At 73.4% G+C, this 56,132-nt stretch carries 49 protein-coding genes and 3 pseudogenes (1 of these 52 running past the window's edge); 28 read left to right on the top strand and 24 right to left on the bottom strand.

What is annotated here, in order from left to right; genetic code table 11:
* From ACIPXB_RS32335 to ACIPXB_RS32325, 3 genes are all read left to right on the top strand, one after another.
* Positions 1-631: the 3' end of a family 2B encapsulin nanocompartment shell protein gene (locus tag ACIPXB_RS32335; RefSeq protein ID WP_401455708.1), read on the top strand. The gene continues 782 nt to the left of window position 1, outside the view; the window shows 631 of its 1,413 coding nt (coding positions 783-1,413); the start codon falls outside the window, past its left edge; its stop codon occupies positions 629-631.
* A gap of 135 nt (positions 632-766) precedes the next feature.
* On the top strand, positions 767-2,158 hold the full coding sequence (locus tag ACIPXB_RS32330) for a family 2 encapsulin nanocompartment cargo protein terpene cyclase (RefSeq protein ID WP_401455706.1): 1,392 nt from the start codon (positions 767-769) through the stop codon (positions 2,156-2,158).
* A 24-nt stretch (positions 2,159-2,182) separates the two neighbouring features.
* On the top strand, positions 2,183-3,064 hold the full coding sequence (locus ACIPXB_RS32325) for a geranyl diphosphate 2-C-methyltransferase (RefSeq protein ID WP_401455705.1): 882 nt from the start codon (positions 2,183-2,185) through the stop codon (positions 3,062-3,064).
* A gap of 34 nt (positions 3,065-3,098) precedes the next feature.
* Here the strand turns inward: ACIPXB_RS32325 and ACIPXB_RS32320 are convergent, their stop codons facing one another.
* From ACIPXB_RS32320 to ACIPXB_RS32305, 4 genes are all read right to left on the bottom strand, one after another.
* Positions 3,099-3,320: a helix-turn-helix domain-containing protein gene (locus ACIPXB_RS32320; protein WP_401455704.1), complete on the bottom strand. Its 222-nt coding sequence runs from the start codon at positions 3,318-3,320 to the stop codon at positions 3,099-3,101.
* Positions 3,320-3,805: a DUF2975 domain-containing protein gene (locus ACIPXB_RS32315; RefSeq protein WP_401455702.1), complete on the bottom strand. Its 486-nt coding sequence runs from the start codon at positions 3,803-3,805 to the stop codon at positions 3,320-3,322. The genes ACIPXB_RS32320 and ACIPXB_RS32315 overlap by 1 nt, the downstream gene beginning before the upstream one ends.
* A 104-nt stretch (positions 3,806-3,909) precedes the next feature.
* Positions 3,910-6,414, bottom strand: coding sequence for an MFS transporter (locus ACIPXB_RS32310; RefSeq protein WP_401455701.1), 2,505 nt, complete (start codon positions 6,412-6,414; stop codon positions 3,910-3,912).
* 99 nt (positions 6,415-6,513) lie between these two features.
* Positions 6,514-7,125 (bottom strand): TetR/AcrR family transcriptional regulator, encoded by a 612-nt coding sequence (locus tag ACIPXB_RS32305; protein ID WP_401455698.1) that lies wholly within the window; start codon positions 7,123-7,125, stop codon positions 6,514-6,516.
* A 69-nt stretch (positions 7,126-7,194) separates the two neighbouring features.
* Between ACIPXB_RS32305 and ACIPXB_RS32300 the strand changes: the two genes are divergently transcribed.
* Complete coding sequence (locus ACIPXB_RS32300) at positions 7,195-7,644, top strand: VOC family protein (RefSeq protein WP_401455696.1); 450 nt, start codon at positions 7,195-7,197, stop codon at positions 7,642-7,644.
* Between the two features lie 209 nt (positions 7,645-7,853).
* Positions 7,854-8,003, top strand: coding sequence for a hypothetical protein (locus tag ACIPXB_RS32295; RefSeq protein WP_401455693.1), 150 nt, complete (start codon positions 7,854-7,856; stop codon positions 8,001-8,003).
* 76 nt (positions 8,004-8,079) lie between these two features.
* On the opposite strand, the gene ACIPXB_RS32290 is transcribed toward ACIPXB_RS32295, so the two are convergent.
* Positions 8,080-9,639 (bottom strand): PKD domain-containing protein, encoded by a 1,560-nt coding sequence (locus ACIPXB_RS32290; RefSeq protein ID WP_401455692.1) that lies wholly within the window; start codon positions 9,637-9,639, stop codon positions 8,080-8,082.
* A 242-nt stretch (positions 9,640-9,881) separates the two neighbouring features.
* On the bottom strand, positions 9,882-10,529 hold the full coding sequence (locus tag ACIPXB_RS32285; protein WP_401455754.1) for an SDR family oxidoreductase: 648 nt from the start codon (positions 10,527-10,529) through the stop codon (positions 9,882-9,884).
* Between the two features lie 47 nt (positions 10,530-10,576).
* Here ACIPXB_RS32285 and ACIPXB_RS32280 point away from each other — a divergent pair, with 47 nt between their 5' ends.
* Positions 10,577-10,714 carry a hypothetical protein gene (locus ACIPXB_RS32280; RefSeq protein WP_401455690.1) on the top strand — a complete coding sequence of 46 codons (138 nt, stop codon included), beginning with the start codon at positions 10,577-10,579 and terminating at the stop codon, positions 10,712-10,714.
* Positions 10,715-10,766: 52 nt separating this feature from the next.
* Here ACIPXB_RS32280 and ACIPXB_RS32275 read toward each other — a convergent pair whose 3' ends face one another.
* Positions 10,767-11,198 carry a GNAT family N-acetyltransferase gene (locus ACIPXB_RS32275; protein WP_401455753.1) on the bottom strand — a complete coding sequence of 144 codons (432 nt, stop codon included), beginning with the start codon at positions 11,196-11,198 and terminating at the stop codon, positions 10,767-10,769.
* Positions 11,199-11,320: 122 nt separating this feature from the next.
* Between ACIPXB_RS32275 and ACIPXB_RS32270 the strand changes: the two genes are divergently transcribed.
* Positions 11,321-12,268: a DUF4344 domain-containing metallopeptidase gene (locus tag ACIPXB_RS32270; RefSeq protein WP_401455687.1), complete on the top strand. Its 948-nt coding sequence runs from the start codon at positions 11,321-11,323 to the stop codon at positions 12,266-12,268.
* 81 nt (positions 12,269-12,349) lie between these two features.
* Here the strand turns inward: ACIPXB_RS32270 and ACIPXB_RS32265 are convergent, their stop codons facing one another.
* The 3 genes from ACIPXB_RS32265 to ACIPXB_RS32255 all read right to left on the bottom strand — a co-directional run bounded on the left by ACIPXB_RS32265 (position 12,350) and on the right by ACIPXB_RS32255 (position 15,236).
* Positions 12,350-13,441, bottom strand: coding sequence for a WD40 repeat domain-containing protein (locus ACIPXB_RS32265; RefSeq protein ID WP_401455685.1), 1,092 nt, complete (start codon positions 13,439-13,441; stop codon positions 12,350-12,352).
* On the bottom strand, positions 13,423-13,923 hold the full coding sequence (locus tag ACIPXB_RS32260) for a hypothetical protein (protein ID WP_401455684.1): 501 nt from the start codon (positions 13,921-13,923) through the stop codon (positions 13,423-13,425). Before ACIPXB_RS32260 ends, ACIPXB_RS32265 begins: the two co-directional genes overlap by 19 nt.
* 245 nt (positions 13,924-14,168) lie before the next feature.
* Complete coding sequence (locus ACIPXB_RS32255) at positions 14,169-15,236, bottom strand: helix-turn-helix transcriptional regulator (RefSeq protein ID WP_401455681.1); 1,068 nt, start codon at positions 15,234-15,236, stop codon at positions 14,169-14,171.
* Between the two features lie 108 nt (positions 15,237-15,344).
* On the opposite strand from ACIPXB_RS32255, the pseudogene ACIPXB_RS32250 reads away from it, so the two are divergent.
* Positions 15,345-17,627: pseudogene (locus ACIPXB_RS32250) on the top strand (WD40 repeat domain-containing protein); the annotation flags it as partial.
* Between the two features lie 279 nt (positions 17,628-17,906).
* Here ACIPXB_RS32250 and ACIPXB_RS32245 read toward each other — a convergent pair.
* Positions 17,907-18,992, bottom strand: coding sequence for a DUF5937 family protein (locus ACIPXB_RS32245; RefSeq protein ID WP_401455679.1), 1,086 nt, complete (start codon positions 18,990-18,992; stop codon positions 17,907-17,909).
* 99 nt (positions 18,993-19,091) lie between these two features.
* Between ACIPXB_RS32245 and ACIPXB_RS32240 the strand changes: the two genes are divergently transcribed.
* Both ACIPXB_RS32240 and ACIPXB_RS32235 read left to right on the top strand, forming a co-directional pair.
* Positions 19,092-20,333: an MFS transporter gene (locus tag ACIPXB_RS32240; protein ID WP_401455677.1), complete on the top strand. Its 1,242-nt coding sequence runs from the start codon at positions 19,092-19,094 to the stop codon at positions 20,331-20,333.
* A gap of 55 nt (positions 20,334-20,388) precedes the next feature.
* Complete coding sequence (locus ACIPXB_RS32235; RefSeq protein ID WP_401455675.1) at positions 20,389-22,167, top strand: ABC transporter ATP-binding protein; 1,779 nt, start codon at positions 20,389-20,391, stop codon at positions 22,165-22,167.
* Between the two features lie 62 nt (positions 22,168-22,229).
* On the opposite strand, the gene ACIPXB_RS32230 is transcribed toward ACIPXB_RS32235, so the two are convergent.
* Together ACIPXB_RS32230 and ACIPXB_RS32225 are read right to left on the bottom strand one after the other, a co-directional pair.
* Positions 22,230-22,700 (bottom strand): MarR family transcriptional regulator, encoded by a 471-nt coding sequence (locus tag ACIPXB_RS32230; protein WP_401455674.1) that lies wholly within the window; start codon positions 22,698-22,700, stop codon positions 22,230-22,232.
* Positions 22,701-22,817: 117 nt separating this feature from the next.
* On the bottom strand, positions 22,818-23,657 hold the full coding sequence (locus ACIPXB_RS32225) for an SDR family oxidoreductase (RefSeq protein WP_401455672.1): 840 nt from the start codon (positions 23,655-23,657) through the stop codon (positions 22,818-22,820).
* Between the two features lie 91 nt (positions 23,658-23,748).
* Between ACIPXB_RS32225 and ACIPXB_RS32220 the strand changes: the two genes are divergently transcribed.
* A complete protein-coding gene (locus ACIPXB_RS32220) occupies positions 23,749-24,153 on the top strand; it encodes a winged helix-turn-helix transcriptional regulator (protein ID WP_401455670.1) in 405 nt (134 codons plus the stop codon).
* Here the strand turns inward: ACIPXB_RS32220 and ACIPXB_RS32215 are convergent.
* Together ACIPXB_RS32215 and ACIPXB_RS32210 are read right to left on the bottom strand one after the other, a co-directional pair.
* Positions 24,132-24,776, bottom strand: a pseudogene (locus ACIPXB_RS32215) (class I SAM-dependent methyltransferase); the annotation flags it as partial. The gene ACIPXB_RS32220 and the pseudogene ACIPXB_RS32215 overlap by 22 nt on opposite strands.
* 75 nt (positions 24,777-24,851) lie before the next feature.
* On the bottom strand, positions 24,852-25,238 hold the full coding sequence (locus tag ACIPXB_RS32210; protein ID WP_401455669.1) for a hypothetical protein: 387 nt from the start codon (positions 25,236-25,238) through the stop codon (positions 24,852-24,854).
* Between the two features lie 288 nt (positions 25,239-25,526).
* Here ACIPXB_RS32210 and ACIPXB_RS32205 point away from each other — a divergent pair, with 288 nt between their 5' ends.
* From ACIPXB_RS32205 to ACIPXB_RS32185, 5 genes are all read left to right on the top strand, one after another.
* The gene (locus ACIPXB_RS32205) at positions 25,527-25,922 is read left to right on the top strand and encodes a hypothetical protein (protein WP_401455667.1); all 396 of its coding nucleotides are present in this window, start codon (positions 25,527-25,529) and stop codon (positions 25,920-25,922) included.
* A gap of 87 nt (positions 25,923-26,009) precedes the next feature.
* Positions 26,010-26,969 (top strand): GlxA family transcriptional regulator, encoded by a 960-nt coding sequence (locus ACIPXB_RS32200; RefSeq protein WP_401455664.1) that lies wholly within the window; start codon positions 26,010-26,012, stop codon positions 26,967-26,969.
* Positions 26,970-27,123: 154 nt separating this feature from the next.
* Positions 27,124-28,125 (top strand): type I glyceraldehyde-3-phosphate dehydrogenase, encoded by a 1,002-nt coding sequence (gene gap / locus ACIPXB_RS32195; protein ID WP_401455662.1) that lies wholly within the window; start codon positions 27,124-27,126, stop codon positions 28,123-28,125.
* Between the two features lie 208 nt (positions 28,126-28,333).
* Entirely contained in the window at positions 28,334-28,888 is a 555-nt protein-coding gene (locus tag ACIPXB_RS32190) for an RNA polymerase sigma factor (RefSeq protein WP_401455659.1), read from the top strand.
* Complete coding sequence (locus ACIPXB_RS32185) at positions 28,888-29,160, top strand: hypothetical protein (RefSeq protein ID WP_401455657.1); 273 nt, start codon at positions 28,888-28,890, stop codon at positions 29,158-29,160. Before ACIPXB_RS32190 ends, ACIPXB_RS32185 begins: the two co-directional genes overlap by 1 nt.
* Positions 29,161-29,179: 19 nt before the next feature.
* On the opposite strand, the gene ACIPXB_RS32180 is transcribed toward ACIPXB_RS32185, so the two are convergent.
* Positions 29,180-29,974, bottom strand: coding sequence for a rhomboid-like protein (locus tag ACIPXB_RS32180; protein WP_401455656.1), 795 nt, complete (start codon positions 29,972-29,974; stop codon positions 29,180-29,182).
* Positions 29,975-30,091: 117 nt separating this feature from the next.
* Positions 30,092-30,457 (bottom strand): hypothetical protein, encoded by a 366-nt coding sequence (locus ACIPXB_RS32175; RefSeq protein ID WP_401455654.1) that lies wholly within the window; start codon positions 30,455-30,457, stop codon positions 30,092-30,094.
* A gap of 87 nt (positions 30,458-30,544) precedes the next feature.
* On the opposite strand from ACIPXB_RS32175, the gene ACIPXB_RS32170 reads away from it, so the two are divergent.
* Positions 30,545-30,787 carry a hypothetical protein gene (locus ACIPXB_RS32170; RefSeq protein WP_401455652.1) on the top strand — a complete coding sequence of 81 codons (243 nt, stop codon included), beginning with the start codon at positions 30,545-30,547 and terminating at the stop codon, positions 30,785-30,787.
* A gap of 69 nt (positions 30,788-30,856) precedes the next feature.
* Here ACIPXB_RS32170 and ACIPXB_RS32165 read toward each other — a convergent pair whose 3' ends face one another.
* From ACIPXB_RS32165 to ACIPXB_RS32155, 3 genes are all read right to left on the bottom strand, one after another.
* On the bottom strand, positions 30,857-32,041 hold the full coding sequence (locus ACIPXB_RS32165; protein ID WP_401455651.1) for an AAA family ATPase: 1,185 nt from the start codon (positions 32,039-32,041) through the stop codon (positions 30,857-30,859).
* Between the two features lie 552 nt (positions 32,042-32,593).
* Positions 32,594-33,214 (bottom strand): HdeD family acid-resistance protein, encoded by a 621-nt coding sequence (locus ACIPXB_RS32160; RefSeq protein WP_401455649.1) that lies wholly within the window; start codon positions 33,212-33,214, stop codon positions 32,594-32,596.
* Positions 33,215-33,322: 108 nt separating this feature from the next.
* Complete coding sequence (locus tag ACIPXB_RS32155; RefSeq protein ID WP_401455647.1) at positions 33,323-34,354, bottom strand: NAD(P)-dependent alcohol dehydrogenase; 1,032 nt, start codon at positions 34,352-34,354, stop codon at positions 33,323-33,325.
* A gap of 125 nt (positions 34,355-34,479) precedes the next feature.
* On the opposite strand from ACIPXB_RS32155, the gene ACIPXB_RS32150 reads away from it, so the two are divergent.
* Positions 34,480-35,145, top strand: coding sequence for a TetR/AcrR family transcriptional regulator (locus ACIPXB_RS32150; protein ID WP_401455646.1), 666 nt, complete (start codon positions 34,480-34,482; stop codon positions 35,143-35,145).
* A gap of 165 nt (positions 35,146-35,310) precedes the next feature.
* On the opposite strand, the gene ACIPXB_RS32145 is transcribed toward ACIPXB_RS32150, so the two are convergent.
* A complete protein-coding gene (locus tag ACIPXB_RS32145) occupies positions 35,311-36,051 on the bottom strand; it encodes a class I SAM-dependent methyltransferase (protein ID WP_401455644.1) in 741 nt (246 codons plus the stop codon).
* A 481-nt stretch (positions 36,052-36,532) separates the two neighbouring features.
* Here ACIPXB_RS32145 and ACIPXB_RS32140 point away from each other — a divergent pair, with 481 nt between their 5' ends.
* The 6 genes from ACIPXB_RS32140 to ACIPXB_RS32115 are packed head-to-tail and all read left to right on the top strand — an operon-like array spanning position 36,533 to position 49,747.
* On the top strand, positions 36,533-39,805 hold the full coding sequence (locus ACIPXB_RS32140; RefSeq protein ID WP_401455641.1) for a DUF6603 domain-containing protein: 3,273 nt from the start codon (positions 36,533-36,535) through the stop codon (positions 39,803-39,805).
* A 20-nt stretch (positions 39,806-39,825) separates the two neighbouring features.
* A complete protein-coding gene (locus ACIPXB_RS32135) occupies positions 39,826-42,147 on the top strand; it encodes a hypothetical protein (protein ID WP_401455639.1) in 2,322 nt (773 codons plus the stop codon).
* A gap of 11 nt (positions 42,148-42,158) precedes the next feature.
* Positions 42,159-45,818, top strand: a complete 3,660-nt coding sequence (locus ACIPXB_RS32130) for a hypothetical protein (protein ID WP_401455638.1) — start codon at positions 42,159-42,161, stop codon at positions 45,816-45,818.
* On the top strand, positions 45,815-46,939 hold the full coding sequence (locus tag ACIPXB_RS32125; RefSeq protein WP_401455635.1) for a hypothetical protein: 1,125 nt from the start codon (positions 45,815-45,817) through the stop codon (positions 46,937-46,939). Before ACIPXB_RS32130 ends, ACIPXB_RS32125 begins: the two co-directional genes overlap by 4 nt.
* A gap of 28 nt (positions 46,940-46,967) precedes the next feature.
* The gene (locus tag ACIPXB_RS32120; protein WP_401455633.1) at positions 46,968-48,539 is read left to right on the top strand and encodes a cell surface protein; all 1,572 of its coding nucleotides are present in this window, start codon (positions 46,968-46,970) and stop codon (positions 48,537-48,539) included.
* The gene (locus ACIPXB_RS32115; RefSeq protein WP_401455631.1) at positions 48,530-49,747 is read left to right on the top strand and encodes a hypothetical protein; all 1,218 of its coding nucleotides are present in this window, start codon (positions 48,530-48,532) and stop codon (positions 49,745-49,747) included. Before ACIPXB_RS32120 ends, ACIPXB_RS32115 begins: the two co-directional genes overlap by 10 nt.
* Before the next feature lie 97 nt (positions 49,748-49,844).
* Here ACIPXB_RS32115 and ACIPXB_RS32110 read toward each other — a convergent pair whose 3' ends face one another.
* Entirely contained in the window at positions 49,845-50,528 is a 684-nt protein-coding gene (locus tag ACIPXB_RS32110) for a MerR family transcriptional regulator (protein ID WP_401455629.1), read from the bottom strand.
* Between the two features lie 162 nt (positions 50,529-50,690).
* Between ACIPXB_RS32110 and ACIPXB_RS32105 the strand changes: the two genes are divergently transcribed.
* The 3 genes from ACIPXB_RS32105 (at position 50,691) to ACIPXB_RS32095 (ending at position 53,948) form a co-directional block, all read left to right on the top strand.
* Positions 50,691-52,109, top strand: coding sequence for a YhgE/Pip domain-containing protein (locus tag ACIPXB_RS32105; protein WP_401455627.1), 1,419 nt, complete (start codon positions 50,691-50,693; stop codon positions 52,107-52,109).
* 91 nt (positions 52,110-52,200) lie between these two features.
* The gene (locus ACIPXB_RS32100; protein WP_401455625.1) at positions 52,201-52,554 is read left to right on the top strand and encodes a hypothetical protein; all 354 of its coding nucleotides are present in this window, start codon (positions 52,201-52,203) and stop codon (positions 52,552-52,554) included.
* A gap of 5 nt (positions 52,555-52,559) precedes the next feature.
* A complete protein-coding gene (locus ACIPXB_RS32095; RefSeq protein WP_401455623.1) occupies positions 52,560-53,948 on the top strand; it encodes a hypothetical protein in 1,389 nt (462 codons plus the stop codon).
* Here the strand turns inward: ACIPXB_RS32095 and ACIPXB_RS32090 are convergent.
* On the bottom strand, positions 53,891-54,985 hold the full coding sequence (locus ACIPXB_RS32090; RefSeq protein ID WP_401455621.1) for a GlxA family transcriptional regulator: 1,095 nt from the start codon (positions 54,983-54,985) through the stop codon (positions 53,891-53,893). The genes ACIPXB_RS32095 and ACIPXB_RS32090 overlap by 58 nt on opposite strands.
* 119 nt (positions 54,986-55,104) lie before the next feature.
* Between ACIPXB_RS32090 and ACIPXB_RS32085 the strand changes: the two genes are divergently transcribed.
* Positions 55,105-55,935: a dienelactone hydrolase family protein gene (locus ACIPXB_RS32085; protein ID WP_401455618.1), complete on the top strand. Its 831-nt coding sequence runs from the start codon at positions 55,105-55,107 to the stop codon at positions 55,933-55,935.
* A gap of 100 nt (positions 55,936-56,035) precedes the next feature.
* Here the strand turns inward: ACIPXB_RS32085 and ACIPXB_RS32080 are convergent.
* Positions 56,036-56,132, bottom strand: a pseudogene (locus ACIPXB_RS32080) (lytic transglycosylase domain-containing protein); the annotation flags it as partial.

Below are 56,132 nucleotides of genomic sequence, written 5' to 3'. Positions count from 1 at the left end.
GACCGTACTGCGGGTCCACACGAGGGTCGCCGACCTCTACAACGAGCCGATGAACCAGACCAAGGAGCAACTCCGGCTCACCATCGAGGCGCTGCGCGAGCGCCAGGAGCACGAGCTCATCAACAACCCGGAGTTCGGCCTGCTCCACAACGCCGACTTCAAGCAGCGGATCCAGACCCACTCCGGCCCTCCCACCCCGGACGACCTCGACGAGCTGCTCTGCCGCCGGCGCGGATCGAAGTACTTCCTCGCCCACCCCAGGACCATCGCGGCCATGGGGCGGGAGTTCAACGCGCGCGGGCTGTATCCGGACCACGTCGACCTCGGCGGGCAGCAGGTCCCGGCCTGGCGCGGCGTACCGATCCTGCCCTGCAGCAAGATCCCCATCACCAAGGAGAACACCAGCTCGATCCTCGTCATGCGCACCGGGGAGGACAACCAGGGCGTCATCGGTCTGCGCCAGACAGGGCTGCCGGAGGAGTACGAGCCGGGCCTGTCCGTCCGGTTCATGGGCATCGACGAGCGGTCGATCATCTCCTACCTGGTCACCACCTACTACTCCGCCGCCATCCTGGTGCCCGACGCGCTCGGCGTGCTGGAGAACGTACAGATCGGCCGCAGGCGCGAGTAGCGGACCCCGGCCCAGGCCGCCGCGGCCCGGGCCGCTCCCCCGGCCTTCCCGGGCATGGGCCTTCCCGGAGCATCCGGACGGGTCGAGCCGTGCACGGGATCCCAGACAGCTCACCCTTCTCACAAGGAGCTACGGATGCCCGACCCCGGGCCTTCCCCCCAATCGGGCCTGCCCGCCGCTGCGGCTCACTTCGGGGCCTACGTCCTCGCGAACGCCCAGGCCCACGCGGCCTCCGGCCTCGACGCCCCGCCCGCGCTGCCCGGTGTACCCGCGGTTCCCGGCATGCCGGGAACCGCGGGCATGCCCGCCGGAGCTGTCGTACCCGCGGACGTGCCGGCACCCGCCGCGGTGCCGACGCCCGCCGCGGTGCCGACGCCCGCGGACGTGTCGGCGCCCGCGGACGGTGCCGTGTCCTCCGGTCATCCGGACGTCCTGGAACGGCTCCTGCGCGGCCCGAGCGGCGTGGGCACGGCCGGCCTGTACCTGACGGAGCGCCCGGAGCCCGTACGGCCTGCGGCGCCGGAGGCGGCGCCCGCCGGACCGGCGGCCGGCAGCCCCGTCCCGGGCCTCTACCACCACCCGGTTCCGGAGCCCGATCCGGCGCGGGTGGAGGAGGTCGGCCGCAGGATCAAGGCCTGGGCGATCGACGAGGTCGAGCTGTACCCCGAGGAGTGGGAGGAGCAGTTCGACGGCTTCTCCGTCGGGCGCTACATGGTCGCCTGCCATCCGGACGCCCCCACCGTCGAGCACCTGATGCTCGCCACGCGGTTGATGGTCGCCGAGAACGCCGTCGACGACTGCTACTGCGAGGACCACGGTGGCTCGCCCATCGGTCTCGGCGGGCGGCTCCTGCTGGCCCACACCGCCCTCGACGCCGTCCACACGACGAAGGAGTACCAGCCGCACTGGGCGCAGTCGCTGCACTCGGACGCCCCGCGGCGCGCCTACCGCTCCGCCATGGAGTACTTCGTCCGGCAGTCCTCGCCCTCCCAGGCCGACCGGTTCCGGCACGACATGGCCCGGCTGCACCTGGGCTACCTCGCCGAGGGCGCCTGGGCGCAGACGGACTACGTGCCCGAGGTCTGGGAGTACCTGGCGATGCGGCAGTTCAACAACTTCCGCCCCTGCCCCACCATCACCGACACCGTCGGCGGCTACGAACTGCCGGCGGACCTGCACGCCCTGCCCGCCATGCAGCGGGTGATCGCGCTCGCCTCGAACGCCACGACCATCGTCAACGACCTCTACTCGTACACCAAGGAACTCGCCGGCCCGGGCCGCCATCTCAACCTGCCCGTGGTGATCGCGGAGCGCGAGAACGCCTCCGAGCGGGACGCCTACCTGAAGGCGGTCGAGGTCCACAACGACCTCATGCACGACTTCGAAGCCGAAGCCGCCGCGCTGGCCACCGCCTGCCCCGTCCCCAGTGTGCTGCGCTTCCTGCGCGGCGTGTCCGCCTGGGTCGACGGCAACCACTACTGGCACCAGACCAATACCTACCGCTACAGCCTCCCCGATTTCTGGTAAATACCGCTCCCGATAGGAAGACTTATGACCAGTACGGACTTCACCACCGCCCCCGCCTCCGTGTTCATCCCCGCCCCCGCGACCGCCTACCAGCGGGACATCGCCCAGTACTGGGACCACGAGGCCAGGCCCGTGAACCTGCGTCTGGGTGATGTCGACGGCCTCTACCACCACCACTACGGCATCGGCGACGTGGACCACGCCGCACTCGGCGACGCGGACGACGGCGGCTACGAGAAGAGGCTGATCGCCGAACTCCACCGCCTGGAGTCGGCGCAGGCCGAGGTCCTCCTGGACCACCTCGGCCCCATCGGGCGCGACGACACCCTCGTGGACGCCGGCTGCGGCCGCGGCGGATCGATGGTCATGGCCCACCAGCGCTTCGGCAGCACGGTCGAGGGCGTCACCCTGTCGGCGAAGCAGGCCGACTTCGCCAACCGGCGCGCCGGCGAACTCGGCATCGAGGACCACGTCCGCGCCCGTGTCTGCAACATGCTCAGCATGCCCTTCGAGACCGGGCAGGCCGCGGCCTCGTGGAACAACGAGTCGAGCATGTACGTCGATCTGCACGACCTGTTCGCCGAGCACTCCCGCATCCTCGCGGTCGGTGGCCGGTACGTGACCATCACGGGCTGCTGGAACCCGCGGTACGGCCAGCCCTCGAAGTGGGTCTCGCAGATCAACGCCCACTTCGAGTGCAACATCCACTCCCGGCGGGAGTACCTGCGCGCGATGGCCGACAACCGCCTCGTACCGCAGGCGGTCATCGACCTGACTCCCGACACCCTGCCCTACTGGGAACTGCGGGCCACGTCCTCCCTGGTCACGGGCATCGAGGAGGCGTTCATCAACTCCTACAAGGACGGCTCGTTCCAGTACGTCCTGATCGCAGCCGACCGCATCTGACCGCCGGCGTCCGCACGGGGTCCGCCGTGGGCGGTCATCCGCCCGCGGCGTCCTCGGGCTGCCAGCGCAGCAGGTCACCCGGCTGGCACTCGAGCACCTCGCACAGCGCGGCGAGCGTCGCGAAGCGCACCGCCTTCGCGCGGCCGTTCTTGAGCACCGCCAGGTTGGCGGGTGTGATCCCCACCCGGTCCGCGAGCTCGCCCACGGACATCTTCCGCCTCGCCAGCATCACGTCGATGTCGACGGCGATCGGCATCAGATCACCTCGTCCAGCTCGGCGCGCATCTGCGCCGCTTCGACGTCGCGGGCGACGGCCTGGGCGAGCAGCATCCGCAGCACGAGCACGATCAGCGCGACTCCCAGGATGGCCACGCCGACCCCGGCCATGATGACGGTGACGCCCGGGTCCTCCCGCTGGCCGGGCGCGTTGACGGCGGTGACCGCGAACCACAGGAGGGCGGCCGCGACGATCGCGCCGATCACGACGTCCACGTACCGGAAGGCGGCGTGGGAGAACACGGTGCCGCGTCGCACCATCGTCACCAGCCGCCATACGCAGACCAGGGCGACCTGGACGGACACCATGCCCAGGAACGTGATCACGCGCAGCGGGGTCAGCGGGAGCGACCCGTCCTCCGGGTCCGTGAACAACGCCCACACCATCAACGCCTGCACGAACACCGTGCCCGCGAGAACCACCACGAGCACGGCGCGCAGCGCACGCACCGCCAGCTCTCCCATGACCCCACCTTCCATCGACCGACGATGGAAATCTATCGAATATCGATAGGTAGAGGCAAGTGCTGGTGACGCCATGCCCCGAGAGCCGATCACGGCCCTCTTGTCTATGCGTGGGCGTCGGCCGCGCCCGCTGCCCGGGACCTGACCAGCAGGCCGGCGAGCAGGGCCGCCAGCAGCAGGGCGCCGACCGCCCACCAGAGGGTGTCGGTGTAGCCGTGCAGCAGCTCCTCGGACCGGTCCTCCTCCGACGCGTCGGCCAGCCGGGCGCCGATGAGACCGGTGAGCAGGGCCGCGCCGATCACCTCGCCGAGCTGCCGGGCCGTGACGATGAGCGCCGAGGCCGTACCGGAGTGCTGCGGGTCGACGCCGGCGGTGGCGGTGGCGAAGAGCGGTACGAAGGCCAGGCCGCCGCCGAATCCGGCCAGCAGCATTCCGGGCAGCACGTGGGGCCCGTACCCGCTGCCGGAGTCGATGCCGGCCAGGAGCAGCAGCCCGACCGCCGCGGTCACCAGGCCCGGCACGATCAGCACGCGGGGCTCGGTGCGGTGCTGCAGTCGCGCCGCCACCTGGGTGGCGGCGATGCCGGCCGCCGCGGCCACGGGCAGGAGCATCACCCCGGTCATGCCCGGGGCGTAGCCGAGGACGTACTGCAGGTAGAGGACGAGCGTGGGGAGCAGCGCCAGCAGGCCGGCGCCCGCCAGGACCATGGCCAGGACGCAGCCGACGCGGTCGCGGTCCCAGACGGGGTAGCCGGCCGTCCGCGCACCGGACCTCGCGGTCCGCCGCCGCAGGAAGGCCACGAGCAGGACGACGCCCGTCGCGAGCAGGAGCAGCACCAGGGGCGCGCCCCAGCCGAGCGTCCCGGCCTCGTCCATGCCGTAGATCAGGGCGGCGAGACCGGCGGATCCGAGCAGTACGCCGGGCCGGTCGGAGCGGGCACCGGGGCCGGGGCCGCCCGGCCGGGCCGGCAGCAGGGTGGCCGCGCCGGTCAGCGCGAGCGCCGCGAGCAGGACGCCGGCGTACTGGGACGCGCGCCAGGACAGCAGCTCGGCGAGCCAGCCACCCGCGAGCAGCCCGACGGCCCCGCCGCCGGCCGCGACCGTCCCGTAGATCCCGAAGGCCCGGGCACGTTCGGCCGGGTCGGTGAAGCCGGTGGACACCAGCGACAGCGCGGACGGTGCCAGCAGAGCGGCAAAGGCGCCCTGCAGGGCGCGCGCCGCGATCAGCACACCGGGCCCTGGCGCCGCGCCGCAGAGCGCGGAGGCCACCGCGAAGCCGGCCAGGCCGATGATCAGGACCCGTTTCGCCCCCACCAGGTCGCAGAGGTGACCGCCGAGCAGCAGCAGCCCGCCGAAGGCGAGTACGTACGCTTCGAACGGGTTCAGGACGACGCTGCCGAGATCGAGCTCGGCCCGGACGGTCGGCAGGACCGCGCTGAAGCCCAGCGCGTCGGTCAGCACCAGCAACTGCGTCAGGGCGAGCACCCCCAGGCCCCACCAACGCCTGGGGTGCGGGGCCGTCGGGTCGGGGAGGGCAGCCGGGGGCGGACCGAAGCCCTGTGCGGGGACGAACTGCGCCGCGGCCGGCGCCGTGGGCGCGTAGGAGGGCGGCGGCGACACCGGCTGGTACGGGTGCGGTACGGAGGGGAGCCGGGGGTCCGGCTGTTGCGCGGCGGCCTCGCCGGTGGAGGGGGCGGCAGCGGTGGATGCCTCGGGTGCCCAGTCCAGCAGCCGGGCGGCCCGGCGGCCCAGTTGTGCCAGCACCGTGCCCGGCAGCCACTCCCCGGCGCGGTCGACCGCCGTGCGGGCGGCCACCTCCCGCGGGGTGGGCCGGTCGGCGGGATCCTTCTCCAGGCAGGCGCGTGCGAGAACGGCCAGCGACTGCGGCACGCCGGTGAGGTCCGGTTCCTCCTCGGCGACCCGGAAGAGATGGGCGTTGAGCCCGGAGTCGGCGGCGCCGAAGAGGAGCCGTCCGGTGGAGGCGTACACGAGGACCGCGCCGAGGCAGAAGACATCGCTGGCGGGGGTGAGTTCGAGGCCGCGGACCTGCTCCGGCGACATGAAGCCGGGAGATCCGATGAGCATGCCGGTGCGGGTGTGCAGGCTGTCGCCGGCGAGGCTGTCCATCGCGCGCGCGATGCCGAAGTCGATGACGCGGGGGCCGTCGACGGTGATCAGGACGTTGGACGGCTTCAGGTCACGGTGGATCAGGCCCGCCTCGTGCACGGCGCGCAGGGCATCGGCGAGCCGGTTGGCCAGGGTGTGCACCGAGTGCTCGGGCAGCGGTCCGAAGTCCTCGGCGACCACGGTCCGCAGGTCCGGCCCCGGGATGTACTGCGTCGCCACCCAGGGCACGGCGGCCTCCGGGTCGGCGTCGAGCACCGCGGCCGTCCAGTCCCCGCCCACCCGCCGCGCGGCGGCCACCTCGCGGGCGAAGCGCCTGCGGAACTCGGGGTGCCCGGCGTGCTCGGCCTTCACCACCTTCACGGCGACGGTGCGACCGCCCTCGGAACGGCCCAGATAGACCAGGCCCATACCGCCCTCGCCCAGCCGGGCGATCAGGCGGTACGGGCCGATGCGGGTCGGGTCTGCTGCGATCAACTGGTCCACGGGGACGAAGGTATGCCACCTGTCCGGCAGGGGTGGGCCCATCTCCCGAATGCCCGGAGAATTCCGGCAGGGTGAGCGGCGCGCGGGAGGTGCGGGAGGTCAGGCCGGGGTGCGCAGGCCCGTCAGGAGCTGGTCGAGCGCCTGCTCCGCGGCCTGCGGGTCCCCGCCCCGTGCGATCCAGAGTGCGGTCTCGTTCATCGCCCCCGAGAGCAGCCGGGTCATGGGCTCCACCGGCTGATCGGCGATGATCCCGGCCGCGGCCAGCGCCGTCAGGGCCTCCGAGAGGTGCCGTGCCGAGGATTCCCCGTCCAGGGCCCGCCACTCGTCCCAGCCCAGCACGGCCGGTGCGTCGACCAGCAGGATCTGCCGCACCGCCGGGTCGGTCCCCGCCGCGAGGAAGGCCCGGCAGCCGGCCCGGAGCTGCTCCCAGAGGTCCTCGTACCGCTCGGCCGCCATCGCGACCCGCTCGCCCAGCTGCTGCTGGACCTCGGCGACCACGGCCCGGAAGAGCCCCTCCTTGCTGTCGAAGTGGTGGTAGGCGGCCCCCTTGGTGACCCCGGCGGCCCGCGCCACCTCGGCCAGCACGACGTGGTGGTACCCGTCGGCGGCGAACCGCCGCTGCCCCTCGGCCAGCAGCGCCTGCCGGGTGGCCTCCCGCTGCTCCGCCCGCTTGCCCGCCATCGCGAACGCACCGCCCTTCCCATTTCGCATACCCAGGGTATGCTACATCTATGGTTCGCATACCGAGGGTATGCGAAATGAACCGGAAGGGCTTCTGCCATGACCAGCGCACCCACGACCGTGCCGACCACCAGGCTCGGCGGCTTCTACCCGGTGCTCGCCACCGGGGACGTGGCGGCCTCCCGCGACTTCTACACCCGCCACTTCGGGTTCGAGGTGACCTTCGAGGCCGACTGGTACGTCAGCCTGCGCCGCCCCGACGCCCCGCAGTACGAACTGGCCCTGCTGGACCACGCGCACCCGACCTTGCCCGAGGGGCACCGGACCGCACTCCAGGGCGGCTTGCTGCTGAACTTCGAGGTGGACGACGTGGACCGCGAGTACCGGCGGCTCGTGACGGAGGCCGGCCTGCCCGAGCTGCTGCCCCTGCGGACCGAGGACTTCGGCCAGCGGCACTTCATCGTCGCCGCCCCCGACGGTGTCCTGATCGACGTCATCACCGTCGTCCCGCCCGGCGAGGAGTACGCCGCCGGGTACACCGATTCCTGACCGTCCCCGTCCCGGCACGTATGCGATCATGCGTTCGCCTTGCGGCCGGGGGGACTTCCACCCGGCCGCCCGAACCGGAACGCGCGTGGCGATGGTGGGACTGATGAGCGGCATCGACGGAGGGAGGTCAAGTCGCCCGCGAGAAGCTGCTCCCGGAGAGCGACCGGGGCACCGGAGACCCCACGCCTTCCCCGGATGGCAAGAGCTTCGTGTTCCTCTCCGAGACCGACCGCGACCAGTGGGTGCTCTACCGTTCGGACTTCGCCACCCCGGGGGCCCGGCCCGTGAAGATCGCCGAGCTGCAGCGGCCTCTCGACGGGGCCGGCACCCACCGGGTGTCGCTCATCCGCTGGAGCTGATCCGGCCGAGCCGCCGGTCACCGGCCACCGGCCACCGGCCACCGGCGGCTCAGACCCAGGGAGCCCCCTGGCCGGGTCAGTTCTTGGCGTAGAAGCCGAAGGTGTCGACGACCAGGTCCGTGGGCTGGTAGCTCATGTTCCAGAAGTCGATGACTTGGTTGGCGCCGGAGCTCGCCTGGACCAGGTTCGGGACGGTCTTGCCCGGGGTCCAGTTGAGGTTGGAGGAGTTGGGCGGGATCGGCCGGGTCTCCCAGCCGCCCTCGTACGCGCTCCACGAGTTCGGGTCCGGGGAGACCGTCAGGAAGCCGGTGCCCGCCGTGTTGGTGACGGTGGCGTTCGTGATGAGGGCGGTGACGTTCGGGTCGCCGCCCCGCACCCGGCCGTAGATGTAGGAGCGGCCCTCGAGCGGGCCCTCCGCCTCCGTGCGGGTGTCGAACCAGCGCTGCGGGCCACCGCGTACGAGCGCGCTCTCGCTCTCGGGGCTGTAGTAGCCCACGACGTCGACGACCACGTGGGCGCCGGCGCCGGCGCCGTTGCGGACGCTGATCCTGCCGTCGGGGCCGATCGGGACGATGACCGAGTTGGCGATGGTCTGCCCCCGCGTGAAGTTCAGGTTCGACGCGGTCGGGGCCGAGCCGCCCGAGGGGTAGACGGTCAGGTGGCCGTCGGAATTCGGCTCGGTGACGGTCACGTTGAGAGCGACGGCCTTCGCCGTCGACGGGACGCCCGCGCGGCCGGTGATCTGGGTGCTGAGGATTCCGTGGCCCGGGACCTGGCCCCGGCCCGCCCCGAGGCCTTCGCGGGTGTCGACGACACGGCTCGGACCGAGCGCGGTGTAGCCGCTGGCCGCGCTCTTGCTGAAGTAGCCGGTGACGTCGGCGATGAGGTCGATCTCCCCGCCGCCGTGGTTGTAGATCTCCACGTGGCCGCTCTCACCGACCGACGCGATCACCATGTTCGGAACGGTCTGCCCCGGAGCGTAGTTGACGTTGGAGGTCTCCGGCCGGTCGGCGCCTTCGGCGTAGACGCGGACGTGCCCGGCCTTGGTCGGGTTGGTGACCGTGACGTTCAGGGCCACGGCGGTCACCCCGGCCGGGATCTGGGCGGCTTCGGCCACCTTGAGGCGGGCGTGACCGAAGGCCGGGACCTTGGCCTGGGGCGCGCCGATGCCCTCGCGGGTGTCGAGGAGCCGGGTGGGAGCGTGCGGGGTGAACTCGTTGCCCGCGGTCCGGATGACCGTCTGGTTGGTGCCGCGGACGCCGCCGCCACTGCCGTCGATCAGGGTCACCTTGATCGTATAGATGCCGGCCTTGGCGTACGTGTGGTTCTCGGTCAGGCTGGTGGGGCCGTTGGCGCCCACCTGCACCTGGGTGCCGTCGCCCCACTCGACGCGCACGCCGAGTGCGGTGCCCGGATCGCTGGTGACGGCCAGCTTCAGCTGGACGCCGTGGGCGCTGGTGGACGTGGCCTCGAGCCCGACCGTCGGCTCGGCGGCAGGCGCGCCCTCGCTCTGCGGAGCGGCCCGCTTGCCGGCCTTGACGGCCGGGTGGACCGTCTTGGAGGCGGGACTGCTGGACGTCTCGGCCTGGTACGCCTTGGCCTTGGCCTCGGTCAGGTCGAGGTCGGGAACGGACACCCCCGGACGGTCCGTTGCCCTGCTCCCGTCCGGCCCGGCCGCGTGGGCCACGCCCGGAACGAGAGTGACACCCGCCGCGACGGCGACGGCGGAAAACATGAGTCGGCGATTGCGCACCGGCCCCCCCATTTTTTATTTTTGAACGCGATCAGAAGTGAAAGCCCCCTCAGGGTACAGAGGTGCCGCGCTTCCCGCGAGGGGGTTGGATCACCGAGTCGGCCGCCGCCGCGGCCCGGCCTCCCTCAGCGTGTCGCGCCGAGCCAGTCCCGGTAGGAGGCGGGAGCCCTGCGCGCGTCGGGTCCGGCGGTCAGGACATCACCCTCCACGACCGCGAACATGCCCGCCTGTTCGTCGGTGACGACCGTACGGGGGTCCTGCCGGGCCGACAGCGTGATGCGGCCGAGCTCGTCCAGGGCGAAGACGTCGGGGCCCGCGACCTCGACGGTGCCGTTCAGCGGTGCGCCGGTGGCGACGTCCGCGAGGGCGGCGACCACGTCGGCCGTGGCGATCGGCTGGATGGGGGTGGAGGGCAGCCGTACGGCCTGGTCGTCGGCGGTCCAGGACAGCACCGCGTCCATGAACTCGAAGAACTGGGTGGCGCGGACGATCGAGTACGGGGTGGGCCCCTGCTCGAGGAGGTCCTCCTGGAGCGTCTTCGCCCGGTAGTAGTCCAGCTGCGGCACCTGGTCCACGCCGACGATCGACAGGATGACCTGGTGGCGGACGCCCGCGCGCTCGCCGGCCGCCAGCAGGTTGCCCGTCGTGGTGCGGAAGAAGTCGGGGGACGCCTCGTCGAAGGTGGGCGAGTTCGTCACGTTGACGACCGTCTCCGCGCCGGCGAGCGCCTGGTCCAGTCCCGCACCGGTGAGCAGGTCGACTCCGCTCGACAGAGACGCGGCGACCGGCTCGTGGCCGGCCGTGCGGGATCGCCCGTGTGATGGCGGCCGCCGAAGCCGCCTGGAAGGCGTCGCTGCGCGGGGTCACCATCGCCGACCTGGTCGGCTCGGTGGAACGGGACAACGGTCCCGAGGCGCTGCCGGCCATCGGCGCATGGCTGGACCCGTCCGCACCGTGAAGGCGGCTCGGGCCACGGCGGGCGCTCGCCTGCCGGGCGGGCCGCCGGATCGTCAGGCCGTGCGCGGCACGGGCAGCGCCGCCACGATCTCCTCATCCTCGTCCTCGTGGTCGCCGGTGGGCGCGAAGCCCAGCGAGGCGTACAGGCGTGCGGCCGGCGTGTTGTCGGGGTGGTAGGAGAGGCGGATCCCGTCGCACTCCGGGAGGGCGGCGAGGCGCTGGACGATGGCCCGCATGGTGGCGTGACCGACGCCCTTCCCCTGCTCGGCAGCGTCGACGATCATGCCGCCGATCCAGTGGGAGCCGTCCTCGTCGCCCCGGGCCCACATGACGTGCCCCACGATCTCGTCGCCCGCACGGACGCCGAGGGAGTTCCAGACCCCGCCGCGCGCGGAGAGCAGGAGGTAGCGGGCCGGGATTCGAGTCCATTGACCCTCCGGACGGGTACGCGGGCGGACCCTGGCTCCGTGGGCGAGGGGACGGATACGTCACCTGGTCGGCCACCGCGTGCGACAAAACGTCACAGAACTGTCATTGCGGGCGTATGGCCGGTCCGTCATAATCCGCCTGTCGGACCCGGATGTCGAGCAGAGGCGGGTGGTCGACCGTGGCGCGGACCATTGCGGCGGGGGCGCTGCTCGCCCTCGGTATGGCGGCCGGTCTCGCCGTCGTGTCGTGGACCGGCAGTGGCGACACGGACGCGGGTGACGGCGAGGGCAGGGTCACGATCGTCTACGAGGACGATGCCATCGCACCGCAGGACCGGCGGGCCGTCGATGCGCTCCGGAAGTCCGGCGTGCTCGAGAAGACGGCCGACTGGGTGAACACGTCGGTCGCCCTCCCCCACGACCTGGTCGTGAAGGTCACCGGGAAGGTCCCACCAGGAGTGACGGACGCGGTCACCCAGCCCGACGGCAGAACGATCTACATCCCGCCCCGGTTCCTGACGCAGGTCCAGGAGGTCGCCGGCGACGTGGCCAAGTCCGTGAAGCGGCCCGCCCTGTTCCCCGCCGACAAGTTCAACGCCGACGACCTGGCCGCGCTGTCGACCCGGTTCATCTTCGGCCACGAGCTCGGCCACGCGCTGCAGCGCCAGCTCCAACTGCCCAACCTCGGACTGGAGGAGGACGCCGCCGACGGTTTCGCGTCGTTCCACACCGTCAACGAGGCCGGCCCCGACCCCTCGCTCGCGGCCGCGATGATCTTCGATGCCATCGCCCGCGCCGAGGGCGAGCTGACGCTCGAAGGGCTCTCGAGCGATCACCCCGTCACCCAGCAGCGGGTGTTCAACTTCCTCTGCTATCTCGACGGCAGCGACCCGAAGAAGTTCGACGGACCTCTGGTCGGGGACGGTTACCTGCCGAAGACCCGCGCTCCGCTGTGCCCGCAGGCCTGGGCGATGCTGGACCACGGCTGGTGGACCCAGCTCCAGCCGCACCTGCGCGAGGGGTTCAAGGCGCAGGGCGACCAGCGTCAGAAGGAGGCGCGGGCCCGGCTGATCGCGGAGACGAAGGCCTTCGAGGAGAAGCTGGACAGGATCCGCACCGGTCGATGAGGCGCAGCCATCCGTACGCCGGGGACGGAACCCTGAGACCGGTCTGCGGCCGGCCCGCGCGCCGCGTCGGCCGACAGGGCGTCAGCAGACGGACCGATAGGGCAGGTCGGGCACGTTCTGCTGCCACTGGGCGCGCGTGAGGTCCCGGCCGACCCGTTCGCACAGTGCGCGTGCCACGGCCTCCGGTGCGAGGTCGAAGACCCGGTGCGGGCGGTACGAGGAGGACACGTGCAGCCGCCCTCGGGCGTCGAAGGCGAGGGCCCTCAGCAGCCCGGCGGACCCGCGCAGCGGATCGCCGAGCCGGCGCCGGGCGGGTACGTCCCACAGCTGGACCTTGCTGTCGCCGACGATCGCGGCCAGGGTCCTGCCGTCGCGGGAGAAGCGCAGCGCCGCCACGCGTCCGCCGAAGTCGTCGCCGCGGGTGGCCGCCGTACTCGACAGGCCTCCCAGGCGGCGGCGCCCCGCGCCGTCCCACAAGGTCACCGTGCCCTGTAGCAGACTCACCGCGAGGACCGAGCCGTCGTCGCTGAACTCCAGGTCCTGGATGACACCCGGGCCGAGGACGCCGCGCTCCACGGTACGGGCGGCGAGGTCCACGCGTTCCCCCGCGGAGGTGAACAGGTGGGAACCGTCAGGGCTGATCTCGAGGTTGGCCGCCCCGGTGTCCGCGATCTCGTACTCCTGACGGCCGGACCCGAGGTTCCACAGCTGCACCGCGCGGGCGACGGGCCGGCCAGGGCCGGAGCTCTTGGTGACGGCGACGGCCAGCCGGGTGCCGTCCGGGGTGAACGTGAACCCGCTGACGCCGAGTACGGGATCGGGCAGCGTGAGTTCGGCCCTCAGCCGGTTCTCGTGGACGTCCCACACCGTCACGCGCGGCTTGCGGTCCTCGTGCCAGGAATCGGTGGCCAGCAGCCGCCCGTCGCGGGAGTAGGCGGACGTGCCGTCGTCGTCCTCGTCGTACGCCTCGGGTACGGCCGCCATGACCGGGTGGTGCGGCAGATCGCGCACCTGGCCGCCGGCCGTGGTCCACAGCCGGAAGCGGTCGGTGGTGTCGCTGTCCGTGGCCCCCACCGTCGCCAGCGTCGCCGCGTCCGGGGCGAACACCGCCTTCTGGACGTTCGCCTCGGCGGCCGCGTCCTGGAGCGCGTACGTCAGGTCCAGGGAACGCACCTGGCGGTCCCTGGACACGTACCGCAGCACCGGCTGTCGGCGTCGAAGGCGAGGGACAGGTTGATGGCCCGGCCGTCGGTGTCCAGCCGGGGAAAGCCGAGCAGGAAGGCCGAGGACGACGTGTCCTTGTCGTCCCGCACCTTGAACTGCGTCTCGGTGACCTCGACGGCCAGGGCACCGTCCGGGCTGAGGGCCTCGACCGATGCCGCGGTGAACTCCCGTACCGCGGTGCGGGAGGGCACGTCCCACAGCGTGGACGTGCGGCCGACCGCGGTGTGGATCAGACGCCTGCCGTCCGCGCTGAGGACCAGCCGCTGGCCCGCCGCGCAGATGGCGGTGGAATAGGGGGCCTCCCGGCGGAGTTCCTCCGTCCGCCCGGTGGCCGTGGAGTACAGCTGCACCCGTCTGCCCGGCGGGCAGTAGGCGTACGTCGCGCCGTCCTGGGACAGGGCGACGGCGCTGCTCGCCGGGGCGCTCAGCACCCGCCGGCTCGTCGTAGGCCTCGTACACCGTCCCCTGGCCGCCCGCCCCGAGCCGGGCGGTGAGCCAGTATCCCGCGATCCGCTCCGGATCCTCGGCGCTGAGCAACTCGGCCATTGCTCCCCCTGTTTCGGCATCCCCCGGTGCGCGCGCGGACGTTACCAGGTGAGGGGGCCATGGGGGAGGGGCCCCCGGCACCGGTCCCGGCTCGAGCCCCGGCCCCGGCCCCGGTCAGCGGGTCAGCGGGTCAGCGGGTCAGCGCGGCGATGAGTTCGTCGCGGCCGTCGGCGCCCGTTTTGCGGAACAGGGCCTTGAGGTGGTCGTCGACCGTGTGCGCGGACAGGTCGAGACGCCGGGCGATCTGACGCGCGGGGGCGCCGGTGCGCAGCTCGGGGAGCGTGTCGCGCTCGCGGGGGGTGATGCCGTACCAGGCGCAGAACGACGGCGTGACGAGGTCTGCGACCGCACCCTGGACGACCAGGGCGACGTCTCCGGACGCGTCCGCGTCGAGCGGCTGGCCCTGGAGCGTCATCCACCGCCCGCACACCACCGGCGGCGCGCACACCAGGGGAAACCAGGCGTCCGTGTCCCGGGCGCGGGATCGCACGGCGAGGGAGAGGGCGACGAGGAACGCGTCGGGCACCCAGGCCGGGAACGCGTGCCCGCTCCCCCCGGTCAACTGGGCCAGCCAGTCCCGGGCCTGGGGGCTGACCGCCTTGATCCGGTGGTCGGGTCCCACCGTGACCACTCCGGCGGAAGGCGCGGGGGCCGTGGGGACGAGCGGGCCGGCGGTGGCGTAGCGGCGCACGGCGGCGACGACCGCCGGTGCGAGGCGGGCTGCCCGCCGGGCGTCGTCCTGGCCGAACGGGCAGGCGGCGGCGCAGCGCAGCAGTCCGAGCGCACCCCAGACGCCGTACCTGTCCCGGAGGAGCAGTCTCAGCTCGGAGCCCGCCCCGTACGCGGTGAGGATCTCCCGCACCCGCGGGTCGAACGGCTGCTCGTCCGGCGGGCCCAGGACGGCGGCCGGGGTGGCGGCCCCGGCGAGGGCGGCCGGCCGGCACGGATCGCCGCCCGTGTAGCGGTGCATGATCAGATCGGTGGCCAGGGACGGCTCGTACTCGTGCCGGAAGCTGAAGCATCCGAGGCCGAGCCCCGTCGCCGGATCGGTGGCCACCAGGCCGAGTCCGTCGTGGGGCAGGAGGGGAGCGAGGACCCGGGAGATCCCGGCCCCCGTCTGGCGGGGACCCGCATGCCGGCCGGCGGCGGCGTACAGATCGTGTGCCGGCCGTCGCGCGTCGAAGAACGTGAGGACCACGAACTCCCATGGTCGCGGTGTGGCCGGGTCACCGTACCTGGACGTTCGGTCCCGGCCCCGGCCGCCCCGTGGGGACGGGATGTCAGAGCGGGCCTCTAGCCTCGGGGCATGTCTGAGAATTCCGAACGAGGGTCCCTGTCCCGGTCCGCCGCCGTGTGGACGGCGGACTGGGTGAGCGGGTCCGCCCTGCCGGACCACCGGCTGGTACGCACCCTGACGGGTCATGACGGCCCGGTGACGGCGGTCGCCACCGCGCGCCTCGACGGACGGTCCGTCGCGGTCTCCGGCGGCCGGGACACCACCGTGCGGATCTGGGACCTGGCCACGGGCGCGCCGCTGCACGGCCCCCTCGCGGGCCGCACCGACCCGGTGTCGTCGGTGACCTCCGACGTGCGGTCCGTGGCCACGGCGGTGGCCGACGGGAAGGTCGTCGCGTTCACGCTGCACGCCGACGGGGCGGTGCTCGTGTGGGACCTGGCGGCCGGCCGCGAGGCCGGTGAGTTCGTCAGGGTGCTGGAGGACACCGTCCTGGAAGGGCACCGTGTCGTCCTCACGGTGGGTGCCGACCGCACCCTGTGCGTCGGCGACCCGCTGAGTGGCAGGCAGGTCTCCGCGTTCCCGTCGGCGGTCGACGTCGCGGCCCTGGACGACGGCCTCCGGGTCGTCGTCACCGTCGACGACACGGACGCGGACCGGACCGTGGGCGTGTGGGACCTGGCGCGCGGCTGCCAACTGGCGCGTTCCCTGCGGGTGGTGCGGGCCGTCGTCCTCGACGGGCGCCTGCTCGCCGTCACCGCCGGTGCGGACGACCTGCCTCCGGGCGTGTGGGACCTGGCCACCGGACGGCCGGTGGGGATCTCCCCGTCCGCCCCGGACCTGGACCGGGCGGTGGAGGCGCCCGGTGTGTCGGTGCTCACCGTGGTGCGGGGCAGGGCGGTCACCTTCGGACTCGAGGACGAGGGCCCGCAGTTCATCGGGGCCCTGACCGGTGTCCGCGGGGACGGTGCGTGGGCACGGTCGCGCGAGACCGTCGAGTCGGCGGGGCGGACACTGGCCCTCGTCAGCGGAGCGGACGGGTCCCTGGCCGTCTGGGACCTGACCAGCGGCGGCCGCCGTCCCGACGGCGCGCGCGTGATCCGGAGCACCGGCCTGCCCGCGGACCTGCCCTCCCGGTCCCCCATGGACTCGCCGTCCCCCGTGAACTCCCTGCCCAGCGTGGACTCCCCGTCCCCCTCGGCTTCCCCTGCCACCGGTCCGGCGGCGCGGACGCCTCTGTGGCGCCGGATATCCGACCGCGTCAACGGCTGGTCGGGCAGCGCGGCCGCGGTCCTCACCGGAGCCGCGGCCGAGGAGCCGGCGATCGTCCTCACCGCCACGAAGGACGGCACGGTGGCGGTACGGGACGCGGCCGGCCGCCCGGCCGGGGCCGGTGCGCTGACCGGTCACACCGACCCCGTCCGGGCCCTCGACGGCACGGTCGCCGCGGTGACGGACGGACTCCCCCTCGCGGTCTCCGCCGGACTCGACGGCGTACGGATATGGGACCTGGCCACCGGGCGGCAGCGCGGCGCACCGCTGACCGGCCACGAGGGCCGGGTCTGGGACGTGGCGACGACCGTGCTGAACGGGCTGCCCGCCGTCGTCACCGCGGGCGCCGACGGCACCGTACGCGTCTGGGACATCGGCGACGCACCACAGCCGCGAGGCCCGGAGCCGGACCCAAAGGCGCAGTCGGAGGTGAGGGCCGGGCACGGCCGGCCCGTCGTGTCGGTCGCGACGGCCGTGCTCGACGGGCGTGTTCTCGCCGTCACCGCCGACGCCGGCCACACCGTGCGCACCTGGGACCTGGCCACCGGACGGCCGGTCACCGCCCCCCTGACCGGCCCCGAGGGCGAGCCCGCCGCCCTCGCGACGGCTGTGGTGGACGGGCGGTCCGTCATCGTCTCCGCCGGTCCGGGCGGTGCGCTGCACGTCCTCGATCCGGCCGGCGGGGAACACCGGCGCGGTCCTCTCCTCACCCACCACGACCGGGTACTGGCCCTGGCCACCGCGATCGTCGACGGCCGCCCCGTCGCCGTCACGGCCGGCAGCGACCGCACCCTGGGCGTCTGGGACCTCGCCACCGGTCAGCGGATCGGCGAGCCCCTCACCGGTCACTCCAGCCGCGTCACCGCCGTCACGACGACCGTCGTGGGGGGACGCCCCGTAGCCGTCACGGGCAGCTGGGACAAGACGGTACGGCTGTGGGACCTCGGCACGGGCCGACAGCTCGGCGAACCGCTGACCGGCCATACGGACTGGGTGACGGCCGTGACCGCCACGACGGCCGTGACCGCCACGGAGCCGGACGGGCCCGCCCGGGCGCTCAGCAGGAGCCGGGACGGGAGCGTACGGCTGTGGGACCTCGTGGCCATGACCCGGATCGGCGAGGCGCGGACCGGCGCCACGGACTCGCACGGCGCCCTCGCCCTCGTCGTCCGGGACGGCCGGCCGGTCGCGGCCGTCGGCCACGGGCAGAGCCTGGGGTTCTGGGACCTCACCACCGGGTGCAGGGCCGGCGAGGACCACCCGCTCCCCCTGCCCGTGCGTGCGCTCACGTCCGCCCCGGGCGGTCGGCTCGTCGTCGCCTTCGGCCCGGACGTCGCGGTGCTGCGCCCGCCGGCTGACGCCTCAGCGCTGTACGGCCGCCAAGAGGTCGGAGCCCAGGGTCGTCAGGTCGGTCAGGTTGAGGGAGTAGCGGACGTAACGGCCGTGCCGACGGGTCGTGAGCAGGCCCGCGCGGCGCAGGACGGCGAGGTGGCGGGAGACCTCCGGGGGTGAGAGTCCCCAGGTGTGGGCCAGTTCCCTGGGGGTGTGCGGGCCGCGGGCGAGGGTACGCAGCAACCGCAGCCGGACCGGGTGTGCGAGTGCCTCCAACCGGAGGGTGACGGTGTCCAGCGACACCGGTTCCGTCGGGCCCGGCTCGGCCACGGGGTACTGCACCACCGGGTGCCAGCCGGGCGTGTGGACGGCGACCAGGTGCGGGCGGCCGAAGACGGTGGGGATGAAGGTGACGCCGCTGCCGTGTGCGGAGGCCGCCGTGTCCTGCAGCTTGTCCACGATGATGCAGTCGCCGTCCGGGGTCAGGGTGACGGCGCGGGAGACCGATGCCAGTGCCGCCTCGAGGCCCTGGTGCCTGAGCAGGTCGTTCTTCAGGCGCAGGTCGGTGGCCAGGTGCACGGAGACGCCCGCCCAGGCGGCGTCGAAGAAGGCCTCGGCGCACTGTTCGAGGGTCTCGCGGATCCGCGCCCGGACGGCGGCCGGGTCCGCGAGCAGCCGTTCCGCGAAGGCCTCCTGCCGCCCGCCGCGGGCCTGGGCCAGGTCGAGGGCCCGCCGCCGCGTGGCCGCGTCGGTGAGCGGGGACCGCGCGGCGAAGTGGCCCGTACCGCCGCCGCACGTGGTGACGAGCGCGGCGGTCGCGTACGTCGCGTCGTCGATCCGGTCCACGTCGTCCAGTTCCTCGGCGAGGGTCGGCCGGGGCCGGGCCGGTATCAGGAAGTCCGCCTGCGAGGAGCGCCAGAGGAACTCCGCCTCCCGCAGCCGCTCCGCCAGCTCCGGCCGCAGCCCGGACCAGATGGCGGCGGCCCGGTCGGCGAACTGCGGGTGGTGCCCGGGTTCGGCCAGCACGTGCAGCATCGCGGTCAGTTCGGCCAGCGGGGAGGCGGCGAACCGCACGCGCCCGGACGGCAGCCCACTGATGTCGATCCTCAACGTCACCCCCTCATGATCGCTGACCGGACGGCCGGGGGCGGTGTCGGTTGACGGACATCGTCAACCGACGTGGCCGAGCGGGCGGCCGCACGCACCGTTTGCGCCATGGCAACCCTCACCGAGATCCAGCCCCGCGCCCTCGTCCGCTCCTGCGGAGGCCCCCGCTACGCCGTCGCCCTGGTCGTGGACGCGCTCGGCACCGGCCTGCTGCGGCCCTTCCTCCTGCTCTACGGGGTCATGGTGCTGGAGCTGTCCCCTCCCGTCACCGGCGTCGCGATGTCCGTCGGCATCGTCGCGGGCCTGTTGTGCACGCCGGCGGTGGGCATCTGGCTGGACCGGGGCGCACGCAGCTCGGTCGTCACGGCGTCGATGCTGGTACGCGTCCTCGGTGTGGCCGTCCTGCTGCTCACCCCGGCGGGCCACGTCTGGCTGTTCGGGACGGCGGCGCTGTTCCTCGGGATCGGCAACCAGGCGTGGCCCGCCGCCCATGCCGCCCTCGTGGCGACGGTCGCCCACGGCCGGGAACGCGACACCGCTCTCGCGGCGGGCCGCGCGCTGCGCAACGCCGGCCTGGGCGTGGGCGCGCTCCTCGCCACCGCGTGCCTGGCCGGCGGCGCCGGCGCGCTCCAGGCTCTGGCCGCCGTCACCGGGCTCGCGTATCTCGTCGCCGCCGCGCTGGCGTGGTCGGTGCGCCTGCGCGCGGCCCTGACCCGGGACGGGGACGGAAACGGGGACGGCGACGGGGACGGCGGGCCCGCACCCCGGATGCGTGCACTGCTGGCCGCCAACGTGGTGTACGTCTTCTGCCTCAACGTCCCCGAAATCGCGCTCCCGCTGGTCCTGGTGACGCAGTTGCACGCCTCCCCGGTCTGGTCGGCGGCCGTCTTCGTCGCCAACACGGTGCTGGTGGTCACCCTGCAGGTCCCGGTCACCCTGCTGATGTCCCGCTTCCCCCGGCGGCGTGTGCTGGCGCTCGCCGGCGTCGTGCTCACCGCCTCCTACGTCGGCTTCCTCGCGGCCACCTCACTGGGCCCGGGCTGGGGTGCCCCGGCCGTCGCCGCCGTGTCCGTGCTGTGCACGATCGGCGAGATCGTCTACGCCGGCAGTGCCACGGCGCTGGTCACCGTCCTGGCGCCGGCCCACGCCCTGGGGCGGACCCTGGCCCGGTTCGAGCTGTCCACGGGTTTCGGCCTCGCCGTCTCACCGGCGGTCATCACGGCCCTCGCACCCCACGGCCCGGCCGCCCTCTGGGGCAGCCTGGCCGCCGCGACGCTCGTCTCCGCCGGTGCCGTGGCCGCCGAGAAGGACCGGGGGCCGGCCGCCGTACCCGTCGGGTCGTCCGCATGACGGCTGCTCCGCCGGCGCCGTCAGGCAGACCGGTCCGTTTCGCGTCCTCACCCTCATGAGTACCGACACCCCTGTCCTTTCCCCCGCCCCCGCCGCTGCCCCTCCCGTACCCGCGCGTGAGGTCTGGCGTGCGCTGTACGCACACTTCCGGCCGCACCGCTGGACCGTTGCCCTCGGCGCCCTCTTCGCGCTGGTCGGCACCGTCGGCGGGCTCGCGCAGCCGCTGGCCGCGAAGGCGCTCGTGGAGCGGCTCGGCGAGGACCGGTCGATCGCCGGGGTCCTGCTCCTGCTGACCGCCCTCGTCGTCTTCGCCACGGCCGTCGAGTCGCTCGGCGCCTACGTTCTGGAGCGGACGGCCGAATCGGTCGTGCTGGCCGCCCGCCGGACGCTGATCGGCCGTCTCCTGCGGCTGCGGCTGCCCGAGTTGGAGAAGACCCAGCCGGGCGACCTGATGTCCCGCGTGACCTCCGACACGACCCTGCTGCGCGCCGTCACCACCCAGTCCGTGGTCTCCGCCGCGACCGGCGGCCTCGCCTTCGTGGCGACCCTGGCGATGATGGCCTGGATGGATCCCGTCCTGTTCGGGGTCACCTTGGGGGTGATCGTGCTGATCGGCAGCGCGTTCGCCCTCGTGATGCCGAGGATATCCCGGGCGACCAAGCGCTCGCAGGAGGCGGTCGGTGAGATCTCCACCGTCCTGGAGCGGGCCTTCGGGGCCTTCCGTACGATCAAGGCGTCCGGCGCCGAGGAGCGGGAGACCGCGGTCGTGACGGCGGCGGCGAAGGAGGCCTGGCGGCACGGGGTCCGCTCGGCCAAGTGGCAGTCGGTGGCCGGGTCCTCGATCGGTCTGGCCGTGCAGGTGTCGTTCCTCGCGGTGCTCGGCATCGGCGGTGCCCGGGTCGCGTCCGGGGCGATACCCGTCTCCTCCCTCATCGCGTTCCTCCTCTTCCTCTTCTATCTGATCGAGCCCGTCTCCAAGCTGGTCGACGCGGCCACGCAGTACCAGGTGGGCTCGGCGGCGATCGGCCGCATCCTGGAGGCCGAGCGTCTGGAGACGGAGGAGCTGGGCGCCCCTGCGGCGGGTGGCGCCGAGAACGGCCCCGCCTCCGTCGTCTTCGAGGACGTCTCCTTCCGCTACCGCGACGACCTCCCCGACGTCCACGCCGGGGTCTCCTTCACCGTGCCGGGCGCCGGGATGACGGCCTTCGTCGGCCCCTCGGGCGCCGGGAAGACGACCGTGTTCGGGCTGATCGAGCGGTTCTACGAGCCGGGCGGCGGCCGGGTCCTCATCGACGGCAAGGACGTGCGGGACTGGTCGCTGCCCGACCTGCGGGCGGCGATCGGGTACGTCGAGCAGGACGCCCCCGTCCTGTCGGGGACGCTGCGCGAGAACCTGGTGTTCGCCGCGCCGGAGGCGACCGAGGAGGAGATCCGGCAGGTGCTCGTACGGGCCAGGCTGGACGCGCTGGTCGAGCGGCTGCCGGAGGGTCTGGAGACGGTCGTCGGGCATCGCGGCTCCAAACTGTCGGGCGGGGAGCGGCAGCGCGTGGCCATCGCCCGCGCGCTGCTGCGCAAGCCCCGGCTGCTGCTCCTGGACGAGGCGACCTCGCAGCTGGACGCGGTGAACGAGCTGGCGCTGCGGGACGTGGTCGCCGAGGCGGCCCGTGAGGTGACGGTCCTGGTCGTGGCGCACCGGCTGTCGACGGTGACGCTGGCGGACCGGATCGTGGTGATGGAGGAGGGCAGGGTGCGGGCGGTGGGCACCCACAAGGACCTGGTGGCGCGCGACGAACTGTACGGCGAGCTCGCGGCGACGCAGTTCCTGTCCCCGTAGGGCGCACCCGACCGGTGCCCCGCGCCCGGGCCCACGCCGCGCCCGGCCCGGGCCCGGGGCACCTACCGCGGCAGGTGGCCCTGGACGTTCTGCATCATCTGCCCGAGGACCTTCAGGGTTGTGACGTAGTCCGCGTCGTCGATTCCGTCGTGGATGGCGTCACGTATCGCCGGTGTGTGCTTGCCGAGGTCGACGCGGGCCGTCTCTCCCGCCTCGGTGATCCACAGGCGGCCCTCGTCGTCCCGGGCGAGCCAGCCGCGCTCCAGCAGCACCTTCGACTCCGACTCCAGGTCGTCCTCGGGCCTGAGGTAGCTCCTCATGGCCTCGCGGAGCGCCGCCACCGTGCGGCCCTGCCCGTCGGGTGACAGGTCCTTGTCCGACAGGTTGCGCAGCAGCCAGAACTGGGGCTGGGTGTAGCCGTGCTCGGCCTGGCGCGCGCGGGTGAAGGCGATCAGGGCCTCGTAGGCCATACCGGTCCAGTACGCGGCGGGCTGAGCGGCGAGCTGCTGGTCGGTCAGGTCCGAGATGGTCATGGCTGCCTCCTGTTGATCGCTGGTGAGGAGACCGTAAGACCTCAACTCGACTTGAGGTCAAGGAGAAGCATCCGGTTGTGCGCCCCGGCCGGGCGCGGCCCGCAGGGGCTGGTCGGCTCAGCGGAACGCGTCGACGTTGCGGGCGGCCCAGGCGGCGAACGGGCGGGGGGCACGGCCGAGGACCCGCTGGACGTCCGGGCTGATGCGCTGTTCGGCCGGGCTCGGGGAACCGAGGATGTCCAAGGTGTCGTCGGCGAGTTCGGCCGGCATGCTCGCGGTCATGGCGGCCTTGGCCTCCTCGCGGGAGAGGTCGTGGAACCGGACGGGCTCGCCCAGCGCGGCGGCGATGGCCTCCGCCTGCCGGCGCGGGGTGATGACCTCCGGGCCGGTCAGCTCGTACACGCCGCCGGTGTGCCGGTCGTCGAGCAGGCAGGCCGCCGCGACCTCGGCGATGTCCGCCGGGTCGATGATCGGCACCCCGACGTCGCCGAAGGGCGCGGCGACGATCCGCTGCGCGCGGATGGAACCGGCCCACCACAGGGCGTTGGACGCGAAGCCGCCCGGCCGCAGGACGGCCCACTCCGTGCCGGACTCCCGCAGTACGTCCTCCACCGCCCGCAGTGCGATCCGCGTCCGGCCGAAGGGCCTGGTCGCCACGCCCTGCGAGGAGAGCAGGACGACCCGGCGGACGCCGCTGTCGGCGGCGTCGGCGATGATCTCCGCCGACCTGGCTCCGGCCGCGTGCATGTCGCCGGACAGCAGCACGAAGAGGGCCTTCGCCCCGGCCAGTACGGGCCGCAGACCGGCCGGGTCGGCCAGGTCCGCCACCACGTGACGCACCCCGTCCGGCATCCTCGCCGCGTGCCGCGACACGGCGGTCACCTGCTGACCCGCCTCGGCCAGCGTCCGTGTCAACGGCCGTCCCACATTCCCGGTAGCCCCGGTCACCACGATCATGTTCACTCCCAGTCCGGTGTTCGTGTGCGGTCTTCACGCTAGGAACCGGGCTAACTTCCGGTAAGTACATACCTGGAGGTAAGCTCCTCACATGGTGGGAGGCTCGCAGTTCACACAGGGTCGGACGGGGAAGGGGTGTGAGGTGTTTCACACCGACTGCCCCGCGCGCAATGTGGTCGACCATGTGACCAGCAGGTGGGGCATCTGGGTGTTGATCTCCTTGCGGAGCAACGACCTTCGGTTCTACGAGCTGCGCGAGAGCATCCACGGCATCAGCGAGAAGATGCTCGCCCAGACCCTCCGCGTCCTGGCCGAGGACGGCCTGGTCTGGCGGAAGGTGGAGCCGACCACACCACCTCAGGTCACCTACGGGCTGACCGAGTTCGGCCGGGACCTGGGCGAGCCGCTGGAGGAGCTCTTCGGCCGGATCACGCGGCGACTGTCGCTGGACGGGCCGGCAGGCAGTCCGGACCACGCCTTGCGGGCGAGCAGTTGAACCTCCTGGAACTGCCGCCGGTCGGTGGGCAGGGGCTCGCGGACCAGCCGGGCCACCTCGGCCAACCCGGACGCGCGCAGCAGGGCGGCGAGGTGATCGGGCCACCACCGATAGGCCGGCGCGACCGCGTGGTCGTAGACCTGTGTCGGGTGTGACGCGTCACCGCTGGCCGAGAAGCCGACCAGAAGGTGGCCACCGGGCGCCAGCACGCGATGGAACTCCGCCAGGACGGCGGGGAGTTCCGGGGGCGGCGTGTGGATGACGGACCACCGGGAGAGTACGCCGCCCAGCGCGTCGTCGGCGATGTCCAACGCGGCCATCGAGCCCACCTCGAAGCGCAGACCGGGATAGGCCTCTCGCGCCAGGGCGATCATCGTGGGAGAGGCATCGACACCGAACGCTGCCAGCCCCAACTCGTCCAGGTGGGCGGTGACATGGCCGGGCCCGCACCCCAGGTCCGCGACCGGGCCTTCCCCACCGGCACGGACGGACTCGGCGAAAGCGCCCAGGATCGCGCGGTCCAGGGGACTGTCGCGCAGCGTGTCGCGGAACAGTTGCGCATACGTGGAAGCGGCAGCGTCATAGGCCTCGCGGGTGGCACGGAGGGCATCGTGTTCGACCATGCCCGCGACAGTACATCGTGCCCCGACGGCGAACGCCGACCTCGACAGCCGGCCATCCGGTCGCGGGTGGTGCCGCTAGGGCCTGCGGGGGTGGGGGCCGGTGTTCAGGACGGCCCAGACGCGGCGGCCGTCGGCGGCGAGGTCGTCGCCGCAGCTGTCCACGGTGGCGAGGGTGCGGAGTCCGTCGAACACGTCGCCTTCCGGGCTGTTCCCGGCCTGGTGGCTGAGCGCGACCACGAGGATCTTGTCCTCCTGGTCGCCGAGGTGCATGCTCACCCGGCGCCCGCCGTCCCGCACGGCGGCGTCGACCAGGAAGCGGACGGCGGTCTCCAGGTCCTGCTCGTCCAGCCCCTGGTGGCCCCAGCCCCGTACCGTCCTCAGGACCTGTTCGGCGGCCTTGTTCGCGGCCCACCGGTCCGCCGGGAAGGTCAGGGCCGCTGTCCGGCGGTTGCGGATCCTCATCCTCGGCCGGGGCAGGCTGAGCCAGGACGAGGGCCTGGTGTCCGGCCGGCGGCTGGGGGCCTCCACCGGCTGCTTCTGCGGCGGGTGCGACGGGGGAAGCTGGGGCCCACTGGCCTCTGGAATGCTCAACTCGTCCTCCCGGAGCGGGCGCCACGTGGAATCGCCCATTCTGGCAGTGCCCTCCGAGGCCGGGGGCCGAAACACTCCCACGGTCATGCCCTCTGGGTAGGCTGACGATCTGTTCGAACGGGACGAGGAGCCGCGGTGATGTCGGAGGAGCCGGGGACTGTGATCCAGCTGCCGAAGGGGTCCTGGTGGGACTGGGACGTCGTCGCCTGGGACGCCGGACGGCTCACGCTGGCCGCCGGCTACGACCTGACGTACCACCACGGCCTGGAACTGGTCTTCGGTGAACCGGAGTTCGTCAGTTGCCCGTCCGCTTTCCAGGATCCGGTCTTCCGGGCGCCGTCGGCGGCCGAGCTTCTGAAGGTCGCTCGTCAGCTCGGCGGGGAGCCTCCCGTCGTGGTCGCCTTCGAGGCCGACGCCGGCGGGCAGGAGCCCGTCTCGTGCCTGATCGCCGCGGAGCGGCTCGACATCGTCCAGGGAACCGTCCTGCGCTACTGGCGTGAGGATGCGGACCCCGATCAGCGCTTCGCTCCCTGGGTGCGGTCCCCCGGGCGGTAGTGGACGGCCTCGGGACGGCCCGCGAGGTGCGGGGCGGGGCGGTCGGCCGGCCCGGCGACGGGTGCCCCGCCGCATACCCTCGTCCTCGTGCCGCCCTCCTCACGACTCCGCCGTGTCGCCGTCCTCGTCCTCGAAGGGGCCAAGCCCCTCGACGTCGGCATCCCCGCGCAGGTGTTCAGCACCCGCGCGAGCATGCCGTACGAGGTGCGGGTGTGCGGTGCCGCGCCCGGGCTCGTGACCGGCGGCGACGGGCTGTCGTACCACGTCACCCACGGGCTGGAGGCGCTCGCCTGGGCCGACATCGTCTTCGTCCCCGGCTACCGCTTCCCCGACCGCGAGGACCCGCCGCCCGCCGTCCTCGACGCGCTGGCCGCCGCCCACCGGCGCGGCGCGCGGCTCGCCGCCATCTCCACCGGGGCGTTCGCGCTCGCCGCCACGGGCCTGCTCGACGGCAAGCGGGCCACCACCCACTGGCACTACGCGCGGGCGTTCATGGCGAGGCATCCGCTCGTGCAGCTCGACGAGAACGTCCTGTTCGTCGACGAGGGCAGTGTGCTGACCTCGGCCGGAGCGGCCTCGGGCATCGACCTGTGCCTGCACATCCTGCGCCGCGACCTCGGCGTGGCCGCCTCCAACCACGCGGCGCGGCGGCTGGTCGCCGCCCCGTACCGCAGCGGCGGCCAGGCGCAGTACGTGCCGCGCAGCGTTCCCGAGCCGCTCGGCGAGCGGTTCGCGGCCACCCGCGAGTGGGCGCTGCACCGGCTCGGCGAGGCCCTCACGCTCGATGCGCTCGCCGCGCACGCCGGGGTCTCGCCGCGTACGTTCTCGCGGCGCTTCGCCGAGGACACCGGCTACACGCCGATGCAGTGGGTGATGCGGGCCCGGATCGACGTGGCGCGCGAGCTGCTGGAGCGTTCGGAGCGCAGCGTCGAGCAGATCGCCGCCGATGTGGGTCTGGGCACGGGGTCGAACCTGCGGCTGCACTTCCACCGCATCCTCGGCACCACCCCGACCGAGTACCGGCGCACCTTCACCCGGGGGGAATGACTCCGGGTGGGGGTGGGGGTGGGTGGGGTGGGTGGGGTGGGGTGGGTGAGGGCTGCCGGGGGCTGGCGAGATCCTTGCGAACCATGGCGATCTCGCCGCTGTCGCCGCCGGGCGGCGCGGGCGAACCTGAGGGCGAACGGAAGGGACATCGCTCATGACTCGCATCGCCATCAACGGTTTCGGCCGCATCGGACGCAACGTGCTCCGTGCGCTCCTCGAACGCGACAGCGACCTCGAGGTCGTCGCCGTCAACGACCTCACCGAGCCCGCCACCCTCGCGCGGCTGCTCGCCTACGACACCACCTCGGGCCGGCTCGGCCGGCCGGTCACCGTCGACGGCAACGCACTCGTCGTCGACGGCCGCCGCATCGCGGTGCTCGCCGAGCGCGAGCCGGAGCAGCTGCCCTGGGCCGAGCTCGGCGTCGACATCGTGCTCGAGGCGACCGGCCGCTTCACGTCGGCCGAGGCCGCCCGCGGTCACATCAAGGCCGGTGCGCGCAAGGTGCTCGTCAGCGCGCCGTCCGACGGGGCCGACGTCACGCTGGCGTACGGCGTCAACACCGACGCCTACGACCCGGGCGCGCACACGGTCGTCTCGAACGCCTCGTGCACGACCAACGCGCTCGCTCCGCTGGCCGCCGTACTCGACGACCTCGCCGGCATCGAGCACGGGTTCATGACGACCGTGCACGCCTACACGCAGGAGCAGAACCTGCAGGACGGCCCGCACCGCGACCCCCGGCGCGCCCGCGCCGCCGGCGTCAACATCGTGCCGACCTCGACGGGCGCGGCCAAGGCGATCGGGCTCGTGCTGCCGAACCTCTCGGGCAAGCTGTCGGGCGACTCGATCCGCGTGCCGGTCCCGGTGGGCTCGATCGTCGAGCTCAACACCACCGTCGCCCGCGACGTGACGCGCGAGGAGATCCTTCAGGCCTACCGCGCCGCGGCCGAGGGACCGCTGGCCGGCGTCCTCGAGTACTCCGACGACCCGCTGGTGTCCTCGGACATCACCGGCAACCCCGCCTCGTCGATCTTCGACTCGGAGCTCACGCGCGTCGACGGCCGCCACGTGAAGGTCGTCGCCTGGTACGACAACGAGTGGGGCTTCTCGAACCGTGTGATCGACACGCTCACGCTCCTCGCCACCGCCGGCTGACCCGAAGGCCTCCTGGGGACCTTCCGCCTCCTGGGGGCCTTCCGGTTCTGTTTGAATCCTTTTTCCCCGACGGTGTCTCTCATACGTGTGCGGACGCGTGTCCGCCGGTATCGGGAGGTTGTTGTCGTGGTGGTAGCGGTTGTCATCGCCGGGGTGGTCCTGGTGTGCGCCTGCGTCGTGACGCTGGCGCGGCGGCGGGGGCGGGCTCGTGGCTGAGGGCAAGTGGCCGGGCGAGCAGCTGATCGCGGCCGCCCGGTGCGGTGACGCGGAGGCGACGGCCGCCGTGCTGGCCGGGTCGCATCCGCACGTGCGGCGGTTCGCCCGGTCCCTGTGCGCCTCGCCGCAGGACGCCGAGGACGCCGCCCAGGAGGCGTTGATCATCCTGTACCGGAAGATCGGCATGCTGCGTGCTTCGGGGGCGCTGGCGTCGTGGATGTTCCGCATCGTGCGCAACGAATGCCTGCGCCGGGCCCGGCTGATGCTCCGCACCGACGGGCCGCCGGCGACGGATGAGGCCGTCCCCTCCTTCGAGGACGACGTACTGCTGCGCCTCGAGGCGGGGCGGGTGGCGCAGGCCGTCGCGGCGCTGCCTCCCGACCAGCGTCAGGTGCTGATCATGCGGGACATCCAGGGCTACAGCGGCCGGATGGTCGCCGACGCGCTCGGTCTGAGCACGGCGGCGATGAAGTCCCGGCTGCACCGGGCCCGTTCGGCCGTACGGCAGGCACTGGAGCCGGCCGACAGCACCCCCGGGAGGCCGTGATGCCCGGTCCGGGGGTGTTCACCAGCAGTACGCTGCCCCGGCACGTGGTGCGCGGGGCCGCGGGTTTCGGCCTTCTGGCCGCGGCGGTGCTGCTCCTTCCGGTCCTGGGGGCGGGCAGCGTGCTGCCGGCGGTCGCGGGGCTCGTCGCGCTGCGCGGCTGCCCGCTGTGCTGGACGCTGGGCCTCGTGCAGATGCTCTCCGCCGGGCGTCTGCGCCGCACGTGCTCGGACGGCGTCTGCACGGTGCGGCGGGCCTCCGGGGGCCCGACATAGGGGTGCGGTGAGGTGGTGCTCAGGCGGGTGGCCGTTGCGGTGCTCCGGCTGCCGGTGACGTCGGGGGCGCGACGGTGTCCGGGCGCGGCCCGGCGTCGCCCTCGGCGGCACCCCGCCCGGTCGCGCGGATGCGTTGCCGTCTGAAGGCCGGAACGCCCAGCAGGGCGAAGCCGAGGGCCGCCGCCGTGAGATGGCCGACGGTGGTGAAGTCCGGCAGCGGCCCGGTCGTCCACTCGGCGCCGCCGAGGGGCCATGCGAGAACGAGGACGGCCCACGGCAGGCGGCCCCGGCGCGGCAGGGCGAGGGTGCCGACCGCCAGCACGCTCTGGGCGCCGTAGCTGACGCCGTAGTCCATGGCGTGCCGCACGTCCGCCGGGTACCAGCCGTGCCGTAGGGCGACGGTGATGACGACGGCGGTGAGCAGGGTGGCCAGGACGTGCCCGCCGAGGAACACGGCGGCGGCGCGCGCCGTGCCCCACCGGTGCTCCGCCCAGGCCAGGAAGCAGCAGACACCGAGACCCAGGGTGATCAAGGTACCCACGAAGCCGGCGGAGGTGACGTCCGTGAGCGTGCCGTCGAAGAACAGCGCGCTGCCGGGCAGCGCGGACCACGGATGGTCTCGCAGGTTGTCCAGGTTGGTGCTGACGTGCCCCAGCACGGCGGCCGCCCGGTCGGCGGACGGTCCGTGGCCGACCCAGGCGTGGCCGGCCAGCAGCAGGCAGACGTAGGCGAGGGTCAGCGGCGCGCGGCGCGGGTACTGCCGTACGGCGCGGGCCAGTCGTTCCAGCGGGCCCCACAGGGACTGAGCGTTCATGCGGTGGCATTCTCCAGGTCGAGGTGGTGCCGGAACCGGCCAGGGTCCGCGCCGCCCGCAAAGCGGCCCGCGGTGACGGCTCTTCGGCTTCCATGGCTTCCATGGGGCGGGAACGGTTCAGGGGGGCGTGATGAGCGACGGCCTGCCCGCGGGGAGCGGCACGACGACGGACGACGTGGACGGCGGCACGGGCGGGCGCACCAGCCGGACCCGGCGGATGGCGGAGCTGGCCGCCGTGGTCTCCGCCGCCACGGCGCTGGCGGCCCTCCTGCTGGGCATCTTCGGACTGACCGGCTCGGGCAGCGCGTCCCGTACGCCGTCGGCGCCGCCCGCCGACACACCCACGGCCGCTCCCACGGCAACCGCCCCGCCCTCGTCCCGGCCGGCCGTCACTCCCCCGGCCGTCACTCCCCCGGCCGCCGGTCCCGCCGGCACGCCGACCGCCGCACCCAGTACGCCGCCCACCGCCTTCCCCACGGTCACGCAGCCGCCTCCGGCGGGCTGGCACCGTACGGAGGTACGCGCGCTGGCCGCCTCGCTCGCGCTGCCCGACGGCTGGCGGATCAAGGGATGGCCGGCCTCACGTCCGCCTCCCACCCGGTCGACCACCACGGGCGTGCCGCCGTCCGGCTCGACATGGACTTCCGGTGGCAGGGCGAGAGCGCCCCCTCCCGCCGGGTCGAGCTCTTCGTCGCGGGCGAGAACGGGCAGGTCTACCAACTCCTGGCCGAGGACAGGCACATGGCCCAGGGCTCCGGCATCACCGAGCTGTTCGAGACGGCCCGCGCCCATCTCCGTATCGACGTGCGCTGACGCACCCGCACCCCCATTCGCACCCGCACGCCGAGCCCGGTGCCGGCTGCGGGCGGCGGTCCTCCCTCGTCAGCGCTTCGGCCAGTACCAGAGCGGCTCGTCCAGCGGCCCTTCGCGGCCCGCGACCTCGGTACGGCCGAACTCCTTGATCAGTTCGACCGTCCGCAGGTCCACCCGGTGCCGGCGGGTGCCCTTCGCCAGGGCTTCGGCCAGGGGCGTCGCGTGGGTGACGACCACCGTCTGGGTGTCCCGGGCGGCCGTCAGGATCAGGTCCGCCAGCGGGGGCAGGAGATCCGGGTGGAGACTGGTCTCCGGTTCGTTGAGGACCATCAGCGCCGGCGGGCGCGGGGTGAGCAGGGCCGCCACCCACAACAGGTAGCGCAGGGTGCCGTCGGAGAGTTCGGCCGCGCCCAGCGGGCGCAGCAGGCCGTCCTGGTGGAGTTCCAGGCCGAAGCGGCCGTCCTGGTCGGTGATGGAGACCCGGGTCCCGGGGAAGGCGGCCTCGACGGCGGCGTCCAGCGCGGCCGCGTCGCCGGTCTCCCGGATCGTCTGGAGCGCGGCCGGCAGGTCGCAGCCGTCCGCGGCCAGCACCGGGGTGCGGGTGCCGACCCGGGGAGTGCGGGCCGGGGCGTCGGCGTCGGTACGCAGGTGGTCGTAGAACCGCCAGGACCGGATGCGTTCGCGCAGGGCGAGCAGATCGGGGGCCAGTTGCGGGTCCGCGAGCTCGCTGAGCATGGAGTCGTAGGGGCGCAGCGCATTCTGCGTACGGTGCCAGCCCCCGTCCGCCGTGCGGGTGCGTACGGCGGGCCCCGACCGGTCGGACAGGATCGCCGCCGGCCGCAGGACGGGGCCCGACCAGGTGCACTCGCGCTTGATCTCGGGGTCGAGCGTGAAGAGGGAGCCCGCGACCGGGACGGGGTGGCCGAAGTCCACGGCGTATCCGAACTCGTCCCCGGAGAAGCCCAGGCGCAGGCTGACCGGTTCGGTGCGGACCGTGCCCTGGAGCGGGGCCCGCCCCTCGCGGACGGCGCGGCCCAGGTTCTCCGGGCCCGCCCACAGGGTGGAGGGCAGGCCGCCCTCCCGGGCCAGGGCGGCGATGGCGCCGCCCCGGGCGGAGTCGGCGAGCAGGCGCAGCGAACGGTAGAGGCTGGACTTCCCCGTGCCGTTGGCCCCGGTGACGACGGTGAGCCGGCCGAGCGGGACGATCAGTCGGCGCAGGGAACGGTAGTTCTCGACGGCAAGTGTGGTGATCACACATCGATCATGCCGGGTCGCCGCGTCCGACGGGCGGACCGTGCCCCGCGACCCCGCCCCCGCGGTGGCCGGGCAACCTGCCGCGTTCGGCGTCATGGCCGGATCGGGCCCCGCTCGCTCCCCACGCCGTGACCGTCGGTCACCCTCGCGCCAGGAGGCCCATGTGTTCAGGTCCCGCCCGTCGGCGGGCGGCGCCGCGGACGGCGCGCGGGGACGGACGGTGACGCCCCGTCGCCCGGAGGGGCCCCTCGCGGTCGCCGCGGACCAGGACGGCTTCGTACCGCCCGCGCCGCCCGCGTGGATGCGGTGGCTGCCGTTCGTGTACGTGGCCTTGGCCCTCCTCCTGGAGGCGACCCTCCAGGAGGAGTGGGCGGTGAGTTTCCTCCGGCTTCCGCGAGGCCGTTCCACCGCTTCGGCGGCCGCCCCGACCCCGGCCCGCCGATGTCGTCGACTTCCTCGACACGGATCTGCCCCGCCATGCGCGCAGCCTGCACGACGACATCGCGATGCTCGCGATCGCCCCGCACGACGGCGTCGGGCCGCGGGGCGGCCTCACCCCCGGGGCTCGGGTGCGGGGGTGATGCCCCGGGTGGCGGAGCGCAGGGCGAAGGCCATGACCACTTCGAACACGCCGAGCAGGACGAGCCACAGTCCGAGCAGGCGGGTCAGGGCGACCGCCGACTCCACCGGGAAGCAGAGCACCACGATGCCGGCGACGGCGCCCAGGACGCCGAGGCCGAAGAGCAGGCCACGGTGCATGAGGGCGCGGTCGGCGATCGCGACGTACGCCGTGAGCACGCCGGTCATCAGCCAGAACACCCCGACGATGAGCGACAGTGCGCCGATCGTCTGCATGGGATGGCGCAGTACGAGGACGCCTGCCAGGAACGCCAGCATGGCGATCAGGATGCCGGCCAGCCTGCTGCCGCCGCCGTCGCCGCTGTGCGAGAAGGCCGCGACGAAGCGGAAGGCACCCGCGACCAGGAACTGCAGGCCGATGATCACGGCCAGGATGTGCAGCGTCTCGTCGGGCCAGACCAGCACCAGAATGCCGGGGACGAGGGTCGCGAGGGCGAGGCCGAGCGCCCAGTGCCACGAACCTCCGAGCTGCTTGAGAGCGTCCTCGGGATCGCTTTGCGCGCGGTGCGGGGCCGCGTCGGGGGATACGGTCATCACGCCTCCCACCTTGTTAACCTTTGCCCCATTTTAGGGCGGTAGGGTGTGCCCCGCCGTTCCGGCAGGTCCGCGACCCCCGGCCGCCGGCGCCGGACCGCCGCGGCGTCAGTCGCCGGTCAGGGTGAGCGCCAGCTTGCCCATGACCCGGCCGTCCAGGAGGTGCCGGACGGCCGCGGCGGTCTCGGTGAGCGGGTAGACGTGGTCCACGGCGGGGCTGAGCGTGCCCGCGTCGATGAGCGAGGTGAGGTCGCGCAGTCCGTCGGCGTGCTCGGAGGAGATGAACGTGCCGAGGTGCTGTGGGGTGAACGGGGACAGCAGCTGCGCGCGGAGCTGCCGGTCGGTGCCGCCGAGCCAGGGTCCGTCCGTCTCACCGCCGGTGATGACCAGCGTGCCGCGGGGCGTGAGGGCGCGGCGCAGGTCCCGCAGGCTGCGGTTGCCCGCGATGTCGATGACGGTGTCGTAGCGACGGGGGCCGGCGAGGAAGTCCTCGCGCGTGTAGTCGATCACGCGATCGGCGCCGAGCGCCCGTACGAAGTCGAGTTTGGGGGTGCTCGCCACCGCCGTGACCTGGGCGCCGAAGGCGTGCGCGAGCTGGACGGTGAAGGTTCCCACGCCGCCGGCGGCTCCCGTGATCAGGACCTGCCGGCCCTCCCGGACCCTGCCCTTGTCGCGGACGGCCTGCAGCGCGGTGAGCGCGCTGACGGGCACCGTCGCCGCCTGCTCGAAGGTGAGTCCGGCGGGCTTGGGGGCGATCCTGTCGGGGCGTGCGACGGCGTACGCGGCGAACGCGGCGGGTGCCGTGCCGTAGACCTCGTCGCCGGGTGCGAACCCCGTCACTCCGGGGCCGACCGCCTCGACGACACCGGCGACGTTGCGGCCGGGGTTGGGGAGCTTCGGCCTGCGCATCCCGCTGACGGGCCGGACCGCGTACGGCAGACCGGCCATCATGTGCCAGGTGCCCCGGTCGACGCTGGAGGCGCACACCCGTACCAGCACCTGGCCCGGTCCGACGCGGGGCCGGGCCAGTCGCGCCGTGCGCAGCACGGCCTCGGGTTCGGTGCCGTAGCGCTCCTGCACGACAGCCGCCATCGTCTCGGTCTCACCGGTGGTCGCTATCGACCCGCTCGTGTTCCGCATCGGTGCTGCTCCCGGTTCCATCTCTGCTGTACTTACGGCGTAAGTGCAGGCTTACGCCGTAAGTACAGCACTTACGGCGTAAGCTCGTCAACGCCGGGAGACCATGAGAGGAAGTGACCGTCCACGTGACCCCCCGTACCCCCGCGCAGCCGACCCGCGAGCCGCTCACCCGGCAGCGGGTGCTGCGGGCCGCCGTCGGGCTCGCCGACGCCGGCGGCCTGGAGACGCTCAGCATGCGCAAGCTCGGCGAGGCCGTCGGAGTCGAGGCGATGTCCCTGTACAACCACGTCGCCAACAAGGAGGACCTGCTCGACGGCATGGTGGACCTGGTCTTCGGTGAGGTCGAGCTGCCCGCGCCGGGCGACGACTGGCGGCCGGCGATGCGGCAGCGGGCGGTCTCCATGCGCCAGGTGCTCGCCCGCCACCCCTGGGCGATCGGGCTGATGGAGTCGCGGTCCACTCCCGGACCGGCCACGCTGCGCCACCACGACGCGGTGCTCGGCTGCCTGCGTCAGGGCGGGTTCACGCTCACGCTGACCGCCCACGCCGTCTCGGTCCTCGACAGCTACATCTACGGGTTCGCCCTGCAGGAGAAGACCCTGCCCTTCGGCTCCCCGGAGGAGACCGCCGAACTGGCGGGCTCCATCATGGGCGGTTTCGACGACGGCGCGTACCCGTACCTGACCGAGATCGCGACCGCTCACGTCATGCGTCCCGGGTACGCCTACGGCGACGAGTTCGCCTACGGACTGGAGCTGATCCTCGACGGCCTCCAGCAGGCTGCGGGCTGACGAGCCGGCACCGGGCGGTCCGCGCAAGGCCTACGGGGCCTGGTCGCCTGCGGTGTCGGGGAGGGCCGGGGCGGCCTGCGCCGGCGGGAGCTTCGCCCCGGCGGCGACGGCCCGCCGAGCGAGCCCGGCCCCCGTGGGGGCCGGGCTCGTGCCGGGCACCGTCGGTCAGGCGGTGCAGCGGATCATGGTCAGCGGCCGGTTCGCGGCGTAGTCCGCCCAGAACTCCTCGCCGAACTCGGCCACCCCGGCGTCCGAGACGTCCAGCCGGACCCATTCGATCCCGGTGAACCCGGCCGCCGTGAGCGTCTGCTCGTACGTCTCCTTCGACGGCGTCGTGGCCTCGAACGAGACCGGCGGGTCGAGCAGGGCCGTGAGCCGGATCCCCCGGCCGATCTCGTTGTCCTTGCCCGTCGCCTCGCACAGGAACCCGTACGGGGCCAGCGACGGGCCGTCGAAGTCGAACGCCGGGTCCATCACGAACAGGAAGAACGCGCCGCCCTCCACCAGGCTGCGCCGGATGTTGCGCATCATCCGCTCGATCTCGGCGACATCGCCGGCGTAGTTGAACGCCTGCACGGCCACGGCGATGTCGAAGGGCTGGTCGAACGTGCGCAGGGTCGCCGTGTCGGCGACCTCGTAGTCGATGCCGAGGGACTCGGACCGCTCGCGGTCCTCGGCCGCGTCGATCATCGCACTGGAGATGTCGAACCCGAGGACGCGGGAGGCCCCGCGGCGCTTGAGCTCGCGGCTGTAGAAGCCGGTACCGCAGGCGACGTCGAGCACGGACCTGCCGGTGACGTCGCCGATCAGGGCGAGGAAGCCCGGTACCTCGGCATGGCGGATGACGGGCAGGGTCTTGAAGCCTTCAAAGGCTTCACCGATGCCGTCGTACAACTGACCACTCATCGTGGTTCCCCCTCGATTTGTGGCGTCGGCTCCCACAACGAGCCGCGGCCCTCGCCGAGAAGTCTTCTCCAAGATCCAAAGGACTTCGTACGGGCGGAACCTACCAACCTGCCGGGACGGGCACCGAGATGCGTCCAAACGAGGGCCCGGTCGTGAAGGGCGGGCGGTGCCCGGACGCCCGGGCCGCGCGCACCCCCCGGTGCCGTCCGTGCGCCCCGTGGCGCGCCCGGCGATTTCGCGTCGTCCGCGCCCGGGGGCCGCCGTGCCGCGGGCAACCCCGTCAGACTTGTGCCGTCGGCATGCCCGGTGCACGGGTGGTGCCGCCCGGTGCACCGGTGGCGCTGCCCGGTCCGTTGTGGCGGGCGACCGGAAGTAGTCCGTTTACATCACCACTTGTCGCGACATCCCACGGCGCCCGATCCCCGCTGCCAGGATGCGGGCTGGTTCCACGCATCCCGCCCAGGCCTGCCCGGGAGAACCCATGGCGTTGTCGCTCAAAGACCTGCTCGACCTGTTTCCGAACGACGGCGGAGACTTCCTGCTGCCCGTGGAGCAGCTCGGGGACATCCCCGGCATCGGCCCGCTGCTGGAGACCTGGCTGGCCACCTCCGACCTCACCGTGGGCGGCTCGATACCCAACCGTGGCGAGGTGACCGTCACGGGTACGTACTCGTTCGAGGTCGTCCTCGGGCCCTGTCCGGTGCTCGTCTCCTTCACGGTCGATCCCGCCCAGACCGTGACCGGGATGTCGCTGGACTTCACCCTGCCGGCGACCGAGTCCGACTCCGGCGAGGAGGACGACTTCGCCCCGCACCTGGTGCTGTCCGCCGGGGCGCAGGGGCTGTCCGCCGCGCTCGTGCTCGCCTTCGCCGGCGCGGACGGCGAACGCAAGACCATGGAGTTCACCGCCTCCATGCAGGACACCACGCTCGTCGGGGACTGGTCCTCCGAGGAGGGTGTGTCCTGGAACGACGTCGCCCACGCGATCGGCAGCGCACCGGCCGGCCTCCCGGACGCGCTGGTTCCCGTCCTGACCCAGGTGGCGTTCGCGTACGACAAGCACAAGCGGGCGTTCGTGTTCTCGGCCCGCACCGAACACGTCCAGCTCGCCTTCGCCTCGCTGCCGCAGCGGGCCGGCACCGGCACGGCCGGGCCCCGGATGCGTGCCGTCCTGCTGCAAGGGGTGTACGAGGCGGGGCTCGGCGACCTGCCGTCGGTCGGCGACCACGCCCCCGTCGACGGCGATCTCGTGTTCGCGGGCCTCCAGGCGTTCCACCTCTCCGCTGCGCTGACCGTCCGCAAGGTCAAGAGCCTCAACGACCTGATGGGCAACGTCGGTGTCCAGCTGGGCCTGCCCAGCCGTGCCCTGACCGCCGGCGCGTCCCTGGCCGTCTCCGCCGGCATCGCCACGACTGTGAAGAACTACGGCCTGGTGTATCCGCTGCGCCGCCGCCAGCCGGCCCCGCCGCCCACGCCGGCCCCTTCCCCGCCGCCGCGCGGGCAGCTCGCCCGGCGCGCGCAGGGGCCGCAGGAGCCGCAGGAGCCGCAGGAGCCGCAGGAGCCGCAGGAGCCGCAGGACGAGACGGCCCGGGCCAGCGTCCCCGTCGACGCCGAGTTCGGCCCGCTGCGCGTCGCCGAGATCGGGCTGTCGTACGCGGACGGCACCGCCCGGATCGCCCTCGACGCCACGCTCGACGCCGGGGGGATCGAACTCAGCGTCTCCGAGCTCGGGTTCACCGTCGACCTGGGGCGCGGGGAGTGGTCCTTCCGGCCCACCCTCAGCGGGCTCGGGCTCACCTACGACGTGCCACCGCTCAAGATCGGCGGCGCCTTCCTCGTCAAGGAGTCCGAGCCGCCGTACGACATGCTCTTCGCGGGCATGGCCGTGATCGAGGCGCGGGTGGCCGCCATCAAGGTGCTCGGCGCCTATGCCCGCGCCGAGGGCGGCTACCCGTCCCTGTTCCTGTACGGGGTCCTGGCCGGCCGCAAGGGCCTGGGGCCGCCGCCGTTCCAGATCCGCGGCATCGCCGCCGGCTTCGGGTACAACAGCGCGGTCCGGGTCCCCGCGCCGGCCGAGACCCCGTACTTCCCCTTCATCTCCGAGCTCGGCCACGGCGGTGAGGAGCGCCCGCCCCTGGAGGTCCTGGACGATCTCCTCGACGGCACGGGCGGCCGTCCCCCCTGGCTGGCCCCGGCCCAGGGCCGGGTGTGGTTCGCCTTCGGCCTCGACTTCACCGTCTTCCAGCTGGTCCAGGGCCAGGCGCTGGCCCTGGTCGAGTTCGGCGACGAGTTCACCGTCGCCGTCCTGGGGCTGGCCACCGCCGCGTTCCCGGTGCGGCGCGGCTCCGGCGGGCCCACGTACGCCCAGGTCCAGCTCGCCCTCCAGGCGCTGTACACCTCCCGCGACGGCATGCTGGCGCTGGCGGCGGAGCTGACGCCGCAGTCGTACGTCCTGGACCCGGAGTGCCGGCTGACGGGCGGGCTCGCGTACCGGACCTGGTTCGCCGGGCCGCACGAGGGCGACTTCGTCTTCACCCTCGGCGGGTACCACCGGGACTTCGAGCCGCCCGCCCACTACCCGGTGGTGCCGCGGCTGGGCTACACGTGGGGCATCTCCGACTGCGTCACCGTCCGCGGCGAGGCGTACTGCGCGCTGACCCCCTCGGCGTTCATGGCCGGCGGACGGCTGGAGGTGTCGTTCCACTCCGGGATCGTCGACGCGTGGCTGACCGCCCGGATGGACGTGCTGATCCAGTGGAAGCCCTTCCACTTCCGGCTCGGCGTCGGAGTGCGCATCGGTTTCGCTGTCGACCTGTGGCTGTTCACCGTGCGCGGCGAGGTCGGCGTCGACCTCGACCTGTGGGGGCCGCCGGTGGGTGGTATCGCCACCGTCCATCTGTGGTGCATCGACTTCGACGTGGCGTTCGGGGCGAGCGGCGCGCGCACACCCGACCCCGTCGGCTGGGCGGAGATGCAGGAACAGCTCCCGGCACGCGACCAGATGCTGCGCATCACCCCGCTCACCGGGATCCTGCCCGAGGACGAGAGCGTCCGGGCCCGGCGCGCGAACGCCGGGGACGACCGCTGGGTGGTCTCCGCCGACGGCTTCTCCTTCGCCACCGCCACCGCCCTGCCGGCCTCGGAGGCGACGGCCGGGTCCGGGCGGGCGCAGGGCAAGGCGCTCGACGTCCGGCCGATGGACGTCACCGGGCTGGAGTCCGTGCACCGCCTGACGGTACGGCTGGGCAGCGCCCCGTTCGACCCGTTCGATCCGTCCGTTCCCGAGGAGCGGCGCTGGCGGCTCGAACCGGTCACGGCGAACGTCCCGGAGGCGTTGTGGGGCACCGGTGCCCCGGCGGACTCCGGCACCGCGGCATCCCGCACCGCGGAGTCCGGGCTAATCCCGGATCAGCTGATCGGGCTCGGCGTCACGGTACCCGGGCCGGTGGACGGCCCGGCCCCGGGCCTGATGACCGACGTCGCCCTCGGGTTCGAGGAGCTGGACTCCAGCGACGCGCTGCCGGTCTCCCCCGCCGACCGGCCCACCGGACCCGTCCCGCAGCGCTGGGAGCCGGGCCGGCCCACCCCCGTCTCGGTGATCGCCGCCGGGATCGCCACCACCACGGTGCCCGCCCGGGACGCCCTCCACGCCGAACTCGCCTCGCTCGGCGTGGCACCGCCCTCGCACGACCGGCTGGACGGCTTCGCCGCGCTCGCCGACAGCACGTTCACCGCCGAACCCCTGACGATCTGAACCACGCGAGGGAATCCGCCATGGCCCAGCCCGACGCTTCCGGGGACACGCCCGAGCCCCGGTTCGACATCCACTTCCACGACGACCACATCGCCCCGGCGCCCGCCGGGCTCTACGAGCTCACGCTGGAGCACGAGGTCGCCGGCGACAAGGTCGGCTCGGACAAGCTGCCGCCCGTTCGGCAGGAGTTCGAGATCCGGGCGCCCCAGTTCACGCTGGACGAGTCCTTCGTCCACGCCCTCCACCCGGCCCCCGCCGCCGTCGGCTCCTTCGAGCGCGTCCTGCCGCACATCACCTTCAACCGGCTGATCCTGCCGTGGGAGCGCACGCTCGACCCCGCCGAGACCGGTTTCCCCTGGCTCGCGCTGCTCCTGTTCGCCGAGGAGGAACTGCCCGGGGACCCCAAGGCCCAAGGGCACGTCGACACCAGGACCGTACGCGGTCTCCTCACCCCTGACGACTCCGGCGTCCTGCGCCCCGGCATCACGCTCGACGACGTGCCGGCGGAGCTGCACGACAGCACGTGCACCACCATCGACGTGCCGTCGGAGGTCTTCGCCGCCCTCGTGCCCCGCCGCGCCGACCTGCCGTTCCTGTGCCACGTGCGCAAGGTCCGCGACCGGCGGGCGGCCGTGCGGCTGGCCTCCGGGGAGGTCCTGGAGGCGGGTGACCACTCCGTGGTCGTCGCCAACCGGTTCCCCCGTACCGCCGGGCGCCATGTCGCGCACCTGGTGTCGCTGGAGGGGTTCGCCGAGCACGTCGACGGCGTACGGCCCGAGGAGCCCGCCGTGCGGCTGGTGTCCCTGCGCGCGTGGTCCTTCGAGGCGCGGCCCGACCCCACGGGGCACTTCGACGCGCTCGTGCGGCACATGGCCGAGGATCCGGCCGGCCTCGGACTGCGGCTGCCGTACGGGCGGGCCGGGAGCGGGCGTACGGCCGCGACCGAGCGCCTCGATCTCGGGTACGCGCCGGTGGACTACGTTCTGCCGTCGGGCGAGCGGACGTTCGCCTGGTACCGCGGTCCGTTCACCCCGGTCGTGGCGCCGGCCGCCCCCCGGCCCGCCGCGGGCTGGCAGTCGGTGGACGAGGCCCTGGTCTACGTCGCCGGTACCGGGGTCTTCGACGTCGGCCACGCCGCCGCCTTCGCACTCGGGCGCGCGCTCGCCCTGTCCGACCAGAACCTGGCGAGCGCGCTGTCGGCCTTCCGGTCCCGGGCCCGGCACATCGCCGGACGCGCCCTGATGCGTACGGCGACGCCGCTCGCGGCGGGCCCGGCGCTGGCGCGGTTCCACGAACTGATGGAGGGCCGGCTCGGCGACCGTGTGCACGCCGCGGCGACCGCCGCCCCGGCCGGGTCGCGGGCCGGCGCGGGGACGCCGGCGCCCCGGCGGCGTGCGGGCGGCGTACCCCGGCCGCCGGCCGTGGAGGCGCTCCTCGGCGCGGCCGCGCGGGACGGCGGGCCACCGGACGGCGGGCACCGGGACGACGGGTCCCTGGACGGCGGGTCCCTGGACGGCGGGTCCCTGGACGGCGGCCGGCGGGAGCTGCTGCGGCAGGCGCTGACCGAGCACCTGGAACCGCTGCTGGGCGCGGTCGACCAGGTGCGGCTGCTGGCCGCCACCCCGCTCGGCCATCTCGTCCCCGACTCCCGCATGCTGCCGCCCGAGAGCCTGCGCTTCTTCCACGTCGACGCGCAGTGGTGCGAGGCGCTGCGCGACGGCGTGCTCAGCACCGGCCTGGGCACCTCCCTCGACGTCGCCGTGGGCCGGCTCGCCCGGGAGGCGCTGGCCGAGCCGGAGCCGCTGACCGGGCTGCTGATGAGGTCCACGCTCGTACGGTCGTGGCCCGACGTCGTCGTCGAGCCGCGCCTGACCGGCGGCGGCAGCGGTGAGGGGGAACTCCTCGACATCGTCCACCGGGTCGTCATCGGACCCGACCTGCTGCTGTGCCTGTTCGACGGCGTCCCCGACGAGGTGCGCCTGCGCGAGCCGCACGAGGGCATCCACTTCGGCATCGACGGCGAGGACCGCATCGGGCTGCGCCGGCTGACCGACCCGGTCGGGGAGTCCCTGGGCGACGGCGTGGTCTTCCCGCCGGCGGGCGAGGCGGGCGTCAGCCGCTTCCTGCGTCCCGTCGCCGAGGACGGGGAACCGCAGGTCCTCGATCTCGCCGCGGGCGCCGACCCCCTGGTCCCCGCCCTGGGCGCGGCCCTGCGGGCGGCCGGTCAGCTCGACCCGGACGAGGACCTCTCCCCCGGCGCGTTCGCGGTCGAGCTGGTCAACGCCCCGCAGCGCATCTCCTTCACCCCCGCCCAGCCCAGCGCCCGGTCCGGCCGACAGTGAGGAACCGCTCCATGGCCTCCCAGCCGCCCCTGATCGTCCCCGTCCAGGTGGACGCCCTCCTGGTGAACAGGCGGGTCCGTGACAACGAGCCCCACCGCCGCTGGTACCCCGAGTTCGACCGGCTGGACCGGCGCTACCCGCCCGAGCCCGACCCGTTCCAGAGCTCCTCGTCGGGCAAGCCGGGCCTCGGCGTCCACCTGCACTGGCTGCTGCCCGACGCGCTGCGGCGCGGCCGCCAGGACGGACCGGCCGGCCGGCTGGAGTTCCCGGCCGTCCCCAACCGCTGGCTCGTCGTCCGCTACAGCCGGCCCGCCGCGCGGCCCGGCGAGCCGCCCACGGCGACCGGCTGGGTCGTCGACAGCGACTACCTCAGCTACGACGACGGCACGTCCCCCTTCCTCGACCCCTTCGCCGAGGGCCTGGAGGAGACGTACATCGGCCGCGCCCACGACCTCTCCGACGGCCCCTGGACCGAGCCCGGCGGACGCCGGAAGTTCCTCACCGCGATCGGGCCGGGGCTGCCGACGTTCGCCGGCTTCCAGCCGTACAACGAGAACGTCTTCTCCCTGCACGACCCGCTGCGGGGGCTGACCGAACCCTCCCTGATCAGCTACGCCGTGGCCGGCTGGTACTCCGACCCGACCTGGGACATCCTGCACGCGCCGCCGGCGGGGGACGTCCGGGCGCTCCTGGAGCACCTGCGGTGGTCGACCACCGACCCCGCGCTCACGCCCACCCGGTCGTTCTGCGCGGGGACCGCCGTCGGCCTGCGCTGGGAGCCGGACGGCGACCGTCCGGAATCCGACAAGCCCGACGTACGCGAGGTCGACGTGGCCGTCGGGCATATCGTCACCGACGCCGAGACCGCCCTGCACCCGCCCACCGGGGACGACCCCGAGGCGGCGCTGCTGTGGCGGGCGTTCGTCTACGACCTCCTGGACGTGCTCGACGACGGCGGCGAGGACGCCCTCGAACACGCCACCCGGCGCACCTGGTTCGGTGCCGAACCCGGCGGCTACACCTGGCGCATCGTGGACCGCCCCGCCCCGCCGGAGGGCGCCTGGCCCCAGCGGTCCGCGCGGCAGATCGCCGAGGAGCGGCAGTGGCTGGCCGAGCTCAACGAGGTCCAGGACGAGCACGACGCGGCCTGCCGCGAACTGTCCCACCTCCAGCGGCGCCTGTACGGGCTGTGGTGGCTGCGCGGCCGGGAGAACCGGCCGGCGGGCTGGGACGTGCTGTGCGACGCCCAGCTGGAGCCCGGCACCGAGGGTTCGCTGGCCCAGCAGGTCCGCCGGCAGCTCGTCACCGTCTTCGGCGACGCGGCCGGCGGCGCCAACGGGCAGGAGGGCGACGGCGGGCTGCGCGCGCGCATCCCGTGGGGCGACACCGCCGGGGACCTGGCCGACGCGGTCGAGGACTATGCCGACCGGCACCAGCTGGCGCCGGGCCGGGAGCTCCAGCGGTGCGCCGATCCCGCGTTCCACAGCACCCCGGACCCCTCGGTGATCGTACGAGGGGCCAGGATCGACCGCCCGCTCACCGACGAGAACGCCCTGCCCTGCCGCGTCGCCACCGAGGCGGTGACCGAGGTCCTCATCGACGGGGAGATGGCGCGGCCGCCCGCCGATCCGCCCGCCCCGGACCTGTCCGGACTGCCCGAACCCGGCGTACTGGCCGCGCTCCTGGGGGAGTTCTTCCTGCTCGACCGGGCCGCCGTCACCCCGGGCGCCGACCCCGGCAGGACCGCCCTGGAGGAGGCGCTGGCCTCGCCCGAAACGCACGTCAGCGGGGTGATCGCCCGCTGGACGCGGCCGTGGCGGCAGCCCTGGTCGCCCCTGCACCTGATCTGGAAGATGAACTGTTTCCCCACTCCGTACCGCAGTGGCGACGACGACAACTGGCACTTCGACGGGACCCGCTACCGGTGGAAGGGCACCAACGCCGTACTCGACCCGGGGGTCCTCACCGGGCGCGCGCTGCTGAGTCCGCTGCCCGGCTTCGACACCCGGGCCCGGCTGGCGCAGCACGCCGACACGCACCCGCGCGGGCCCGTCGCCGAGCTGCGCGAGCTGCGCGCCCGGGCCGAGGAGTGGGACCAGCTGTCGCAGCGCATCGACGGGGTCAACCACTGGCTGGCCCAGCACTCGCCCGCCTTCAACATGGTTCCGTCCGACGAGCTCGGTGACCTCGTGGACAACAGCCGCTCCCGGGTGCCGCTCGGCGACGTGCCCGACCCGGGGCCCGCGTCCGGCTCCGGCCCCCGTGAGTTCCGCCCGGTACGGGCCGGCCAGCTGGCGTTCGAACAGCTCCACGTCATCGACCGGTTCGGCCGCTCGCTGGCGGTGATCAGCCCGGACAACGTGGATTCCTACCCGGTACTGCGCGCGCTCAGCGTGACCCCCGACATCCCGGTGTTCCCGGAGAACGAGTACCGGTACGTCGAACTGCCGCCCCGGCTCATCCAGCCCGCCCGGCTGCGTTTCGACTTCGTCTCCGCGCGGGACGACCACCACCAGGTGGACGTGGACGCCGGACCGCGCGAGGCCGCGGGCGAGAGCCCGGTCTGCGGCTGGGTGATCGCCAACCATCTGGCCGGCTCGCTGCTCGTGCACGCCCCGGAGGGCCACGGCCTGGGCGAGATCCGGCTCGTGCTGGACACCGGGCACCGGCGGATCGCCGCCTGGTACCCGCTGCCCGACTCGCCCTACCCCGACCCGGATCCGGCGACCGGGTCCGGCCGGGAGTTCGCCGCCGACCTGCCCCACCTGCACGGCTTCGTCGTCGGCGTGCTGGACGGCGGCGAGGCCGCGTTCACCCAGCTCCTGGAGGTCGTCGACCGGTCCATGTCGGCGACCGTGCCCGGCGGGGACGACGACAGCCTCGCGGCCCTGGTGGGCCGGCCGATGGCGCTGCTGCGCTCCCGGCTGCGCCTGGAGCTGGACGGACCCGCCATGACCTCCTCGTCCTGGGACGAGGTGATCGCGCCGGAGCCGCCGGAGTTCACCTCGTACATGTGGAACGTCCGGCTGGGCGCCGGCGACATGCTCGGTGACGGGCTCGCCGGGTTCTATCTGGGCACCCGGTACACCCGGCTGCACGCCGTCCCGGAACCGCCGGCCCGGTCCACCGCCGACTACGCCGTCCCCATCGACGGCCTCGAGATCGCCCTGCCCGCCCGCCCCGCGTCGACGCCCGCCCGGCTGCGTGCCGACCGCGCCGAGGACGAGCGGAGCAGTGTCTGGGTGACCCTGCTGGCCGATCCGTGGGCCGCCGTGCACGCCGTCAGCGACATCCTGCCGGTCAGCCGGCTGCTGCTGCCGCCGACCTGGGTCCGCGAGCCCCTGAGTCGGATGAGGCTGGCGTTCCGCATGGGTCCGCTACTGGCGGGAACCCGCAGGGTGCCCGGGGAGGAGGGCTCGGCGCCGGCCGAACACGTGGTCATGCCCGGCCCGTCGGGCCGGCGGGGCACCTGGTCGTGGGCGGAGCCGGCGGCCGCGGACGGCGCGCTCCCGGCCGGGGGTCCCGGGTCGTGGACCACGCTCCCGCTGACCTCACCCGACGACGCACTCGCCCTGTCGGACACCACGCCCGCCGCCCGCACCGGGTTCCTCCAGCTCACCGGCGCGCTGGGCGAGACGGATGCGCCCCCCACCACCGGGAGCAGCTCATGACCACGGCCCTGCACTACAGCCTCCACACCAGTCCCGCCCCGCTACGGGCCGGCACCGAGGACGCCCCCGGGCGCGCCACGCTGCGGATCACCGTGGGCAACCCGGGCCCGGATCCGGTCAGTTGCGGGACGATCGCCCTGACCCTGCCGACCGGGGAGGGGAGCGAGGCGCTGACCGCCACACCGGGAACGATCACCGCGCGCACCGACGACGCCGGCTGGTCGGCGGAGCACCGGGGCGACGGGATCTTCCACGTACGCCCGGTCGCACCCGGCACCGCACTGGGGCCGGGCGCGCGAATCGTGGTCACGCTCGACGACGTCGCGGTGAACCGGGCCGTCGGGACGGTCACCCTCGGCGTCGGCGAGGTCGGGGATCGCGGCGTGACCGGGGGCGACGGGCCGGAGGGCTCGCCGCATCGGGCGGGCGCCGAGGCCCTGCGCCTGGTCAAGGCGGCTCCGACGGCGATGCTGGAGGACTTCCGGCCCGACCGGGTCACCGTCCCCAACGGCGAGACGGTGACGCTGACCTGGAAGTGCGACACGGAACCGGACTACGAGATCTTTTTCGCGGACCAGCGTCGTCCGGTCAACGGCTTCATCGATGCCGAGGGCAACGGGTCCTGGACCTCCCCCGCCCTGACCACCGCCACCGCGTTCATGCTGCTGGGTTCCACCGCGAAGGACGGCGTGCCCGTCACGTACGGTCTGACCGCGGCCGTGACCGTCGACATGCCCGATCTCGAGGTCGGCGACCTCGACGCCAACGGATCCGTGCGCCTCTTCGGCCAGGCCCAGGAGGTCGACTGGGGGACCGAGAGCGAGCCCACATCCTACGTCGCCGACACCGACGGCCTGATCACCGGCTACATCAAGACCACCCTCGACGGGGCTCCGGCGCACCTCAACGTGTTCGTCACCCCGCCCAACCTGCGGCGGCAGAAGTTCGCCACACAGTCCTGGGACGCCCGCGGCGGCACCGACAACCAGGAGGCGAGCCTGATCGTGCCCGTGCCCCGGGGCTCGGCGGTGCGGGTGATCCGACGAGGGGACGAGAACTTCACCGCCGCCCTCACCTGGTTCCCGTTCGGCACCGGCCCGCTGCGCGAACCCCAGTCCTGAACCCCGTACGCTCCGAGGAGACTTCGGCATGACCTGGAACGACACCACCGCGGACCTCGTGGCCCGCGGCATCGACGCCGCCTTCAGCATCCCGGACTCGGGCGGGTCCCGGGCCGCGGTCTTCATGGTCCGCGGCGGCTGGGCCGTCCAGTACGACGCCGCCTCGGTGGCCCCGCCCACCCGCGGAACCGCCCTGCGCGAGCTGTGGCCCAAGCTGCCCGCCGCCTATCTGAACGGGTTCGACGCCGCCTGCTCCACCGACACCGCCCGGGTGTACCTGTTCAAGGGCGCGACCTGCGTCCTGTACGACATGGAGCGCAACGAGCCGGTGGGCGGGTCCGGCCCGGTGCCGATCGGGGACAAGTTCCCCGGACTGCGCAAGGACGCCCCGGAGTTCGCCGACGGTGTCGACGCCGGCCTGCCGGCGCCGGACGGCACGGTGCACCTCTTCCGCGGCAGCCGGTGCGTCAACTACGACATCGAGTACGACGAGGTCGTGGTGCAGGGCCCGATCGCCGACATCTGGCGCAACCCCGCGTACCCCGACTCCGAGGTGTACGGCGGCGTCGCGGCCGCCTTCTCCCACCCGGCCACCAGCAACGGCTACCTCCTGACCACCGACGGCAAGCGCTACGTCGAGTGCGACACCGACCGGCACCGCGTCACCTCCGGCACCGAGCTGCTGCGGGACCGGTGGCCGTACCGCACGTTCCTCGGGGTGGTCGACAGCACCGAGGAGCTGCTGCGGGTGTTCGACGCCGACACCGGGCAGCAGATCCGGCAGGCCTCGATCGGCCGGTCCCAGAACGTCTCCTTCTCCCAGGACGGATTCCTCGCGCTGGCGCCCACGTACCAGTCGGGGCAGCTCGCCCTCGTGGACGTCACCGCCGGTACGCTCCAGACCGTGCCGGCCGGCTCGAACGCGTTCGGCCTGGGGGTCCTGCCCGACGGCTCCGCCGCGTACGTCGGCAGCCTCGACGGGCCGGACATCCGGGTGATCGACCTCGCCACCGGCGCCTCGGTCCCGGTGGACGTCGGCAGCGACACCACCGCCCTGCTGCCCTCCCCCGACGGCCGTCACGTCCACGTCACCTGCCGGTCCACGGACGACGTGGCCGTGGTGGACACCGCCACCCGTCAGGTGGTCCGGCGCGCGGACGGCGGCTTCCGGCCGACGGAGGCGGCGATCACCCCGGACGGCTCGGTGCTCGGTCTGGTCAACCGCACCTCGGGCAGCAGCTTCGTCGCCCTGGTGAACGCGGCGGGCGGGGGCGGGCCGCGGCTGGTCGAGGTCGGGCGGGACCTGTCGTGCGTGGCGCCGTCCCCGGACTCCCAGCTCTTCTACGCGGCGGATCTCGGCCCCGACGTACGGGTGATCCACATCGCGACGGCGAGCGTGGTGGACTCCGTCCGGGTGGAGGGCGAACGCCCGAACTCGGTGGTGGTCTCCCCCGACGGCGCGTACCTCTTCGTCGTCGGCTACCGCGGGAGCTCGGTGAAGAAGATGTCGCTGTCCGGCGGGGAGGAAGTCGCCTCGTTCCCGCTCGGGGCCCAGTTGTTCGAGTACGCGTACCTGGGCATCGGCCCGGCGTGGGGCTGAGGGGAGCGGGGCAGGCGCCGGTGGACGGGTACGACGCGACGGCCCCCCTGCTGACGTACACGCTGGAGACCGATCCGGCACCGCTCCAGGTCGCGCAGGGCCCGACGCCGACGCCCCAGACGCTGCGGATCACCGTCACCCACCACGGGAACGACGAGGTCACCGTCGAGGAGATCCGGTTCTCCTTCCCGGTGGGCCTCGGGCCGGACGACCTGACGGCCAGCCCGGAGAACGCCGAGCCGCAGGTCGACGACAACAGGCGGTGGCGGTTCGAGTACGAGGAGGACAGCCAGTCGTACGTCCTGACCCCGCTGCGCAACCGCCCGCTGGATCCGGGCGATCAGCTGGAGCTGACGATCGCCTCCGTCGGGGTCAACCGGGAGGTCGGGACCAGCCGGCTGACCCTGGCCGAGAAGATCGAGGAGGGCGGGGAGACCCGGTACCAGGAGTGGCCGCTGGCCAAGGTGCCCGCGGGTTTCACGGTGGGCGACTTCCGGCCGGAGTACGTCCTGGTCCAGAGCGGCCGCTCCGCCGAGCTGACGTGGCGCGGCGACAGCCGGCCCGGGGCGACGTACACGATGCTGCACGACGGCGAGCCGGCCGATGTCACCGCCGTCCGCCGCTGGGTCTCCCCGGCGCTGCACCGCGACACGGCGTTCGCGCTGGTGGTGCGGGTCCGGGACGAGGCGGAGGGGGCGAAGGGAGGGGACGGGGACGCGGCGGAGGCCGAGTACGCGCTGACGACCCTGGTCACGGTCGCGCGGCCCGACCTGGTCGTCAACGACCTCACGGTGCGGGGGCGCGCGACGCTCACCCGTCTGCCCGTCGAGTTCGGCCTGGGGGAGGCGGACGAACGGGTCTGCACGGCGGAGACGGACGGCTTCCTCGTCGGTCACCTGATCGCCGAGGAGGACGTCGCGGGGGACGGTGCCCCGACCCTCACCGTCACCGTCTCCGCGGACGGCGCGGACCGCCGTACCAGCGTGCAGGCCCGCCAGGCCCCGCCCGATCCCGGCGACCCCGGTTTCCCCGGGGTCCGGCTGACGGCCGTCGTCCCCCGGGGGGCCGTGGTGACGATCGGCCGGTCGGGCACCGCCGCGAGCCGGTACCGGCTCGCATGGCTCCCCTTCGGTACCGGCGAGCTCAAGGAGCCGGCCGGCGGGGCGCCACTGGGCCCGCGTGCGGACCGGCCGGCGCGAAGGGAGTGAGGCACGCCGAGCCCGCGGCTGACAGGGCAGGCGGGGTGGTGGCGCGCGGCCGTGCGGGGGCCGCCCGTGGGCCGTCGCGCGGGGGCCGCCCGTGGAGCTACCCGCGGACCGCGGACGTGTCGGCCGCGACGCTGCGGCGTACCTGGTCCTCCTGGGCGAGACGCCGCAGCATCTCGAACACCGGGGCGCAGATCGCGAAGACGATGACGGCGCGCTCGGCCAGCGCCACCGGGTCGTCGAGGCCGGCCGCGCGCTCGAGGTCCAGCCGGGCCACCTGCTCGGCCAGCCGCGCGTAGGCGACGAGCTCGCCCGGGGCGTACCGGGCGTCCAGCCGGCACAGCGCCTCCAGCGCCGTCGTCAGCCCCTGCACGTGCGGTGATGTGCCGGGCACCTGCCAGTCCAGGGCCGCGAGCAGCTCCGCCACCTCGGTGGCCGCGGCGCCCGCGCCCGCGCCGGCCTCGGCCCCGGCGTCCTCCTCGTCGTGGCCCGCGGCCCGCTGGGCGGCGACCGGCACCGGCAGGGCGTAGCTGACCGCTCCGAGGGCGCCCTCGGAGCGGTCAGCCTGGTCGACGGCCCCGAGCACCTCACGGGTGGCCGCGATGGACAGGCCGCCCAGGGTGGTCAGCGCCTTGATCAGCCGCAGCCGCTGCGCGTGCTCCTCGCCGTACTCGGCCAGGGTCGCGGCCGTCGCCCGCCCCGCGGGCAGCAGCCCCTGGCGCAGGAAGTATTTGATGCTGGCGACCGGTACGCCGGTGCGCCGGCTGAGCTCCGAGATCTTCATACGGCTTCCCTGCTGGTCACACGGTCCGGTGCCGGTCGTCGACGATTGGACACCACAACAAGATACTGCCACTATCCAATGACTGGATACTTCAGGTATCCAGCCCAGGAACGCAGCCGAAGCCGCACCGGAGAATCGATGCCCCACCCCACTCCCCCCTCCGTGCTCCGCCGACCCCAGCTGTGGATCGTGACGGGGCTCATCGCCGCGGTCGTCTCGATCCTGTTCGCCCTGCTCTACGTCGGCGGCAACGTCGACCCCAGAGGCAACCTGCGCGACCTGCCCGTGGCCCTGGTCAACAGCGACCGCGGCGCGGACACGGGCGGCCGCCACGTCAACCTGGGCGAGCAGGTCGTCGCCGGCGTCCAGAAGGCCGCGAAGGGCGACCGGAGCATCGACTGGCAGGTCGTCAGCCGCGCGGAGGCGGACAAGCGGCTGGGCCAGGGCAAGGTCTTCGGCGCCCTTGTCATACCCGCCGACTACTCCGCCACCGTGGCCGCGCTCACCGCGCCGCAGCCGGCGCCCCCGGGCAAGGCCGCACCGCCGACCCTGACCGTGCTGACCAACCAGGCGGCGGGCAGCATCGGCTCCTCCATGGCTTCCCAGGCCGCCCAGAAGGCCGCCCACACCGCCTCCACCCAGCTGGGCCAGGAACTCCTCCAGCAGGCCGGCTCCCAGAAGACCCCGCTCCCGACGGCCGCCCAGCTCACGCTGGCCGACCCGGTGACCGTGAACGTCGCCGACGGCCACCCCGTCGGTGCCCGCAGCGCCATGGGGCTGAGCGCCTTCTACTACGCACTGATTCTGGTCGTCTGCGGCGTGCTCGGCGCCAACCTGGTCAACTCCCAGGTCGACACCGCCCTGGGCTACCTGCACGCCGATTTCGGCCCCATCCGCAAGCGCGAACCGGTCCAGCACACCAGCCGCGTCCGCACCCTGGCGATCGGTATCGCGCTCATGCTCGGCCTGTCCGTGGTGATGGGCACCCTGGTCGAGGTCGCCACGGTCGGCATCCTCGACATGGACGCCTCCCATCTCGGCCTGCTGTGGCTGTACTCGGTCGCCACCATCGCGGTCGTCGGCATCGGCGGCCTGGCCCTGTTCGCCGCCTTCGGCGCCCCGGGCATGCTGGTGGCCACCATCGTCTTCATCGCGATGGCCGTCCCCTCCTCCGGCGCCACCGTGCCGGTGCAGGCGCTGCCCGGGTTCTTCCGCGCCCTCGCCGAGTTCGAGCCGCTGCGCCAGGTCACCGAGGGCCTGCGGTCCCTCTTCTACTACGGGGCGCAGGCCGACGCGGGCCTGACCCGGGCGTGGACGGCGATGGCCGTCGCCCTGGTCGCCGCGCTGATCTTCGGCTTCGCCGTCGCCCGCCTCTACGACCACCGCGGCCTGCACCGCATCCCCCTCCCGACCCCCGGAACCGAACCCGGGCGCGGGGCCGAGCCGGCGGCCGAGTCCGGAACCGTGCCGGGCACCGGGTCGGGGGCCGAGTCGGGCGCCGACTCGGGGGCCGGGTCCGGGACCCCCGGGTCCCCTGAACCCCGGCAGCCGCAGGCGAGTTCACCGACCGCCGGTCAATGACGATGCCTCGCGCCCGTTCCGTATCCCGGGCGGGCGCGAGGCCTTATGCTCCTGAACGGTGACGGGTCGAGTTCAGGGGGAATGCGAACACATGTCCGTCGAAACGTACTGGGGAAAGAGCGACGACGAGTTGTACCTGTTGCTCGGGGCGCAGCTCCTGGGTGAGGGACTGGGACTTTCTCCCGAGGACGAAGAGGAAAAACGCCGGTTCGGGAAGCAGTGGTTCGCCAACAAGCACCGTGAGATGCAGCGCAGGATCTGCCATCACGAACGGACCCAGGCACTGATCGGAACGTCGGGATCCGACCGGCTCGTCGACGCGTACGCGATCGAGGAGCTGGTCGGGGAGTTCGCCGGGGACCCCGCGACGGCCGCGCTGATCGCCGTACTGGTCGCGAGGGTCGGACTCGGGACGTTCTGCCGGAACGCGCCGGCCCGCCCATGAGGACCATGGCGGACCAGCAGTGCGAGCTGATCCAGGCGGATCGCGAAATGGCGCTGGAGGAAAAGCGGCAGCAGATGCGCGAACTCGGGGCGCACGAACTGCTCCAACAGCTCGACACCGTCTACGGCAATCTGCGGCAGAGTTCCTGGTTCAAACCGGACAGTGATTTCTCGGTCGGCTATGTGGACAGGGTGGCCGATGATGTGAAGGCCGCGATGGCCGCTCTCGGGGTGGGCGGGGAAAAACTCGAATCGGTGCGCATCGTCACCACCCTCCATGAGGAGGTGTCGGCCCGGCTGAGGCCCTTCCCCGATGGGTCGGGCCTGGTCATCGTCGCGGACGGCTTGATCGGAACGTGCTCCTCCTACAGCCATTACATCGCTCTCTCCGGCCACAGATGGCTCGACTGGCGGAGCCTGCGCGCGAGCGTGAAGACCCGTATGTACGAGAACCCGGACGTCCTCACCGGCATGCTGCGCTACAGCACGACCAACCAGCGGGTCGCCGGTGCGACGACCCAGCTGGACGTGCGGCTGGGCCCACGGGGCCGGCAGACCGCGTGGCACCTCTCCGAACAGGCCTACCGGTTCGTGATCGGTCATGAGATCGCTCATCACGTGCTGGGGCACTCGCCGGCCGCGAGCTCCTTCGCCCCGGACGAGGACCTCTCGGCCTGTTCCGAGAACGAGCGCCGGGAAAGGGATGCGGACCTGCTCGCCTTCCGAGCTGTCCGGCAGGCCGGACTGATGCAGAACGACGGCGTGCTGCGGGCTGCGGTCGCCGTGCAGCTGGCCGAGACGGGCGTACTGATCGCGATGCTCGCCCTGTACCTGACCGAGCAGGCGCTGTTCGTCCGCCGCGGCTGTACGCATCCACCGGCCGCCACCCGGGCGGCCTGGCTCCTGAAGGAACTGGGAGCCCGCAGGCAGAAGTCCCTGCAGAGACTCCTGCGCATTCCGCGGGAGGCGACAGCGGCCGCGGCGGACATGTCGGAGAGCGCCCGACCCTTCTCATGGGAGACGCTGCAGGCGGCTCCGGTCCGCAGCCACATGCCCCCGTCGCACATGGACGCCATCGGCTGGCTGGACGCATTGCAGTGCCTGCCGGGGCGCGCGCACGTGTATCTGCTGGAGGAGGCGGGCGCCGGATGGCTCGGCGAAGGCGCACGGCTCGCCGCCGCGGGGAAACCGGCGGCGGCCCTGCGTCACTGGGGTGTGGAGGAAGACACCGTCGATGTCGTGTGCGATGCCGAGAGGGCGCTGGCGTTCTTCACGCTGAAGGAGCACATCGCCGGATCCTTCACCGCCCGGGGCGTCGCGGACGATCTGGTCCTGCCCTATTCCGTGTCGGCGGCCACGCTGGCCGCCTCCGCGCTCCGTCCCCGGGGTGGGTGACCGGCGTCCGGGCGGGGGCGTGGCGGGCGGCGGAAGGCGGCACGGTAGGCGCTCGGGCGGTGGCCGGTGTGGCGGGCGAAGAGGGCCGCGAAGGTGCCGGGGTCCTGGTAGCCGACGGCCGCGGCGACGGCGGCGACGGTGCGGTCGGTGGTCTCCAGGAGGTGGCGGGCGCGGCGTACCCGGGAGGCCTGCAGATGGGCCAGCGGGCTGCGGCCGGTCTCCTCGGCGAAGCGGCGCAGCAGCGTGCGGGTGCTGACCCCGAAGGCGTCCGCCAGTGCGGCGAGGTCGTACCGCTCGGCGAGGTTCTGGTCGAGCCGGCGCATGACCCGCTGGGAGAACTCCCGGCCGGGCTGCGGCAGGAGCCTGGGGTCGACGTACGGCGCCTGGGAGGTCCGCGCGTCGTCGACGAGCGCCACGCGGGCGGTGGTACGGGCCACCCGCGCACCGTTGTGCCGGCGGATCAGGTCCAGCGCGAAGTCGTACATGGCGCTGAACGCGGCCGTGGTCGTCACCCCCGTGTCGGTGACGACCAGGTGCTCGGGCCGTACGTCGGCTGCCGGCCGGCGCCTGGCCAGTTCGCCGGCGTACAGCCAGGAGGTGGTGGCGCGGCGCCCGTCGAGCAGCCCGGCCTCGGCGAGCAGGAACGCGCCGACGCAGAGGGAGACGACGGCGGTCCCGGCGGCGGCCTGCGCGCGGATCGCCGCGATCTCGGGGGCGAGCCGGGCGAGCCGGGCGTCGAGATCGGCGTCCGGGCGCAGTTCGAAGCCGGGGACCACGAGGACGTCGACATCGCGCAGGGGGCGTACGTCCAGGACCGCGCCGCCCGAGGCGGTGACCCGGCGGCGGGGCGAGACGACCGACACCCGGTAGCCGGGCGCGTACGGTCCGGCGACGTGCCCGGCCATGGTCAGCAGATCGGGGACGCCGAACACTTCGGACGCGAAGCAGTCCGGGTACGCCAGGACCCCGACCCGCAGCGCGCCCGGCCCGGGGCCCGGACCCGCACCGTCCGCCGGCTGCCACGCCGTCCGCTCCACTGCTCCCGTACCCCCCTCTACAGCCCGGCCCCGGCCGCCTTCCGCGCGTGGCGAGACTACCCCCGGCCCTGGCGATCCCGCCCCTCCCCCGGCGGCTGCCCGGGTCCCAGGCTGGCCCCATGAGCGACGACGATCCGATCACCGACTTCACCCGCCGGACCGTGACCGTGGAGGGGGTGGCGAAGGCCGTGTACGTGGCCGGGACCGGGCCCGCGGTCGTGGTGATGCCCGAGATGCCGGGCATCAGTCCCGACGTGCTGCGGCTCGCGCGCTGGGTACGGGACGCGGGCTTCACCGTCCACGTGCCCTCCCTGTTCGGGACCGACGGCGCCTTCCCCACGGTCGAGGGCGGCCGGGACGTGGTCCGCCGCGCCTGCGTGAGTGCGGAGTTCCGCGCCTTCGCCGGGGGCGGCACCAGCCCGGTGACGGCCTGGCTGCGCGGGCTGGCGCGCCAGGCCCACACCGCCTGCGGGGGCCCCGGGGTGGGCGCGATCGGCCTGTGCTTCACCGGCAACTTCGCCCTGACCATGGCCCTGGAACCGGCGGTGATCGCGCCGGTGGTCAATCACCCGTCGCTGCCGCTCGACGACCCCGGCGGGCTCGAACTCGACGCGGCGGACGCACGCGCGGTGCGCGACCGGCTCCACCGCGACGGACTCACCGTCCTCGCCTATCGCTTCGAGGGCGACCGCTGGTGCACGGGGCAGCGCTTCGCCGCCTACCGCGCGCTGCTCGGCGACGCCTTCGACGGGCGGGTCCTGCCGGACGGCGCCGCCAACCCGGCCCCGCCGCCCTTCTTCGCCGACCTGGTCGGCACCCCGCACAGCGTGGTCACCGCCCACCTCGTCGACGAGGCCGGACACCCCACGGTCCGGGCCCGCGACGAGATCCTCGCCTTCCTCACCAGCCGCCTGCGACCGCACGGGAACCGGTCGCTGCCCGCCACCTGACCGGGCGGCGGCGCGGGGCCGCGGACGCGCGGACGCCCGGCCGGGTGATCCGGGCCGGGCGTCCGCGCGTACCTGCGTGTGTCCGCTGTCCGCTGGTGGCTCAGTACCAGTGGTTGGCCTGCCAGAAGTTCCAGGCCTTGACCGGGCTGCCGTAGCGCTCGTTCATGTAGTCCAGGCCCCACTTGATCTGGGTGGCC

The sequence above is a fragment of the Streptomyces sp. NPDC090022 genome, from assembly GCF_044748145.1.
Classification (GTDB): Bacteria; Actinomycetota; Actinomycetes; order Streptomycetales; family Streptomycetaceae; genus Streptomyces.
Note: the sequence above shows the minus strand (reverse complement) of the source record. Positions and strands in the feature narration are given on the sequence as shown.

What these genes read in the sequence shown, in the direction of transcription:
- ACIPXB_RS32240 (WP_401455677.1), top strand. Translation starts at nt 19,092, where the DNA reads ATGGCAACCCTCACCGAGATCCAGCCCCGCGCCCTCGTCCGCTCCTGC.
- ACIPXB_RS32300 (WP_401455696.1), top strand. Translation starts at nt 7,195, where the DNA reads ATGACCAGCGCACCCACGACCGTGCCGACCACCAGGCTCGGCGGCTTC.
- gap (WP_401455662.1), top strand. Translation starts at nt 27,124, where the DNA reads ATGACTCGCATCGCCATCAACGGTTTCGGCCGCATCGGACGCAACGTG.
- ACIPXB_RS32180 (WP_401455656.1), bottom strand. Translation starts at nt 29,974, where the DNA reads ATGAACGCTCAGTCCCTGTGGGGCCCGCTGGAACGACTGGCCCGCGCC.
- ACIPXB_RS32315 (WP_401455702.1), bottom strand. Translation starts at nt 3,805, where the DNA reads ATGGGAGAGCTGGCGGTGCGTGCGCTGCGCGCCGTGCTCGTGGTGGTT.
- ACIPXB_RS32095 (WP_401455623.1), top strand. Translation starts at nt 52,560, where the DNA reads ATGGCGGACCAGCAGTGCGAGCTGATCCAGGCGGATCGCGAAATGGCG.
- ACIPXB_RS32210 (WP_401455669.1), bottom strand. Translation starts at nt 25,238, where the DNA reads ATGAGGATCCGCAACCGCCGGACAGCGGCCCTGACCTTCCCGGCGGAC.
- ACIPXB_RS32170 (WP_401455652.1), top strand. Translation starts at nt 30,545, where the DNA reads ATGGCCGGCCTCACGTCCGCCTCCCACCCGGTCGACCACCACGGGCGT.
- ACIPXB_RS32280 (WP_401455690.1), top strand. Translation starts at nt 10,577, where the DNA reads ATGGCGGCCGCCGAAGCCGCCTGGAAGGCGTCGCTGCGCGGGGTCACC.
- ACIPXB_RS32110 (WP_401455629.1), bottom strand. Translation starts at nt 50,528, where the DNA reads ATGAAGATCTCGGAGCTCAGCCGGCGCACCGGCGTACCGGTCGCCAGC.
- ACIPXB_RS32235 (WP_401455675.1), top strand. Translation starts at nt 20,389, where the DNA reads ATGAGTACCGACACCCCTGTCCTTTCCCCCGCCCCCGCCGCTGCCCCT.
- ACIPXB_RS32125 (WP_401455635.1), top strand. Translation starts at nt 45,815, where the DNA reads ATGACCACGGCCCTGCACTACAGCCTCCACACCAGTCCCGCCCCGCTA.
- ACIPXB_RS32230 (WP_401455674.1), bottom strand. Translation starts at nt 22,700, where the DNA reads ATGACCATCTCGGACCTGACCGACCAGCAGCTCGCCGCTCAGCCCGCC.
- ACIPXB_RS32140 (WP_401455641.1), top strand. Translation starts at nt 36,533, where the DNA reads ATGGCGTTGTCGCTCAAAGACCTGCTCGACCTGTTTCCGAACGACGGC.
- ACIPXB_RS32225 (WP_401455672.1), bottom strand. Translation starts at nt 23,657, where the DNA reads ATGATCGTGGTGACCGGGGCTACCGGGAATGTGGGACGGCCGTTGACA.
- ACIPXB_RS32145 (WP_401455644.1), bottom strand. Translation starts at nt 36,051, where the DNA reads ATGAGTGGTCAGTTGTACGACGGCATCGGTGAAGCCTTTGAAGGCTTC.
- ACIPXB_RS32320 (WP_401455704.1), bottom strand. Translation starts at nt 3,320, where the DNA reads ATGCCGATCGCCGTCGACATCGACGTGATGCTGGCGAGGCGGAAGATG.
- ACIPXB_RS32185 (WP_401455657.1), top strand. Translation starts at nt 28,888, where the DNA reads ATGCCCGGTCCGGGGGTGTTCACCAGCAGTACGCTGCCCCGGCACGTG.
- ACIPXB_RS32155 (WP_401455647.1), bottom strand. Translation starts at nt 34,354, where the DNA reads ATGCGGAACACGAGCGGGTCGATAGCGACCACCGGTGAGACCGAGACG.
- ACIPXB_RS32100 (WP_401455625.1), top strand. Translation starts at nt 52,201, where the DNA reads ATGTCCGTCGAAACGTACTGGGGAAAGAGCGACGACGAGTTGTACCTG.
- ACIPXB_RS32220 (WP_401455670.1), top strand. Translation starts at nt 23,749, where the DNA reads ATGGTGGGAGGCTCGCAGTTCACACAGGGTCGGACGGGGAAGGGGTGT.
- ACIPXB_RS32130 (WP_401455638.1), top strand. Translation starts at nt 42,159, where the DNA reads ATGGCCTCCCAGCCGCCCCTGATCGTCCCCGTCCAGGTGGACGCCCTC.
- ACIPXB_RS32085 (WP_401455618.1), top strand. Translation starts at nt 55,105, where the DNA reads ATGAGCGACGACGATCCGATCACCGACTTCACCCGCCGGACCGTGACC.
- ACIPXB_RS32135 (WP_401455639.1), top strand. Translation starts at nt 39,826, where the DNA reads ATGGCCCAGCCCGACGCTTCCGGGGACACGCCCGAGCCCCGGTTCGAC.
- ACIPXB_RS32325 (WP_401455705.1), top strand. Translation starts at nt 2,183, where the DNA reads ATGACCAGTACGGACTTCACCACCGCCCCCGCCTCCGTGTTCATCCCC.
- ACIPXB_RS32120 (WP_401455633.1), top strand. Translation starts at nt 46,968, where the DNA reads ATGACCTGGAACGACACCACCGCGGACCTCGTGGCCCGCGGCATCGAC.
- ACIPXB_RS32160 (WP_401455649.1), bottom strand. Translation starts at nt 33,214, where the DNA reads ATGACCGTATCCCCCGACGCGGCCCCGCACCGCGCGCAAAGCGATCCC.
- ACIPXB_RS32330 (WP_401455706.1), top strand. Translation starts at nt 767, where the DNA reads ATGCCCGACCCCGGGCCTTCCCCCCAATCGGGCCTGCCCGCCGCTGCG.
- ACIPXB_RS32305 (WP_401455698.1), bottom strand. Translation starts at nt 7,125, where the DNA reads ATGCGAAATGGGAAGGGCGGTGCGTTCGCGATGGCGGGCAAGCGGGCG.